This is a genomic window from Bacillus suaedaesalsae, assembly GCF_016890225.1.
Classification (GTDB): Bacteria; Bacillota; Bacilli; order Bacillales; family SA4; genus Bacillus_BS; species Bacillus_BS suaedaesalsae.
Genome location: NZ_JAFELM010000042.1, coordinates 1 through 57,671, shown reverse-complemented (window position 1 = coordinate 57,671; position 57,671 = coordinate 1). Strand labels below are relative to the sequence as shown.

Annotated in this window: 60 protein-coding genes and 1 pseudogene (1 of these 61 running past the window's edge); 12 read left to right on the top strand and 49 right to left on the bottom strand. The window is 35.8% G+C overall.

All coding sequences use genetic code 11. The annotated features are described in order from the left end of the window. The 22 genes from JR050_RS16535 to rpsU form a co-directional block, all read right to left on the bottom strand. Window positions 1-1,009, bottom strand: the 5' portion of a protein-coding gene (locus JR050_RS16535) for an acyl-CoA dehydrogenase family protein (protein ID WP_204204694.1). The gene continues 131 nt to the left of window position 1, outside the view; only the first 1,009 of its 1,140 coding nucleotides appear in the window; it begins with the start codon at window positions 1,007-1,009; the stop codon falls past the left edge of the window. 100 nt (window positions 1,010-1,109) lie between these two features. Beyond that, window positions 1,110-1,661, bottom strand: coding sequence for a hypothetical protein (locus JR050_RS16530; RefSeq protein ID WP_204204687.1), 552 nt, complete (start codon window positions 1,659-1,661; stop codon window positions 1,110-1,112). A 126-nt stretch (window positions 1,662-1,787) separates the two neighbouring features. After that, on the bottom strand, window positions 1,788-2,909 hold the full coding sequence (gene rpoD, locus JR050_RS16525) for an RNA polymerase sigma factor RpoD (protein ID WP_149218462.1): 1,122 nt from the start codon (window positions 2,907-2,909) through the stop codon (window positions 1,788-1,790). A gap of 33 nt (window positions 2,910-2,942) precedes the next feature. Continuing rightward, a complete protein-coding gene (dnaG, locus tag JR050_RS16520) occupies window positions 2,943-4,739 on the bottom strand; it encodes a DNA primase (RefSeq protein WP_204204686.1) in 1,797 nt (598 codons plus the stop codon). A gap of 27 nt (window positions 4,740-4,766) precedes the next feature. After that, entirely contained in the window at window positions 4,767-5,240 is a 474-nt protein-coding gene (locus tag JR050_RS16515) for a YaiI/YqxD family protein (RefSeq protein WP_204204685.1), read from the bottom strand. Window positions 5,241-5,709: 469 nt separating this feature from the next. Then, window positions 5,710-6,522, bottom strand: a complete 813-nt coding sequence (locus tag JR050_RS16510) for a pyruvate, water dikinase regulatory protein (protein WP_204204684.1) — start codon at window positions 6,520-6,522, stop codon at window positions 5,710-5,712. Window positions 6,523-6,538: 16 nt separating this feature from the next. After that, complete coding sequence (ccpN, locus tag JR050_RS16505; protein ID WP_204204719.1) at window positions 6,539-7,177, bottom strand: transcriptional regulator CcpN; 639 nt, start codon at window positions 7,175-7,177, stop codon at window positions 6,539-6,541. Between the two features lie 513 nt (window positions 7,178-7,690). Beyond that, window positions 7,691-8,440, bottom strand: a complete 750-nt coding sequence (gene recO, locus JR050_RS16500; RefSeq protein WP_204204682.1) for a DNA repair protein RecO — start codon at window positions 8,438-8,440, stop codon at window positions 7,691-7,693. A gap of 32 nt (window positions 8,441-8,472) precedes the next feature. After that, complete coding sequence (locus tag JR050_RS16495) at window positions 8,473-8,616, bottom strand: YqzL family protein (RefSeq protein WP_149218456.1); 144 nt, start codon at window positions 8,614-8,616, stop codon at window positions 8,473-8,475. Window positions 8,617-8,728: 112 nt separating this feature from the next. Then, on the bottom strand, window positions 8,729-9,637 hold the full coding sequence (gene era, locus JR050_RS16490; RefSeq protein ID WP_204204681.1) for a GTPase Era: 909 nt from the start codon (window positions 9,635-9,637) through the stop codon (window positions 8,729-8,731). Beyond that, complete coding sequence (locus tag JR050_RS16485) at window positions 9,634-10,032, bottom strand: cytidine deaminase (RefSeq protein ID WP_204204675.1); 399 nt, start codon at window positions 10,030-10,032, stop codon at window positions 9,634-9,636. Before JR050_RS16485 ends, era begins: the two co-directional genes overlap by 4 nt. A 98-nt stretch (window positions 10,033-10,130) precedes the next feature. Beyond that, window positions 10,131-10,511, bottom strand: coding sequence for a diacylglycerol kinase family protein (locus JR050_RS16480; protein WP_204204672.1), 381 nt, complete (start codon window positions 10,509-10,511; stop codon window positions 10,131-10,133). Next, the gene (ybeY, locus tag JR050_RS16475; RefSeq protein WP_204204671.1) at window positions 10,508-10,975 is read right to left on the bottom strand and encodes an rRNA maturation RNase YbeY; all 468 of its coding nucleotides are present in this window, start codon (window positions 10,973-10,975) and stop codon (window positions 10,508-10,510) included. The genes JR050_RS16480 and ybeY overlap by 4 nt, the downstream gene beginning before the upstream one ends. After that, window positions 10,972-13,158, bottom strand: a complete 2,187-nt coding sequence (locus tag JR050_RS16470) for an HD family phosphohydrolase (RefSeq protein WP_204204670.1) — start codon at window positions 13,156-13,158, stop codon at window positions 10,972-10,974. The genes ybeY and JR050_RS16470 overlap by 4 nt, the downstream gene beginning before the upstream one ends. A gap of 204 nt (window positions 13,159-13,362) precedes the next feature. After that, window positions 13,363-14,322: a PhoH family protein gene (locus JR050_RS16465; protein WP_204204669.1), complete on the bottom strand. Its 960-nt coding sequence runs from the start codon at window positions 14,320-14,322 to the stop codon at window positions 13,363-13,365. A 3-nt stretch (window positions 14,323-14,325) separates the two neighbouring features. Beyond that, entirely contained in the window at window positions 14,326-15,513 is a 1,188-nt protein-coding gene (yqfD, locus tag JR050_RS16460) for a sporulation protein YqfD (protein WP_204204668.1), read from the bottom strand. A 26-nt stretch (window positions 15,514-15,539) separates the two neighbouring features. Further along, entirely contained in the window at window positions 15,540-15,824 is a 285-nt protein-coding gene (yqfC, locus tag JR050_RS16455; RefSeq protein ID WP_149218449.1) for a sporulation protein YqfC, read from the bottom strand. A 137-nt stretch (window positions 15,825-15,961) separates the two neighbouring features. Beyond that, window positions 15,962-16,399: a hypothetical protein gene (locus tag JR050_RS16450; protein ID WP_204204666.1), complete on the bottom strand. Its 438-nt coding sequence runs from the start codon at window positions 16,397-16,399 to the stop codon at window positions 15,962-15,964. Window positions 16,400-16,427: 28 nt separating this feature from the next. After that, window positions 16,428-17,417: a flotillin-like protein FloA gene (gene floA / locus JR050_RS16445; protein WP_204204664.1), complete on the bottom strand. Its 990-nt coding sequence runs from the start codon at window positions 17,415-17,417 to the stop codon at window positions 16,428-16,430. Window positions 17,418-17,434: 17 nt separating this feature from the next. Continuing rightward, complete coding sequence (locus tag JR050_RS16440) at window positions 17,435-18,769, bottom strand: NfeD family protein (protein WP_239454447.1); 1,335 nt, start codon at window positions 18,767-18,769, stop codon at window positions 17,435-17,437. Between the two features lie 309 nt (window positions 18,770-19,078). After that, window positions 19,079-19,525 carry a GatB/YqeY domain-containing protein gene (locus JR050_RS16435; RefSeq protein WP_204204657.1) on the bottom strand — a complete coding sequence of 149 codons (447 nt, stop codon included), beginning with the start codon at window positions 19,523-19,525 and terminating at the stop codon, window positions 19,079-19,081. A 17-nt stretch (window positions 19,526-19,542) separates the two neighbouring features. After that, window positions 19,543-19,716 carry a 30S ribosomal protein S21 gene (rpsU, locus tag JR050_RS16430; protein WP_149218444.1) on the bottom strand — a complete coding sequence of 58 codons (174 nt, stop codon included), beginning with the start codon at window positions 19,714-19,716 and terminating at the stop codon, window positions 19,543-19,545. Between the two features lie 261 nt (window positions 19,717-19,977). On the opposite strand from rpsU, the gene JR050_RS16425 reads away from it, so the two are divergent. Next, window positions 19,978-20,901, top strand: a complete 924-nt coding sequence (locus tag JR050_RS16425; RefSeq protein ID WP_204204656.1) for a Na/Pi symporter — start codon at window positions 19,978-19,980, stop codon at window positions 20,899-20,901. 100 nt (window positions 20,902-21,001) lie between these two features. Here the strand turns inward: JR050_RS16425 and JR050_RS16420 are convergent, their stop codons facing one another. The 14 genes from JR050_RS16420 to gpr all read right to left on the bottom strand — a co-directional run bounded on the left by JR050_RS16420 (window position 21,002) and on the right by gpr (window position 37,667). Next, window positions 21,002-21,751, bottom strand: coding sequence for a MerR family transcriptional regulator (locus JR050_RS16420; protein WP_204204655.1), 750 nt, complete (start codon window positions 21,749-21,751; stop codon window positions 21,002-21,004). A 540-nt stretch (window positions 21,752-22,291) separates the two neighbouring features. After that, complete coding sequence (deoC, locus tag JR050_RS16415) at window positions 22,292-22,963, bottom strand: deoxyribose-phosphate aldolase (RefSeq protein WP_204204654.1); 672 nt, start codon at window positions 22,961-22,963, stop codon at window positions 22,292-22,294. A gap of 166 nt (window positions 22,964-23,129) precedes the next feature. Further along, window positions 23,130-24,494 carry a tRNA (N(6)-L-threonylcarbamoyladenosine(37)-C(2))-methylthiotransferase MtaB gene (mtaB, locus tag JR050_RS16410; protein WP_204204651.1) on the bottom strand — a complete coding sequence of 455 codons (1,365 nt, stop codon included), beginning with the start codon at window positions 24,492-24,494 and terminating at the stop codon, window positions 23,130-23,132. A gap of 1 nt (window position 24,495) precedes the next feature. After that, the gene (locus JR050_RS16405; RefSeq protein ID WP_204204648.1) at window positions 24,496-25,254 is read right to left on the bottom strand and encodes a 16S rRNA (uracil(1498)-N(3))-methyltransferase; all 759 of its coding nucleotides are present in this window, start codon (window positions 25,252-25,254) and stop codon (window positions 24,496-24,498) included. Between the two features lie 81 nt (window positions 25,255-25,335). Continuing rightward, complete coding sequence (prmA, locus tag JR050_RS16400; protein WP_204204717.1) at window positions 25,336-26,274, bottom strand: 50S ribosomal protein L11 methyltransferase; 939 nt, start codon at window positions 26,272-26,274, stop codon at window positions 25,336-25,338. A 19-nt stretch (window positions 26,275-26,293) separates the two neighbouring features. After that, window positions 26,294-27,418, bottom strand: coding sequence for a molecular chaperone DnaJ (gene dnaJ / locus JR050_RS16395; protein WP_204204647.1), 1,125 nt, complete (start codon window positions 27,416-27,418; stop codon window positions 26,294-26,296). Between the two features lie 241 nt (window positions 27,419-27,659). Beyond that, window positions 27,660-29,492, bottom strand: coding sequence for a molecular chaperone DnaK (gene dnaK, locus JR050_RS16390; RefSeq protein ID WP_204204642.1), 1,833 nt, complete (start codon window positions 29,490-29,492; stop codon window positions 27,660-27,662). Window positions 29,493-29,514: 22 nt separating this feature from the next. After that, complete coding sequence (gene grpE, locus JR050_RS16385) at window positions 29,515-30,132, bottom strand: nucleotide exchange factor GrpE (protein WP_204204638.1); 618 nt, start codon at window positions 30,130-30,132, stop codon at window positions 29,515-29,517. A gap of 62 nt (window positions 30,133-30,194) precedes the next feature. After that, entirely contained in the window at window positions 30,195-31,229 is a 1,035-nt protein-coding gene (hrcA, locus tag JR050_RS16380) for a heat-inducible transcriptional repressor HrcA (protein ID WP_204204636.1), read from the bottom strand. A gap of 106 nt (window positions 31,230-31,335) precedes the next feature. Beyond that, window positions 31,336-32,475: a radical SAM family heme chaperone HemW gene (hemW, locus tag JR050_RS16375; protein WP_204204635.1), complete on the bottom strand. Its 1,140-nt coding sequence runs from the start codon at window positions 32,473-32,475 to the stop codon at window positions 31,336-31,338. A gap of 285 nt (window positions 32,476-32,760) precedes the next feature. Further along, window positions 32,761-34,590 carry a translation elongation factor 4 gene (gene lepA, locus JR050_RS16370; RefSeq protein ID WP_204204634.1) on the bottom strand — a complete coding sequence of 610 codons (1,830 nt, stop codon included), beginning with the start codon at window positions 34,588-34,590 and terminating at the stop codon, window positions 32,761-32,763. 342 nt (window positions 34,591-34,932) lie between these two features. Beyond that, window positions 34,933-35,262, bottom strand: a complete 330-nt coding sequence (locus JR050_RS16365) for a YqxA family protein (protein WP_204204633.1) — start codon at window positions 35,260-35,262, stop codon at window positions 34,933-34,935. Window positions 35,263-35,279: 17 nt separating this feature from the next. Then, window positions 35,280-36,464 carry a stage II sporulation protein P gene (gene spoIIP / locus JR050_RS16360; protein WP_204204632.1) on the bottom strand — a complete coding sequence of 395 codons (1,185 nt, stop codon included), beginning with the start codon at window positions 36,462-36,464 and terminating at the stop codon, window positions 35,280-35,282. Between the two features lie 84 nt (window positions 36,465-36,548). Further along, complete coding sequence (gene gpr / locus JR050_RS16355; protein WP_204204711.1) at window positions 36,549-37,667, bottom strand: GPR endopeptidase; 1,119 nt, start codon at window positions 37,665-37,667, stop codon at window positions 36,549-36,551. Between the two features lie 371 nt (window positions 37,668-38,038). On the opposite strand from gpr, the gene rpsT reads away from it, so the two are divergent. Continuing rightward, complete coding sequence (rpsT, locus tag JR050_RS16350) at window positions 38,039-38,305, top strand: 30S ribosomal protein S20 (protein ID WP_204204631.1); 267 nt, start codon at window positions 38,039-38,041, stop codon at window positions 38,303-38,305. A 34-nt stretch (window positions 38,306-38,339) separates the two neighbouring features. Here rpsT and holA read toward each other — a convergent pair whose 3' ends face one another. Continuing rightward, complete coding sequence (gene holA, locus JR050_RS16345; protein WP_204204627.1) at window positions 38,340-39,350, bottom strand: DNA polymerase III subunit delta; 1,011 nt, start codon at window positions 39,348-39,350, stop codon at window positions 38,340-38,342. Between the two features lie 362 nt (window positions 39,351-39,712). Here holA and JR050_RS16340 point away from each other — a divergent pair, with 362 nt between their 5' ends. Then, window positions 39,713-39,847 carry a YqzM family protein gene (locus JR050_RS16340; RefSeq protein WP_204204625.1) on the top strand — a complete coding sequence of 45 codons (135 nt, stop codon included), beginning with the start codon at window positions 39,713-39,715 and terminating at the stop codon, window positions 39,845-39,847. A gap of 28 nt (window positions 39,848-39,875) precedes the next feature. Here the strand turns inward: JR050_RS16340 and JR050_RS16335 are convergent, their stop codons facing one another. The 3 genes from JR050_RS16335 to JR050_RS16325 are packed head-to-tail and all read right to left on the bottom strand — an operon-like array spanning window position 39,876 to window position 43,449. Then, window positions 39,876-42,212, bottom strand: coding sequence for a DNA internalization-related competence protein ComEC/Rec2 (locus JR050_RS16335; protein WP_204204623.1), 2,337 nt, complete (start codon window positions 42,210-42,212; stop codon window positions 39,876-39,878). Between the two features lie 16 nt (window positions 42,213-42,228). Next, window positions 42,229-42,798 carry a ComE operon protein 2 gene (locus tag JR050_RS16330; RefSeq protein ID WP_204204614.1) on the bottom strand — a complete coding sequence of 190 codons (570 nt, stop codon included), beginning with the start codon at window positions 42,796-42,798 and terminating at the stop codon, window positions 42,229-42,231. A 42-nt stretch (window positions 42,799-42,840) separates the two neighbouring features. Then, window positions 42,841-43,449 (bottom strand): helix-hairpin-helix domain-containing protein, encoded by a 609-nt coding sequence (locus JR050_RS16325; RefSeq protein WP_204204608.1) that lies wholly within the window; start codon window positions 43,447-43,449, stop codon window positions 42,841-42,843. A gap of 145 nt (window positions 43,450-43,594) precedes the next feature. Here JR050_RS16325 and comER point away from each other — a divergent pair, with 145 nt between their 5' ends. Then, window positions 43,595-44,440: a late competence protein ComER gene (gene comER, locus JR050_RS16320; RefSeq protein ID WP_204204603.1), complete on the top strand. Its 846-nt coding sequence runs from the start codon at window positions 43,595-43,597 to the stop codon at window positions 44,438-44,440. 54 nt (window positions 44,441-44,494) lie between these two features. Here comER and JR050_RS16315 read toward each other — a convergent pair whose 3' ends face one another. Genes JR050_RS16315 through JR050_RS16280 form a run of 8 tightly spaced genes read right to left on the bottom strand, consistent with a single transcriptional unit; the run spans window position 44,495 to window position 49,518 of the window. Next, window positions 44,495-45,238 carry a class I SAM-dependent DNA methyltransferase gene (locus JR050_RS16315; protein ID WP_204204601.1) on the bottom strand — a complete coding sequence of 248 codons (744 nt, stop codon included), beginning with the start codon at window positions 45,236-45,238 and terminating at the stop codon, window positions 44,495-44,497. After that, window positions 45,238-45,591 (bottom strand): ribosome silencing factor, encoded by a 354-nt coding sequence (gene rsfS, locus JR050_RS16310; protein WP_204204599.1) that lies wholly within the window; start codon window positions 45,589-45,591, stop codon window positions 45,238-45,240. The genes JR050_RS16315 and rsfS overlap by 1 nt, the downstream gene beginning before the upstream one ends. Next, window positions 45,592-46,176 carry a bis(5'-nucleosyl)-tetraphosphatase (symmetrical) YqeK gene (gene yqeK, locus JR050_RS16305; protein WP_204204595.1) on the bottom strand — a complete coding sequence of 195 codons (585 nt, stop codon included), beginning with the start codon at window positions 46,174-46,176 and terminating at the stop codon, window positions 45,592-45,594. It abuts the gene before it with no gap. Beyond that, entirely contained in the window at window positions 46,169-46,729 is a 561-nt protein-coding gene (locus JR050_RS16300; RefSeq protein WP_204204591.1) for a nicotinate-nucleotide adenylyltransferase, read from the bottom strand. The genes yqeK and JR050_RS16300 overlap by 8 nt, the downstream gene beginning before the upstream one ends. A 12-nt stretch (window positions 46,730-46,741) precedes the next feature. Next, window positions 46,742-47,035 carry a ribosome assembly RNA-binding protein YhbY gene (yhbY, locus tag JR050_RS16295; RefSeq protein WP_204204590.1) on the bottom strand — a complete coding sequence of 98 codons (294 nt, stop codon included), beginning with the start codon at window positions 47,033-47,035 and terminating at the stop codon, window positions 46,742-46,744. After that, window positions 47,035-47,868, bottom strand: coding sequence for a shikimate dehydrogenase (gene aroE / locus JR050_RS16290; protein WP_204204585.1), 834 nt, complete (start codon window positions 47,866-47,868; stop codon window positions 47,035-47,037). Before aroE ends, yhbY begins: the two co-directional genes overlap by 1 nt. Before the next feature lie 24 nt (window positions 47,869-47,892). Continuing rightward, a complete protein-coding gene (yqeH, locus tag JR050_RS16285; protein WP_204204583.1) occupies window positions 47,893-48,999 on the bottom strand; it encodes a ribosome biogenesis GTPase YqeH in 1,107 nt (368 codons plus the stop codon). Between the two features lie 3 nt (window positions 49,000-49,002). Next, a complete protein-coding gene (locus tag JR050_RS16280) occupies window positions 49,003-49,518 on the bottom strand; it encodes a YqeG family HAD IIIA-type phosphatase (protein WP_204204581.1) in 516 nt (171 codons plus the stop codon). Between the two features lie 448 nt (window positions 49,519-49,966). Between JR050_RS16280 and JR050_RS16275 the strand changes: the two genes are divergently transcribed. Then, entirely contained in the window at window positions 49,967-50,107 is a 141-nt protein-coding gene (locus JR050_RS16275; RefSeq protein ID WP_204204580.1) for a sporulation histidine kinase inhibitor Sda, read from the top strand. 58 nt (window positions 50,108-50,165) lie between these two features. Here JR050_RS16275 and JR050_RS16270 read toward each other — a convergent pair whose 3' ends face one another. After that, window positions 50,166-50,612: a hypothetical protein gene (locus JR050_RS16270; protein ID WP_204204579.1), complete on the bottom strand. Its 447-nt coding sequence runs from the start codon at window positions 50,610-50,612 to the stop codon at window positions 50,166-50,168. Between the two features lie 152 nt (window positions 50,613-50,764). Between JR050_RS16270 and JR050_RS16265 the strand changes: the two genes are divergently transcribed. The 7 genes and pseudogenes from JR050_RS16265 to JR050_RS16235 form a co-directional block, all read left to right on the top strand. Next, window positions 50,765-53,104, top strand: a complete 2,340-nt coding sequence (locus tag JR050_RS16265; RefSeq protein ID WP_204204578.1) for a Na+/H+ antiporter subunit A — start codon at window positions 50,765-50,767, stop codon at window positions 53,102-53,104. After that, a complete protein-coding gene (locus JR050_RS16260; RefSeq protein WP_204204577.1) occupies window positions 53,105-53,443 on the top strand; it encodes a Na(+)/H(+) antiporter subunit C in 339 nt (112 codons plus the stop codon). Next, window positions 53,436-54,923, top strand: coding sequence for a Na+/H+ antiporter subunit D (locus tag JR050_RS16255; RefSeq protein ID WP_204204576.1), 1,488 nt, complete (start codon window positions 53,436-53,438; stop codon window positions 54,921-54,923). The genes JR050_RS16260 and JR050_RS16255 overlap by 8 nt, the downstream gene beginning before the upstream one ends. A 6-nt stretch (window positions 54,924-54,929) precedes the next feature. Beyond that, window positions 54,930-55,406: a Na+/H+ antiporter subunit E gene (locus JR050_RS16250; RefSeq protein ID WP_204204575.1), complete on the top strand. Its 477-nt coding sequence runs from the start codon at window positions 54,930-54,932 to the stop codon at window positions 55,404-55,406. Beyond that, on the top strand, window positions 55,406-55,705 hold the full coding sequence (locus tag JR050_RS16245; protein ID WP_204204574.1) for a Na(+)/H(+) antiporter subunit F1: 300 nt from the start codon (window positions 55,406-55,408) through the stop codon (window positions 55,703-55,705). Before JR050_RS16250 ends, JR050_RS16245 begins: the two co-directional genes overlap by 1 nt. Continuing rightward, entirely contained in the window at window positions 55,692-56,078 is a 387-nt protein-coding gene (mnhG, locus tag JR050_RS16240) for a monovalent cation/H(+) antiporter subunit G (protein WP_204204573.1), read from the top strand. The genes JR050_RS16245 and mnhG overlap by 14 nt, the downstream gene beginning before the upstream one ends. A 119-nt stretch (window positions 56,079-56,197) precedes the next feature. Next, window positions 56,198-57,671: pseudogene (locus JR050_RS16235) on the top strand (IS3 family transposase); the annotation flags it as partial.

Sequence of the window (57,671 nt, the reverse complement as noted above, 5' to 3'; positions counted from 1 at the left end):
TCTGAACTGCTTGACTCGTTACTTCCATACAAATTTCGGAAGCATATAGCTTACACATAGACGCTTCTTTCGCGAATGGTCTGCCTTGGTCTTTTAACCACGCAGCTTTGTGAACCATATTTCGAGCTAATTCAATTTTCATAGCCATATCTGCTAACTTGAAAGAGATAACCTGAAACTTTGAAATTGGAGAACCAAACTGCTTTCGTTCTTGTGCATATGCTAATGCTTTTTCGTAGGCAGCTTGTGCAATACCAACTGCCATTGCACCGATACCAATTCGTCCACCATCAAGAGTAGCCAAAAATTGTTTAAATCCTTCTCCACGTTTACCTAATAGGTTTTCTTGTGGAACGGTAACACCTTCAAGTACTAATTCAGTTGTATTCGAAGAATGCAGTCCCATTTTTTCATAGTTATCAATTACTGTGAAACCTGGAGTATTTGTCGGTACGATGATAGCACTAATTTCCTTCTTATCTCCGTCTCGACCTGTAATTGCTGTTAATGCTAAGTATTTTGCATAACTAGCATTTGTTATATAGCATTTATTCCCGTTGATAATAAAATCTGAGCCACTTTCTATAGCAGTCGTTTGGGTACCACCTGCATCAGAACCAGCATTAGGCTCTGTTAGTCCAAAGGCACCTAATGACTCACCAGAGCAAATCTGTGGTAAATACTTTTGTTTTTGCTCCTCTGTACCAAACATTGCAATTGGAGCTCCACCTAAGGAAATATGAGCTGAATATGTAATACCTGTTGATCCACAGGCTCTACTTAATTCTTCAACAACAATCGCAAAACTAATCGTATCGGCACCTGCTCCTCCATACTCTTCTGGAAACGGCAGTCCCATCATACCTAATTTGCCTAACTCATCAAAAATTTCTTTCGGGAACTGCTTTTCTTTATCTCTTTTCTCAGCACCCGGAGCAACTTCTTCATTTGCAAATTCACGAATCATTTTCTGCAATATTCGTTGCTCTTCCGTTAAATCAAAGTTCATGTCTTCCCCTCCTGAAAGTAATGAATGCGTTTACATTATCTATTATAAGGTAAAGACATGAATTTTCACAACATTTGAAACCTTTTTTACTTATTGTAAATTATGAATTGAATAATTTATACAGTATGGAAGCAATTAAAAATACGATACCAATAATACCTGATATTTCTAGTAACCTTATATTTGACCTCTTACCAACGCCGTACCAAAGAGCACAGTGTATCAGAACTGTACCTTCTATCAGAAAAGGTACACCACGAAATAACGCCTCTATTATGTCTATTGTTACAATAAAAAAAAGTAAAAGGGTAAGGATTGTATAAAACGTAAAGTATAATTGGTTCTTCCTTTTTGAATGGTAAAGAGCTAGAAGTACAGCGAAAAAAACGATTGCGGACTGCAAAACGATTTGCAAACCGAAAGACAATTCATTAAAATAAATAAAAAGAAACAAAGCAGGTAATAAAAATAGCAATATTATAGGACTCATCACACGTAGCTTTTCAAATTGCTTAATATTACGTTCGCTTGTTTCATGCTCTCCTTCTGAATATAATGTAAGTAAATAATTGCAATATTGTTCAGGCAGAAGGCGGTTTCGCTTCCAATATTCAATTTCTTTAATAATAATCTGTTTTCTAATATCGTTCATAATTTCCCCTTAAATTTACATAAAGGCTCTGTTTATGGTTATCAACAAATCAGAAACATAGCCAACATAAAATAAAAACTAGCCTACTTCATTGTAAGAAGTAAACTAGTTCATGTAAATAGTATTCTATTCTAAGAAATCTTTTAATCGTTTGCTTCGGCTAGGATGTCTTAGTTTCCTTAGCGCCTTAGCTTCAATTTGACGAATACGTTCTCGAGTAACACCGAACACTTTCCCTACTTCTTCTAATGTTCTTGTGCGACCGTCGTCTAAACCAAATCGAAGACGTAAAACATTTTCTTCACGATCTGTTAATGTATCTAAAACATCTTCTAGTTGTTCTTTTAGTAGCTCATAAGCAGCATGTTCAGATGGTGAGGTAGCATCCTGGTCTTCAATGAAATCACCTAGATGTGAATCATCCTCTTCTCCAATTGGCGTTTCTAAAGATACTGGTTCTTGAGCAATCTTTAGGATTTCTCTAACCTTATCTGGCGTTAAATCCATATCTTCTCCAATTTCTTCTGGAGTAGGTTCTCTCCCAAGATCCTGCAATAATTGACGTTGAACTCTGATTAATTTATTAATCGTTTCAACCATATGAACTGGGATACGAATTGTTCTTGCCTGGTCAGCAATTGCTCTTGTAATCGCTTGACGAATCCACCACGTTGCATACGTACTAAATTTGAAGCCCTTTTCGAAATCAAATTTCTCTACTGCTTTAATTAGTCCCATGTTACCTTCTTGAATTAAGTCAAGAAATAACATACCTCGGCCTACGTATCTTTTTGCAATACTTACAACAAGACGAAGGTTAGCTTCTGCTAAACGGCGCTTTGCTTCCTCATCACCCTTTTGAATTCTCTTTGCTAATTCAATTTCCTCTTCTGCAGAAAGGAGATCTACTCGGCCAATTTCTTTTAAATACATTCTCACAGGGTCATTTATTTTGACACCTGGAGGAACACTTAAGTCGTTCAAGTCAAATTCTTCGTCTTTTGATAATTGATTTATATTAGGATCTTCTTCTCCATCACCAAGAATCTCAACACCTTGCTCTCCAAGATACTCATAGTACTCATCCATTTGATCAGATTCGATATCAAATCCAGACATCTTTTCTGCAATCTCTTCGTACGTAAGTACACCACGTTTTTTACCTAGAGCAGTTAGTTGCTCTTTGACTTGGTCAAGGGTTAATTCTTCTGTATCTACTTCTTTAGAGTGAGCTGGTTTTTCAGCCATAAGATCCCCTCCTTCCGATTAATTACAAGTAAGTTACTTTAGTTCTTTTTTCATTTGAAGTATTTCCATTTGGATTTGAGCAGCCTGAACAAATTCTTGTTTCCGTTCAGCGTCTCTTCGTTCTTGTTCCTTTTCCTTTATCTTTAACAATTTAGGATAATTCAACACCTGTTTTATGTAATCTGCTAATTCTTGTTGCGAGATATCTTCATTGATGTTTAGCATAGAAAGCTCAGATATGATTCGCTGTAGTTCTTTTTCTTCAACACGACTTATAAAAGCATTCACACTTGGAGCATGGCCATCCTCATAGAAAGCATAAAGATAAGCCGCAATAGCGCTATGTTCCTCTATGTTAAACAAACCTTGTAAGGATTGTTGAACCTTTTCTGTAACTTCTTGACTCCTCAACATATGAGCGAGAAGCAACCGTTCTGCATTTTGATATGCAGGCCGCATTTTTGACTGCATTGTTGGTCTAGTAGATATATTATTTCTTGATGAAGGTACATTATCCCTCTTTTTTTGTTGCTTATATTGCTGATAGGCTTGAGATTTTAACGCATCAAGAGAGATAGAAAACTCATCAGACAATTGCCTTAAATAATGATCCCGTTCTACAGGCTTACTTAAAGCCGAGATTTCTTTAAGAACCTCATCTATATACGAGATTCTGTCCGCTTCATCTTGAAGATCTCTTCCTCGCTTAAAGTACTGTAATTTAAAGGCCATCAATGTTAAACTTGCCCCTATTACATTTGTTCTAAACTTTTCAGGTCCAAACTTTTTAATATAGTCATCAGGGTCATGTCCTTCTGGCATTAATGCTACTCTAACTTCACAGCCCGCCGCCCTTAAAAGAGAAGAAGCTTTGTATGCAGCTACTATACCAGCATTATCTGAATCAAAACAAACCGTAACGTGATCTACGTTACGTCTTATAATTCTTATTTGATCATCCGTTAATGCCGTTCCCATCGTCGCGATTGAAAAAGGTAACTCGGCCCGGTGTAAAGAGATTACATCCATAAAGCCTTCAAGTAAAATTGCTTGTTGCTTTTTTCGAATATGGGATTTAGCTAAATGAAAACCATATAAATTTTTGCCTTTATGAAAGATTTCTGTTTCAGGACTGTTTAAGTATTTGGGCTCACCAGAATCAATAATCCTTCCACTAAATGCAGTTACCTGACCTTGTAGATCCCATAATGGAAACATGACACGATTTCTAAATCGATCGAAGTGCTTTCCCTCATGATTCCGAATCGTAATACCTGCATGTTCGAGAAGTTCTAATGAAAATCCTCTTTTTTGCAGGAATTTTGTCGCAAAATCCCAAGAAGATGGTGAATACCCAATTCCAAATGTATCGATGGTCTCTCGGGTGATTCCTCTATTAATAAGATATTCTAAAGGTTTTTCACCTTCCTTTGTGTTTACAAGCAAATGATGGTAAAATTTCTTTAAGAGTTCATGAGCCTCTATCATTTTGGACGCGCGAGACGATTGATTAGTCGTCTGATGAGTTTCTAAAGTATCTGGAAGCTCTACATTCGTCCGTTTTGCTGCGAGTTTAACACTCTCAAGAAATGATAATCCTTCAATTTCCATTAAGAAGGAGAAAACATTTCCGCCTGCTCCACATCCGAAGCAGTGGTATATTTGCTTCTCTGTTGACACAGAAAAAGATGGTGAATTCTCACCGTGAAACGGACATAGACCGAAATAATTTCTGCCTTGTTTCTTCAATTGAACATATTCACTTACAACATCTACAATGTCTATTGTATTGCGAATCTTTTCGATAACATCTTCAGAAATTCGATTCACTCTTTAACAACTCCATTGTTATTATTTCTATACGAAGTCCGTTTCTCCTTCAAGATTCGACAAAATTTTTTCGAAATTCGAAGAGAAATTCACCCTGTCAGCATCTGTAAAAGAACTTGGACCTTTGGAATGATGTCCTTTTCTCCTTTCCTTAGCAGAGATATACCTCATGTTTAAAGCAAGATCTATTGTATTCTCGAGATATTGTTTCCCTCTTGGAGAGATGACGATGATTTTTTTCGGAAGTAAAAGACTTGCAAGACCTATATCTTGTGTAATCACAATGTCCATTTTTTTACTATGATTGACAATGTACATATCTACTTCTTCTTTTCCAGTGTCCACGTATATCCATTTTCCACCCATTTTATTAGTCATTACATGAGAATATGAGGCGACAAATGTTACCTCAACTTGATATGTATTTGCAATGTGCAGAATTTCACTTTTTACAGGACACGCATCAGCGTCAACAAATACTTGATAGCTTTTTTTCGTCATATTTCACTATTCTACATCCCTCCGCAGAATCCTTCAAACGATTTGATGTTTTAACTTTCTGAATTTTATCGAACAATAATTTAAAACAAAAGGTGATTTTAAATGATGGTCATAGTCTTTCAAAAACTTTTTACTACTTCAGAAAGCATGATGAGAAACTGAAAAACTTGCCTAATTCCTGCGATATAACAACAGAAGTCCACCTTAGTGTTCTCATTAACCGAAAATGAATATCATTATATTATACTGATTGAAGAAGACACCGTATTATATTAAATATTACAATAGCCTCTTGACAAATGCTCTACAGTTAGTTTATTCGTATTTCCCTAAGTCTAAACCTCTTTTTACTCTTTTTTCTCATAAATATATATTATATTATACGTTTGTACTTAAATCTATTGTTTTTTTTATTTTTTCATTGATTCCTTTTCGTTAAAAAATAAAAACACGCGTTATATGAGCGTGTTTACATTTGATGATTGGATTGATACATGTTTATAATTACGTTTGCCGTTTCCTCTACAGCTTTATTCGAAACATCAATAACTTTACAACCAATCCTCGATGAAACTTTTTCAAAATATTGAAGCTCTTCTTTTATTCGTTCAATATTCGCATAGCTTGCATGATCGTTTAACCCTAGAGCTTTTAGTCTCTCTTTACGTATATCGTTTAGTTTATCAGGACTGATTTTTAGTCCAAAGCATCTTGAAGCTGGTACCTTAAATAACTCTTCAGGAGGATCTACCTCTGGAACAATTGGTACGTTTGCTACTTTTAAACGTTTATGTGCTAGGTATTGAGATAGAGGTGTTTTGGATGTTCTTGAAACACCAACTAAAATAATATCCGCTCTTAAGATTCCTCTTGGGTCTCTTCCATCATCATATTTAACAGCGAACTCAATGGCTTCAACCTTTCTAAAATACTCCTCATCTAATTTGCGAACATTTCCAGGTTCACATAACGGCTGAATTCCCGTTGACGATTGTATTTTATCAATTAATGGACCGATAATGTCGATTGCTTCTACCCCTTCATTACTCGCTTCTTCTATTAAATATTCTCTAAGCTCAGGAATAACAAGAGTAAAAACAATAATTGCTTTATTAACTTTTGCTAATGTAACAACTTCTTTTAAAGTTGATTTATCTTCGATGAAAGGAATTCTTCGAAAATCACTATTTAACGATTGAAATTGACTAACGGCTGCCTTTGTTACTAATTCTGCCGTCTCTCCTACAGAGTCAGACACAACATAAATAATTCTTTTACCCATAACTTCCCTCCATCCTTTAGATCATCTCATCATTTCCGAGGTCTACTAATACCTTTGTAATGTTTGTCTTTGTCAATCTACCTACAACTTCAAACCCTTTTTCTGTCTCTTTTACGATAGGAACAGCATCAATTTGCTTTTCAATTAGTTTAATTGCAACATCAACAATTAAGTCTTCTTTTAGGCAAACTGTGATATTCGGCATTCGAGTCATAATAATGTTCACTGGAATATTCGTAAGTTCTTGTTTACCTAGGCTTGCTCGTAGTAAATCTTTTCTTGATAATACTCCAACTAATATGCCATCTTTATTTACAACGAATAATGTTCCGACATCTTCTAAAAACATCGTACAAATCGCATCATAAACAGAGACATTTTCATCACAAACAACTGGAATCGATTGATATTCTTTAACCTTAATTTTTTTTATTTTTTCGGTTAGTAATTGTGATCCTGTTTTACCAGTATAAAAATATCCAACTCTTGGCCTTGCGTCTAAATACCCTGCCATTGTAAGAATTGCAAGGTCTGGTCTTAAAGTAGCACGAGTCAAATTCAAGCGATCAGCTATGCTTTCTCCTGTGATCGGTCCGTTATCTTTTACAATTTGTATTATGAGTTCTTGACGTTTATTCAGTTCGATTGTTTCCACCACCTTATAAAAAACAGCCCATTGTGACATACTTTTTATAATTATTATATATCATTTCGTTTAAACTTGGCTATTATTAAAAATAATTGGAACTGAATAATGGCAAAAATAGATAAAATACCTCAGGAACAAAAAGCTCATGGCGCAACGTCTTAGAGCCTCAGACACAGCGAATGTTCCGGAGAGAATAAAAAGTTGCACTTCCCTTTACTTCTCACCGGATTATCCCGGTCTAACTGCGGTAATTACTGCCCTAGTAAATTAATTTAGTACTTCATATCGCCGCCAGTAGACCTCGATTTATTCAAATAACCATCAGAAATTCGCTGATGGAGTTTCACTATATTTGACCTCAGGTGGGATGGGTGTTGGAGCTGAATTAAGAATACACAAATACAAAAGATACACTCAAACTTTTATACTTTCTAAAACTGTAAAAATTAAACCCTCTGGTTACAATCTAACCGAGGGTTGTCTTTACGTGTTATATTTTTGAAGAGTGGTACATAATTATTATGGAGTTTGAAATGAATCTAACTGATTTAAAAAGCGTTTAGACTTTAACATAAGTCCTGAGTACTCATCATAAAACCGAGATATGACAGTTTTAAGCTCTTTCTTCGTTTCATCTTTTACAGATATATTGCCTAATCGATTTAAATCGAAAGAGTGAAATAAACGTAAAAGTCTTACCGTTGCAGGAGAAATATCAATACGGTGTGTATCATTATTTTTACAATCATGACACAAAAGCCCGCCTTGGCCAATAGAGAAGGAAAATCGCCCTTCTGTTACACCGCAACTTACACAACTAGTTAAGTGTGGATAAAGTCCAATTACCTGTAACATTTTAATTTCATAGATCATGGTAATAATTTCTGTATCCAAGCCTTCATTTAGATAATTAAGTGATTGATATAGTAATTCGAATAAGTATGGATTAACTTTTCGATCTTCAACAGCCTTATCCGTCAATTCAACAAGATAGGAAGCGTAGGCAGTCGAAATAATATCTTCTTTGATATGCTTCATACTAGATAGGCTCTCACCTTGCTGTAAGGTGCCAAGCCCAGAGCCAGTTTGAATTAAGAAATAACCATACGTGAAAATTTGAGAAACAGAGGCTAATCGACTGCTTGGCTTTCTCGCTCCTCTTGCCATTACACCAACTTTGCCAAGCTCTCGAGTGAACAAAGTAATGATCTTATTTGTTTCACCATAATTTGTTGTTCTGATTATAATCCCTTCTACTTTCTGAAGCAATTCCTGCCGCCTTTCAAACTAAAAGAGAGAGGTCAGGAGATTGGAGAATCAATTTCTGCTAGGTCTTCACTAAATTCATCGGTTCTTTTTTCATGTTCCTTTTCAAGCTCTTTAAAAAGAAGGTACGTATCGATGTTACCTGTCTCGCTAAACACTTTCCAAGTAAAATGTAACATAAGAACCCCACCTTTCTTATTTTCGACTAGCAACTACTAAATCCAATTCCTTAGCATTTATGATGACCTTTCTACCCTGTTTTCATGTGAATTAAATTTTGTAAAATTTTACTTAGTATTCGTCTTCTCTAAATCCGAAGTCTCGTAAATTAGATAAGCGGTTACGCCAATCCTTTTGTACCTTAACCCATAGTTCTAGAAATACTTTAGTACCGAGTAAAGCCTCTATATCGGTTCTAGCTCTTTTTCCTACTTCTTTTAACATGGATCCTTGCTTGCCGATAATAATTCCCTTTTGAGAAGCACGTTCCACAATGATTGTTGCGCTTACATAAATTGTGTTTCCACCTTCTCTTTTTTCGAGAGAATCCATCACAACAGCAATTGAATGAGGTACTTCTTCTCTTGTTAGATGAAGAACCTTTTCGCGAATTAACTCTGTAATAATAAAGCGCTCAGGATGGTCTGTCACTTGATTTTCAGGATAATATTGTGGTCCTTCTGGCAAATACTTTTTTATTTGTCCAAGAAGTGTCTCAAGGTTATTTCCTTGCAAAGCAGAAATAGGTATGATTTCTGCAAATGGATAAAGATCCTTGTAATCGTTAATGACTGTTAGAAGATCCTCTGGATGCACCTTATCAATCTTATTCAAAATTAAAAATACCGGTGTTTTTGTTTCTTTTAGTTTCTCAATGATAAACTCGTCGCCTCTTCCGAAACCTTCCTCGACATTTACCATAAACAATATGATATCCACTTCTCTAAGTGTGTTCGTTGCAATTTTCATCATAAAATCGCCAAGCTTATGCTTTGGTTTATGAATACCAGGTGTATCAATAAAGACAATTTGAGCTTCATTTTCGGTGTATACACCTTGAATTTTATTTCTCGTTGTTTGTGGCTTATCGCTCATGATGGCAATTTTTTGACCAATTACCTTGTTTAAAAAGGTGGATTTCCCTACATTTGGTCGCCCAATGATAGAGACAAACCCAGATTTATAACCTTCAATTATCATTTCTTCATATCCTCCGCTGAAAATGCACCAGGTAGCAATTCCGCAACAGTCAGTTCCTCAACGATCCCATTCAGGTTAGTTAAGTATACCTTCATATCACTCGGACAAAGCTCAGAAATTACTTGTCTGCATGCACCACAAGGTGGAACAGGTCTTTCAGTGTCTGCAACTACTGCAATAGCTGTAAAGTCTTTATCAGCCTCTGAGATTGCTTTAAAAAGGGCAGTTCGTTCTGCACAGTTTGTCATGCTATATGCTGCATTTTCAATATTACATCCTTTATATACTTTTCCATCCTTTGTTAAAAGGGCTGCACCAACTTTGAACTTTGAGTAAGGAACATATGCTAGTTCTCTTGCTTCTTTCGCTGCTGTAATTAATTGATCCTTGTTCATGTAATACTTCCTTTCTTTCATACCTTTATTTTACCTTAAAATGCACAAAATTTCACGTTAAATAGTGAGAAAATTTAAAAAATTAAACTAGTGAGATCTTATAACGGATTAATATACTTCATTATGGCCTTACCAAAAATAATGAGTCCTATTATGATAGCGGTAACAGCATAGACGAGGACTGCTCCAGCTGCAAGATCCTTAGCTTGTTTTGCTAACAAATGATACTCTTTATTTGTCGCAAGGTCAACTGTGCGCTCGATTGCTGTGTTGACAAGCTCCAGTACAATTATTCCTGAAATTAGTAATAACAGAATGGTCCATTCAATAGCTGATACTTTTACGATAAATGCAAGTATAAAGACGATAATCCCTGCCAACAAGTGAATTCGAATGTTTTGTTCTGTTTTTAAAGCATGAATAATCCCCATACTTGCATACTTAAAGCTATGAATAAATCGATTCCAAGAACGGTTCATCTTACTAATCCGAATTCAGCTAATATTTCGTCTTGACGAGTAAACATCTTCTTTTCATCTTCTTCATTCATATGATCATACCCAAGCAAATGAAGAAAACCATGGACAGTTAAAAATCCTAATTCTCGATGAAATGAATGTCCATATTCTTCTGCTTGTTCTATAGTTCTTGGTATAGAAATAATAATATCACCTAAATGTTTAGGAATAGAGTCACCTATAATTTCAATTTCTCCCTCTCCTAATTCCTCCATTGCAAAGGAAATCACATCAGTAGGTTGGTCTTTATCACGATATTCTCTGTTTATTTCTTGAATGCGATCATTATCTACAAACGTAACGCTAACCTCGGCTTCATAAACCTTTTCTAGTCTTGCAGCTACTTCTAGCAGCCTTTCAAGCAATAGAATATCCTCTTCTTTCATATCATTTGTCTCATCCATAAAATCAATCATTAATGTCATGCTTCTTTCACCTTCTGTTTCGTAACTTCTGGGTATTCAATTCTTGAATGGAATATTCCTTGTAATGTCTCAAATAGTGACTTTGCAACGGTATCTAATTCCTTCATGGTAATATCACATTCATCAAATTGACCGTCTTGAAGTCTGTCTTTAATAATGTTATTAATAATACTTTCGATTTTTTGTGGTGACGGTGAATTCATTGAACGAACTGCCGCCTCTACACTATCAGCAATTCCAATAACTGCTGCCTCTTTTGACCTTGCCTTTGGACCTGCATATCGAAACTCTGACTCCATCACTTCTTTTTCACTATTTTGACATGCTTTGTGATAAAAATATTTTAATAGTGTCGTTCCATGGTGCTGCTCGGCGATATCAACAATTTCTTTCGGCATACGGTGTTGTCTTAGCATTTCTGCTCCGTCAGTTGCATGGGAAACAATAATGGTTTTACTTAATTGTGGCGAAATTTTATCATGTGGATTTTCCATGTTTAATTGGTTTTCAATAAAGAAACGCGGTCTCTTCGTCTTACCAATATCATGATAATAAGAACCAACACGAGCTAATAGTCCATTCGCTCCAATTGCTTCACAAGCAGCATCTGATAAATTAGCAACCATAACACTATGATGATACGTGCCAGGCGTTTCCGTTAATATTTTTCGCAGCAAAGGATGATTCGGATTTGAGAGTTCAATTAATCTCATCGATGATAAAATTCCAAATCCAGTTTCAAAAAATGGCATTAAGCCTATCGCTAGCACCGCTGAAATCATCCCTGAAAATAATGACATTGTGAAATAGGAGACTGCTTGCAAGCTAACAATTTCACTATTTTTCAACATGACTAGGGCAGATATTAAAATAAAGTTGATGATCCCAACTAGTAGACCTGTTTGTAAAATTTTAGAACGATGATTATGTTTTCCAAGGAAAATAATCCCCGCAATACAGCTAGTTAGAAAATAAATGCCAATTGAAAAATTAAATGTACCGGAAATACCTCCGTTAAAGATAATACTGCCACAAATAGAAAATATCATACTGGAAAGTAAAGCAATCCGTTCATTAATCAATAGTTTAATTAGAATAGCTCCCATTGCAATCGGTACGACATATCCAATATCAGAATAGTTGATTTTAGGAAATAAGCTAATAATCTTCATCAATATAATGGTAATGGAACAAATGAGGATAAAGATCGTCGTATATTTTAACTCATTTGTTTTTGTATCTTTAAAATAAAAGTATTTAGAGCTAATCAGAAGTAATATTAAGATGGCTAACCCGATGAAAGGTAGGTTCGTGTCTTTATCTTTTAATAAACCCGCTAAACCTAGTTGGCGATATATTTCCTGCGTAATTTTTTCGCCTTCTCTTACTAAAATTTGTCCTTGTAAAATATAAATTGGTTCAACCTCATCACTTGCATTTTGTCTAGCTGCTTCTGTTGCTTCTTTATCAAATACTACATTCGGTACTATTGCAAGTTTACAGAGCTCTGTTAATGCAGACTTAAGTGTTGAACTGATATTAACATATCTTAGTTCACTTTCGACCTTTTGCCTTGCAGCATCAATTTCTGGAATTTCAATGCGTTTTGACATGATATTATTAACAGCAGTTACAGCGCTATCCCGTGCCACAACTCGTTGCTCAGGAGTCGCAGCAAAGAAAGCTCCTAATGCTTCACTTGATACTTCTTTATGTATTTGCACTTCTTCTGGCAAAATCGTATTCAGTATTTCAATCTTTTCCTTAACTGGTATTTGAGCTAGTTGGTCTTCTTTAGACAGTGTTTGTTCTTCAGTGTCAGAAGACTGTGCTTCTAGTTGAGTTAATAGTTTCTCCTCGACTTCTGAAATACCTTTAAACACAGCGTCGATCATATCAATTTGATTTTGAGCATAATCCTTTTTTAACGAGTACACATCACTTACTAGTTCCATCGCCTCGTTTTTCTTAAGTGACGTACTGTGTTCATCTAATATTAATTCAGGCGATACAATTGTCTTTTCGGCTTCTGAAAATCGTACTAAGTTTAACTTTTCAGGACGTATATTACTGAACATTGCAAAGAACAAAACAAGTGCAAATAATATATATAATCCAGTTAATAATATGTACTGATTTTTAAAGGCTTCAAAATAAGTCAGTATTTTCTTCCAGTTTGTCATGGAGCTTTCCTCCTTTAACGCCCTTTATTGCTTTAGTACAAGAATAACATGTAAACCCATTAATTTCCTAGTGCTTTCGGTATGTTCATCATAAAACTTATAATAAAACAAATCCATAGTATACATCCGAGGAAATCTATCCGTATCGTTACGATCTATTGAACAAAAAAAGCCCCTACTAAGGGCTTTTTTGAGTTCAAATAATCAGTCTAATTCTTCATATGCTTGGATAATTTTTTGGACTAATGGGTGTCTAACTACATCAGATTGTTCTAAATAGATGAATGAGAGTCCTGATACACCCTTTAAAATTTTTTGAGTCACTGCAAGACCTGACTGGATCCCTTTTGGTAAGTCTACTTGAGATACATCACCTGTAATGACCATCTTCGAACCAAAGCCTAGTCTTGTTAAAAACATCTTCATTTGTGCAGCCGTTGTGTTTTGTGCTTCATCCAAAATAACAAAAGCATCATCTAATGTTCGTCCCCGCATATAAGCTAAGGGGGCAATTTCGATTGTTCCTCTTTCGATCATTCTGAGTGTATGCTCCTGACCAAGAATATCGTGCAAGGCATCATATAAAGGTCTTAAGTATGGATCAACCTTTTCTTTTAAATCACCAGGTAAGAAACCCAGGCTCTCCCCTGCTTCAACAGCTGGTCTTGTTAATATGATCTTTTTTACAAACCCATTTTTCAATGCTGTTACAGCCATCACAACCGCTAGATACGTTTTCCCAGTCCCTGCAGGACCAATACCAAACACTAAATCATTTTTTCTTATTGCATTTATATACTGCCTTTGACCTAATGTTTTAATTCTAATTGATTTGCCACGTGCATTTTTCGTAATTTCCTCATCATATAAATGAAGAAATTCATCAATTTTCCCCTCTTCTGCTAGTTGAATAGCGTAAATAACATCTCTTTCTGTAATGGAGATCCCTTTACGTATAACTTGAAGTAGTCCAGCTAAGATATCTTCTACAAGCTCGTATTTTTCTGAATCAGTTGACACAAGAACAGACTCTCCTCTTGTTACAATCGTTACGCCAAGAAGTTCTTCCATTCTTTTCAAGTGCGAATCTTGATTTCCGAATAACGCAATTGCTTCATTAGGATTATCTAATTGCTGGTTTATGGTTATGAATTGTTCTGGCATTCCTCAGTCTCCTTGAATGATTGGTTGAACTGCTGATATTTCTTCAATGACATTGTACAGTAGTAATAATTTTACTTTACCACTCTCTACAGATTGTTGTAAAATCTTTTCACCTTTAATAACTGCATCCTCACTCAATGATTTCTTTAGATCTTTTCGCCCATCTTCTATACCAACCTTTATTGCTTCTTCTTTCGTGTAAGTTCTTTCAACAGTTTCACTTTCTCTAATTATTTTTTTATTATACCCAATTGGCAGTTTCCAACTTATAAAATAAAATGGTTTTTCTTGATATGTTGTTTCCACTTGTTTAAACTCGTGTTTTCCAAAGCCCCAGAATGGAATATTTAAACTGAATAACTGAAAATAATGAGTTGTCTTTGTCTTACCGGTTAACACATTAAGTGTTGTTTTTAATGGTACCTCTACTTTGGCATCCCACCATGTTTCTCCCATCACTTTTCCTCTAGCACTAACAACTTCCGTTTGACCCTCTTTTCCAATAAATCCAGAAACAAGCAAGTCCCCTTTTCTGACAAAATCATTGACTGTAACAACAGCCTGCCCTTCCTCAATAAACATATTTGAAATGACGGCTTCTTTTCTAGCTACTAAGTGTCTTGGACTGAAAAACTCCTGTTCTTTTGGTTGTGTCTTTTCGACAACTTGAAAATGATAGGTCGTCCCATTTAACTCCACGCCTACCCAGGTTATCGCGTTAATGGTTTCTGATAAATGTTTTTGAATTTCATTAACATCCTTAAGTACAAATTGAAACTTTCCTTTTTCAACTCCAATTGCATCTAATTCTTTACGGATTTTATATTCTGTTTCAGGCTCAGCACCCTCTATCTCAATACCCCAAACCATATTAGATAATATAAATAAAATAAAAATGAAACTAATTGCCCCTGCGACGAATCCAATATTATAAAGTGCTTTTTGGAACAGGAAAGGAAGTCCTCTCCCTCCTTCAAACGTTAGTTTACAACTACTGTTTCTTACAACTCTTCTTAGCTTATGTATATCTTTAAGATGAAGGGAGCATGTGATGGAAAAATCTGTTAGTCTTGTCACTTCCCAAACTACAATATTCTCTCGAACACACTGATTAATAAAACGCTCGATTCCTTTTCCTACAATTTTTACTTTTACATGACCAGAAAAAAAGATTGTCCATTGATTCTTCATAGTAAAATAACGCTCCCCCCAGATATTTAAGCTTGATCTATATAGATAACTTGTTGTATTTTCCCTTCTAATAAAATCTCCTCAGGCAAAATCGTTTTGATCACAAATGAATTACCTTTTATTAAAAGATGTCCTTGCTTAAGCAATAGTCTTAATTCAGTATCCGAAAACGAAAGTAACCCCCGATGATTTTCTATATATATATGTAGTTGACCAATCATTGTAATTCTTGGTAAGTCCATCATCACATCAGCCGGAAGTTCCATCTTTGTTGTTAGCCATCTTGACATTTTTGTTTTGAATTTCTTCATAAATGGACCCCCTTTCATCTCATATTTATGTTAAAGCGCGCTCACGTATCACTGCTTTTTTTCTGGAGTATGTAAGTAATGTGCTTGACAATTGACCTAGCTATAGTTTTTTGAGAGTATATGAAAAAAAAGACTGCCTATTTAGGCAGTCTTCCTGTATGACTTGATCGTAAGGGTTTTAGTGCACGTGGAGGTCCTAGAACCTCTGCCATGATTACTCCCTCAATCAATTTCTTTTTATTCAAGTTTTTTAGCGTAGAAGTTGAAACAATCGGTTCATTTACTTTCTTATCCTCTTGTTGATTGACTCTCTTCGAAGCAACATGTGTATTTTCAAAACTATGAACAGATGTCTCATTTTGTAAAGATGGTTTACTTGTATGCTCAAAAGTGCTTTTCATTGGGACTTCCGTTTTTTGCGGCATTTTATTCTCAAAATGCTTCGGATGCATCGGGTCTAATTGCGGAGGCATCATTGGCTTCCCTGAATTACCTTGGCTTTGCCCTTTCATCCTTGAAAACGTTGTGATCAAACCTATCACTACAGCAACAAGTAAAGGTAAAAACTCTCCCATTTAAAGCACCTCCCTTAGGAAGAGACTATTATTTATTTTCATCTTCTTTCACATCGTTTAGCTTTCCGATCGAATCTCTCATATCTGTATCAGCCATAATGTTCTTTAAATTCATATAATCCATAACACCCATATTACCTGAGCGTAGTGCTTCAGCAAGTGCAAGAGGTACTTCGGCTTCAGAAGCAACAACTTTTGCTCTCATTTCTTGTACACGTGCAACCATTTCTTGTTCATTTGCAACTGCCATCGCACGTCTTTCTTCAGCTTTTGCTTGAGCAATTCGCTTATCCGCTTCAGCTTGGTCTGTTTGAAGAACTGCTCCGATGTTTTTACCGATATCAATGTCAGCAATATCAATAGATAGAATTTCAAATGCAGTACCAGCATCTAAACCTTTACTTAACACAGTACGAGAAATCATATCTGGGTTTTCTAATACTTTCTTATGGTCAACTTGGGAACCAATCGTACTTACAATACCTTCACCAACACGGGCAATAATCGTATCTTCACCCGCACCCCCAACTAGACGATCAATATTTGCACGAACTGTAATTCTTGCTTTTGCTTTTACTTCAATACCATCCATCGCAACACCAGAAATAAACGGTGTTTCAATTACCTTAGGATTTACACTCATTTGAACAGCTTCTAAAACGTCACGACCAGCTAAATCAATTGCAGCCGCACGTTCGAATGTTAGTTCAATATTTGCTCTGTGAGCCGCAATAAGTGCGTTTACAACACGATCAACATTACCCCCAGCTAAGTAGTGGCTTTCTAACTGATTGATTGTCACATCTAGACCAGCTTTGTATGATTTAATTAACGGGTTAATAATTCGATTTGGAATTACACGACGTAATCTCATACCGATCAATGTAAAGATACTAATTTTTACCCCCGCCGCCAATGCAGAAATCCATAGCATAACCGGCACAAATGTTAATAAAACAACTAAAAAGATGAATCCAATTGCAATCGCTAATAACAATAATAATGAACTTGGTTCCATTTTGTTTCCTCCTTAAATTAGTTACTCATTAGTATTTCTCTAACAACAACCCTTGCACCTTCTACTTTTATAACTTTAATTGGTTTGTTTTGACCAATATATCCACCTTCTGTCACAACATCAAGTTGCTCTTCATCGACAATAGCGATTCCAGATGGTCGCAGTGGTGTAAGTGACATACCTTCTAATCCTATTAATTCTAATCGGTTTACATTTGAAACATAACCTTTTTCAGTACGGGCACGATCCTTTAAAATAAGTCGTTCAAAAACTTTTATGTTCTTTCCAAAAACCTTAATCAGTAGAATAGAGGCAGCGATACATAGAATAAAGGCAAGTAAGATTGAAATGGCAGCAATCTCAAAACTTGCTGTAGATAGAAAAACACTCGTCAAAACTGCTACGATTCCTATAATACCTAGTATCCCTCCAGGGACAAACAACTCGAGGACTAGAAGAATAAAGCCTACGATAAATAGGATAATTGCTTCCATACCTGCAAGACCTGCTACTAGGTGTCCGTAAAAGAACAAGATTAAAGCAGTAATACCAACCGCTCCAGGAATCCCGAAGCCTGGTGAATAAAGTTCTAACACTAGTCCTAAGCTTCCTAATGAAAGCAAGATTGGTACAATTACTGGATGTGTTAAAAATCTTGCAATATTCTCCGATATACTTACTTCAGCTTCCACAACTTCATAATTCTCAAGATCGAGCTTCGTTAACAATTCGTTTAAATCATTTACGGTACCCTCAGAATATTTTACTTGAAGAGCATAAGATGGAGTAAGTGTTAATAGTTTTCCTTTTTCGGCATTTAAGTCCGGTAATTCAATATCTTTATCGGCCATTGCCATTGCATAGATTGGATCACGGCCATTTTGCTCGGCTGCACTCTCCATAGCCGCTAGCCAGTAAGATGCTGCTTTCTCGTCAGCCGCATTACCACTTCCATCGATAATAGCAGCTGCTCCCATTGTCGAACCTGGAGTCATATAAATTTCATCTGCATTTAATGCAATATATGCTCCTGCAGAAAGCGCTTGTTTATTTACAAAAGCAATTAAAGGGATCTCGGTTGCAGTGATACTTTTCGCAATTTCTGAAGCCGCATCAACAGCCCCACCAGGAGTGTTAATATCTAAAATAATGGCTTTTGCATTTAATTCCTCTGCTTCTTCAATGGATCGATTAATAAAGGCTAATAGTCCTTTTTCTACGGTGTTATGCACAGGTATGATATAGACAGGCTGTTCAACTGACTTTGCTTGAACAAATTGACTCGCAAGTAATGAAGACACTAGGGTAAAAAAGAAAATCCCCCATATAGCACCCTTAAGTATTCTCAACAATTTCCCCTCCTTTCTTTCATAATAGCAGGGAAAAAATATTCCTTGGTAGGTAATACGATTTATTATGTAAAAGGTTTCATTTTTTATTTTTTTTTGGTGCATCAAAAAAATATGTTAATTGCTGTTACAGTTATACGCTTTCATTTTCGGTTCGTAAGCCTCCTCAGCGTTACTGCCTTTCATTGGCCTCCTTTGTGTGAAGCCCTTATTAGTATATCTTTTAGTTAGCAGAGGTACCTTATACGCACATTCGACATTTTAACAAATCACTTTTTTATGTAATAAAAAACACCTTCTAAAAAGAAGGTGTTAGGATAAATGCTGTTGGACTAAACGATTCACGAGACCACCATCTGCCTTACCTTTTACCTTAGGCATGATAGCACTCATTACTTTACCCATGTCTGCTTTGGAAGAAGCATTTACTTCTAAAATTGTTTGTTTCACAATTTCAGATAGTTCTTCTTCAGTCAATTGCTTCGGAAGATATTCTTCTAGTATGACAATTTCAGCTTTTAATTTATCCACTAGGTCATCTCGACCAGCTTTTATAAACTCATGGAGGGAGTCTTTGCGTTGCTTAACTTCACGAGAAAGGACTGTTAATTCGTCATCTGCGGAAAGTTCACTTACTTGAAGCTTGATCGCTTCATTTTGAAGTGATGCCTTTACCATTCGAATGACGGCTAATTTTTCCTTCTCTTTGCTTTTCATCGCTTGTTTCATGTCGTTATTTAAACGTTCAAGAAGACTCATTTTTATTACACCCTCTATTAGAATTTACGCTTTCTAGCTGCCTCAGACTTTTTCTTACGCTTTACGCTAGGCTTTTCATAGAATTCACGCTTTCTTGCCTCAGAAAGTGTACCAGTTTTTGATACGGAACGTTTGAAGCGACGTAGAGCATCTTCAATAGACTCGTTTTTACGTACGACTGTTTTAGTCATTCTATTTCCCTCCCTCCGAACAATCACGTGCGATAAAGATTTAGACACATGTTTTATCTAAACATGTCTTTTGCCATTATAATATATTGTTAACTAAAGCGTCAACTCATATTAGAGTCAGACAATACTTTCTTTGAGATTATTCATCATTTTTTAATCATTTTGTCTACAAATCACGACATATCTATAATTTTTCTTGTTTCAGTAGTAATTTTGTTCTTACAATCACCTCTTGTCCATATGATATACAGAGGTGAGACCATGTCCAAGGATATTGTCTGGTTTTGTGTATTTATTGCTATTTTTATGTTTGGCTTATCCGTAATGAGAATTGGATTATTTCAATTATCAAGTGATAAACTCAAGGAACAACTGGTTAAGATTGCTGGTAACCCTATAAAGGGATTGTTAGTCGGAACAATTATAACTGCACTTCTTCAGAGCAGTTCTGCTGTAATGGTTATTACCGTTGGGTTTGTCACTGCTGGACTCCTTACTTTTAGACAAAGTATTGGAATCATGCTTGGTGCAAATATCGGAACAACTGTGACAGCAGAACTGATGACGATCGAAATAGGCGATGCAGCTGTCCCCATAGTATTATTAGGGTTTATCTTGCTATTAATACCTAGGAAAATATTCTTCTCTCTTGGTACAACTTTTTTAGGGTTAGGAAGTATTTTTGTAGCTATGAAAGGATTTGCTTCATTATCTGCATCTCTGTACTCTTATCCAATAGTAGAAACAATCTTACTTAATACCAATAACAGTACATTTGTCGGTATTGGAATGGGCTCCATTTTAACTGCCTTTATTCATTCAAGCTCTGCAGTAATCGGAATTGCAATGGGTTTTTTACATAATCATCTCCTAACTATTGAGGGAGGTATTGCAATCATGCTTGGTTCTAATATTGGAACTTGTGTAACAGCATTGTTTGCAAGCTTTGGTGCAAATATCGATGCTAAAAGAACTGCTTATGCACACATTTGGTTAAATGTATTTGGTGTATTATTGTTCATTCCATTTATCCCTCATTTATCCTTGGTTGTCGAGCATTTAACCACTTCCTTAGACTTACAACTTGCTCATGCAAGTGTTATTTTTAATATTATTTGTTCTCTCATTGCATTACCCTTTACAAATTCTTTATCTAACTTCGTTATTAGAGTCCATAAAGTATAAATCATTTAGGAAATTGCCAATGGCAGTTTCCTTTTTTATTTCAAATGCACTGTTAAACACCGATGTTGATTACCATGAAAGGCACTAGCTTTTCGCGGGCTTATTCTTTCATCCTACTATCAGCATAGAACGCCATCGCTTTGGACATAAAAATCGATAATCCCTCTCCGAATTGGTCAATGTTCTTCGTAAATCTTTCATCATCGACATACAACTGCCCTAACCCTTTAAAAGCTTCTAGTGAGTAACTTCCCATTTTATTTAATAGATGATACCATTCTTCAATTGCTGCTTGTGACTTTTTCGTGTCAGGTGATTCATGACGAAGATTTGCTAGCTTTCGATAAATATTATTCATTGACTCACCTAATTCCTTTTGCTCAGTTGGTGACATCCTTCCAATCTTCTTGTTAGACTCATCTATAGCTTGATCTCCATAACGTTTTCTTGCTTCCTCTTCAAATGGATTCGAATTAAAATTAAATCCTTCAAATTTCTCTTTATTACTCATAAAGATTTCCCCTTTCGTATGTTTAATGGTTTTATTAAGTGTTGCAATCATCGTGTCGAGTCTTTTTCGCTTATCTAAAAGCATTTCTCTATGAAGCTCTAGAGCTTCTCTTTTGTTAAAAGTAGGGTCTGTAATGATTTCTTTAATCTTTTTTAATGGAAATCCAAGTTCCTTAAAAAACAATATTTGCTGCAGCATTTCTAGATTTTCATTTGAATACAATCGATAACCCGCTTCTGATGTCTGATCTGGAGAAAGTAAGCCTATATCATCGTAATGATGTAGTGTGCGCACACTAATTCCAACTAAATTGGCTACTTCCTTTACGAACATTCCCATTACATTTCCTCCCCACATTCATATTTTAAAGTCTTACGTAACGTAAGAGTCAATAAAAATTTTCCGATTGATTGCATCGAGATCATGCTACTTTTCCTTTGTACACAATTTTCGAAAATGCGCGCCGAACATTTAATTATTTAACGAAACACACAATTTGCGGTCAAGAAAAAAGAAGGCTCTTTTCGTAAAGATTGTTGCTATTTGGATAGCTCTGTTAAAACATTGAGTTGATTGGAGCGGAAGGCACTCGACTCCTGCGGGAGATAGAGGGAGTCGTGAGACCCCGCAGGCGAAGCCGAGGAGGTAGGTTTTTTCACGATAGTGAAAATAACCATCAGCTCCCTCCCCGCGGAAAGCGTGTGCCTGAAGTGGAAATCAACGGACCTAAAATAAATTCTTTTTTTGTAAAAATAGCAACAAAGTATGCGAAAACAGCCAAAAAGAACGAATGCTTGTAACAAAATATATAAAACCGACAGAAATTCGTGTAAATAAAAAAGTGTTAAAATCATAACGATTTTAACACTTTTGACGGAATTAATAACTAGATGTTCCAGTTTCACCTTTTACAATTGCAATTCCTGAGCTAGCTCCGATTCTTGTTGCACCAGCGTTAATAAGAGCAAACGCTGTTTCAGCGTCTCTTACTCCACCCGATGCTTTTACTCCAAGGTCAGGTCCAACTGTTTCTCTCATTAACTTAATATCTGCTAACGTTGCTCCACCTGTTGAGAAACCAGTTGAGGTTTTCACAAAATCAGCTCCTGCTGAAACAGATAATTTACACGCTCTTACTTTTTCTTCATCTGTTAATAGAGCAGTTTCAATAATTACTTTAACAAGTGCTTTACCTTTAGCTGCTTCAACAACTGCACGTATGTCTGCTTCCACAACATCGTCGTGCTTGTCCTTAAGGGCACCGATGTTAATAACCATATCAACTTCAGTTGCACCATTTTCAATTGCATTTGTTGTTTCAAATGCTTTTGTTGCAGAAGTAGTTGCTCCTAATGGGAATCCGATAACTGTACAAGTATCTACACCTGAACCATTTAGTAATTCTGCTGCTTTTTTAACCCATGTTGGATTCACACATACAGACGCAAAGTTATATTCTCTTGCCTCTGCACATAGCTTCTCGATTTCAGCATATGTTGCATCTGCTTTTAGAAGTGTATGATCTATCATTTTTGCTACATCTTTTGACATTTATGTATACCCCCACTTTTAGTTGTACGTACCTCTTAATCATACCATGATAAACGATAAAATACATAACATTTTTACACGTTTAGTATGATACACCAATTATTTTTTTACTCCTTTACATTTTGTATTTACAAGTATAAAAAAAAAGCCCTAAATTAGGGCTGGCTTATGAACTAATCTTCACTTTCTCACTATCTAATAGCTCATGCTGATCCATAACGCGAACAAATTGTCCTTCATTGTATGGATAGCCTGCTTTTTCAATTTTCACTTTGACGATCTCTCCCACCATTTCTTCTGATGCTGGGAATACAACCTTTAAGTAATTATCTGTATACCCTACATATAAATGACTGTTTGACTCATCTTTAAACTTTTCTTCGGGAATCACTTCTAATACTTCGCCTTCAAAGCTAGATGCATATTCTTTTGCAAGTTGACCAGATAGGGAAATTAAACGATGTACTCGTTCATTCTTCACCTCTTCATCTACTTGGCCTTCCATTCTAGCAGCTGGTGTTCCTGTACGTTTTGAGTAAGGAAACACGTGAAGTTCAGAAAAACCATGTTCTTTAATGAAGTTATACGTTTCCATAAACTCTTCTTCTGTTTCACCCGGAAAACCGACAATAACATCAGATGTTACAGCTAGTCCAGGTAATGCAGCGTGAAGTTTTTCAAGACGCTCAGCAAAGAAATCCATTGTGTATTTACGGCGCATTCTTTTTAATACTGTATCAGAACCTGATTGAAGAGGAATGTGAAGATGACGAACTACTTTTGATGATTTATCTAAGACGTCAATTACTTCATCTGTAATCTGACTTGCTTCAATTGAAGAGATACGAATTCTTTTTAATCCTACTACTTTTTCATCAAGTTCTCTTAGTAGCATCGCTAAATTGTAATCCTTCATGTCTTCACCGTATCCGCCTGTGTGAATTCCTGTTAAAACAATCTCCTTGTAGCCTGCATCAACTAATTGTTGCGCTTGCTTGATGACTTCCTTTGGATCACGAGAACGCATTAATCCACGTGCCCAAGGAATAATACAAAACGTACAGAAGTTGTTACAACCTTCTTGAATTTTAAGTGATGCACGTGTACGATCTGTGAACGCTGGTACTTCTAATTCCTCATAAACACGTGTTTTCATGATATTACCAACACCATTAATTGGTTGACGCTCGTTTTTAAATTGCTCAATGTACTCTAGCATTTTTACACGGTCTTGAGTACCTACAACAATATCCACCCCTGGGATTGCCATAATTTCAGCAGGTGATGTTTGGGCATAACAGCCTGTAACACAAATAACCGCATCTGGATTTTTTCGAACAGCTCGTCTAATTACTTGACGGCTTTTTTTATCTCCAGTGTTCGTAACAGTACATGTATTAATAACATATACATCAGCTGTTTGCTCAAACTCTGTCCGTTCATAGCTAGACTCTTTAAATAATTGCCATATTGCTTCTGTTTCATAATGATTTACTTTACAACCTAATGTATGGAAAGCCACTGTTGGCATTTTACTTCACTCCTTGTAGTTCAAAGTGATACGAAATTGCTGATAAAACATATAATGGAGCTGTCTCTGTTCTAAGGATGCGTGGACCCAAACCACATGCTATGAAACCATATTCCTCTAGGAGAACTATTTCCTTCTCTGTGAGTCCGCCTTCTGGTCCAAAAGCAACAAGTATTGACTCACCTGGTTTCATATTTGTTAACACATTCGCAAAGCGAGACATTTCCCCAGTCTTTGCCACTTCTTCGTATGCTACTATTTTGTAATCATAATTTTTACTCTCTTTTAGAAGAAAATCAAAAGAAACGGGCTTGAGAATGGTAGGGACAACACTTCGATGTGATTGCTCTGCAGCTTCCTTTGCAATTTTCCCCCACCGTTCCACCTTTTTAATTCCCTTTTTTTCGTCCCACTTCACGATCGAACGGGCAGCATTAAAAGGGACAAACCGATGAGCACCAAGCTCTGTTGCCTTTTGAATAATGAGCTCGAGCTTATCCCCTTTAGGCAGCCCACTCGCTATACTCACTTGAATCGGGAGCTCTTTAGATTCCTCTATCCATTTTACAATATGAAGTGTAACGGCTTCATTGGTAAAATTCGTAATCTCTGCAACCGCGGTTTTTCCCTCTTCATTACAGCAATATACTTGAGATCCCTCTTCCATTCTCATAACACGAGCAATATGGTGTGCATCTTCCCCACCGATTGTGATTGTATCATCTTGAAACTGTGAATTTGATAGAAAATATCTTTGCATTTGATCACCTTCTTTTAAAAGAATGAAAAGAGGAATAGCATATTTGCCATCCTCTGCCTTTAACAATTCAACCTTTAGTCTTTAAGGTCTTTTTGCGATAAATGATACCCAATCTTCCATTGTTAGTGTTTCAAATATTTCGAACCCTGCTTCAAGTAACGCAGACTTAACTTCCTGTTTTTTTGGCTGAATGATTCCCGAGGTGATGAAATATCCACCTGGCTTCACTAAGTTAAACGCATCTTCCACAAATAGAAGGATAATCTCAGAAAGGATGTTTGCTACAATGACATCCACAGTACCCTTCACATCATTTAAAAGATTATTTTGAGAAACTTCAACCACATCATGTACTTTATTTAATTCAATGTTGAGCTTTGCTGAATTTACAGCTACTTCATCTAAGTCGAAAGCACGAACATCCTTTGCACCTAATAATGCTGCAGCAATACTAAGTACACCAGAGCCAGTTCCAACATCGATTACAGATTCTCCTGCTTTAACTGTTCTTTCAAGAGCTTGAATACACATTACTGTAGTAGGATGAGTACCTGTACCAAATGCCATACCCGGATCCAGTTCTATAATTAACTCATCACTACTAACCTTTTCATAGGTCTCCCAAGTTGGTACAATTGTAAACTTCTCAGAAATCTTAACAGGGTGGTAATATTTTTTCCACGCTGTTGCCCATTCTTCTTCATTTACTTCACTAATTGTCACCTTGTTATGACCAATATCAATATTAAATGTAACTAAGCTATTAATTGCTTCCTTGATTTCATCCACCGTTTCACCTAGAAAGCTAGTAACCGGTAAATAAGCTTTAACTATTACGCCTTCTTCCGGATAATCATCTGGATTGAGTTGGTAGATTTCTCCGAAGACTTGCTCTCGCTCTTTACTTAATTCTTCTGGGTCCTCAATTACAACTCCGCTGGCACCTGCCTCATGTAAAATATTTGAGATTGGCTCCACTGCTTCATTTGTTGTATGAATACTTATTTCAGACCATTTCATATCTACCAACTCCATTCATTTAATCACCTTTAAAGGCACGCTTTACCTTAGCAAAGAAACTATCATGTTGTTCATCAGGAGTTCCTGTACCACTTAACTCAGAGAAACTACGAAGTAAATCTCTTTGTTCATCCGACAGTTTCGTTGGTGTGATTACTCGAACCTCGATATGCTGGTCACCTTGACCGTACCCACGAACATTAGGTACACCTTTTCCACGTAATCGGAACCTTGTTCCTGATTGAGTACCAGCTGGAATCTTTAGCTTCACTTTTCCATGTAAGGTTGGAACTTCGATTTCATCACCTAGTGCAGCTTGTGCAAAAGTTAGTGGCATTTCACAATAGATGTCATCTCCATCACGTTCAAAGAATTCGTGTGATCTTACGCGGAATACAACGTATAGATCGCCAGAAGGTCCGCCGTTAACACCCGCTTCACCTTGTCCGGTTACACGTAACTGTTGACCATCGTCCACTCCTGCTGGAATTTTAACGTTAATCTTCTTGTGCTTTTTCACTCTACCCGATCCACTACATGTTGAACATTTATCTATGATCATCTTGCCAGTACCATTACAGTAGTGACAAACACGACGGTTTACAATTCTACCAAATGGTGTATTTTGTTCAACATTTAGTTGACCAGAACCGTTACAATGTGAACATGTTTCAGGCTTCGTCCCAGGTTTTGCTCCTGAACCGTGACACGTATCACACGATTCTTCTCTTGGTATTTCAATTGTTGTCTCTTTTCCGAAAACAGCTTCTTCAAAATTTAGTGTCATCGTATATTGAAGATCCGCACCTTGTCTAGGAGCATTCGGATCCCTTCTACGACCACCACCACCACCGAAGAACGTTTCAAAAATATCCTCGAAGCCTCCGAAACCGCCGCCGCCTCCAAATCCACCAAAACCTTGATTTGGATCAGTATGGCCAAACTGGTCATATTGTGCACGCTTTTGGTCGTCACTTAGTACTTCATTCGCTTCAGAAATTTCTTTAAATTTCTCATTTGCATCTGCTTCTTTGTTAATATCCGGGTGGTACTGCTTTGAAAGTTTTCGGTATGCCTTTTTTATCTCATCTTTCGTTGCATTCTTACTAACTCCAAGTACCTCATAATAATCTCGTTTACTCATGTCTTTTCCACTCCCATTATTCTTCTGGAAGATAGACTCCCACTTTCACATAAAGTTTATTGTATCACTAATTAAATTAAGTGAGCAATTTTTATTCCTCGAATAATTTTATAAAGTTTGTATTTAATGAATTATGTTAATCTCATTGATAGCGAACAAAGGATTATAAATCAAATTGTACTTTAAAGCCTAATAAAATAAAGCCAAAGCCAAGACATGCCTGACTTTGACTTTCTTTGTTTTACTTATCGTCGTTTACTTCTTCAAACTCTGCATCTACAACATTGTCGCCTTTTTTACCGTCTGTAGCCCCTTCTGCTCCTTGTGAAGCTTGCGCTTGCTTAGCTGCCTCTTCATACAGCTTAACAGAAAGTTGTTGCACGATTTCTTGTAATTCATCCTTTTTAGAACGAATATCTTCCAAATTGTTGCTTTCGATTGCAGCTTTTAAAGCATCTTTTGCTTCTTGGGCTTTCTTCTTCTCTTCCTCAGATACTTTGTCTTCTAAATCCTTTAGTGTTTTTTCCGTAGTGAACACTAATTGGTCTGCTTCATTACGAAGGTCTACTTCTTCCTTACGCTTTTTATCTGCTTCAGCATTTGCTTCTGCATCTTTAACCATACGTTCAACTTCTTCATCAGATAATCCTGTCGAAGATTTAATCGTAATAGACTGTTCTTTGTTTGTTCCCAAATCTTTTGCACGAACATTTACGATACCGTTTTTATCAATATCAAACGTAACTTCAATTTGTGGTACACCTCTTGGTGCTGGTGGAATGTCTGTAAGTTGGAAACGACCTAATGTCTTGTTATCTGCAGCCATTGAGCGTTCACCTTGCAATACGTGAATATCTACAGCTGGCTGGTTGTCAGCAGCAGTAGAAAACACCTGTGACTTACTTGTTGGAATCGTAGTATTACGATCAATTAACTTCGTAAATACTCCACCCATTGTCTCGATACCAAGTGATAGTGGTGTTACGTCAAGAAGAACAACGTCCTTAACATCTCCAGTGATAACTCCACCTTGGATAGAAGCACCTAATGCTACTACTTCGTCTGGGTTTACACCTTTGTGTGGCTCTTTACCAGTTGCCTTTTTAATCGCTTCTTGAACAGCAGGGATACGAGTTGATCCACCAACAAGAATAACCTTATCAAGTTCACTAGCAGATAAGCCTGCATCAGATAGCGCTTGACGTACTGGTCCCATTGTTCTCTCAACTAAATTTGCAGAAATTTCATCAAATTTAGCACGTGAAAGTGATACTTCTAAATGAAGTGGTCCTGCTTCACCAGCTGTAATAAACGGTAATGAGATTTGAGTAGTTGTTACACCTGAAAGATCCTTCTTAGCCTTCTCAGCAGCATCTTTCAAACGTTGCATAGCCATTTTATCTTTTGAAAGGTCAATTCCGTTTTCCTTTTTAAATTCAGCCACTAAGTAATCAATAATCACTTGGTCAAAGTCATCTCCACCAAGACGGTTATCCCCTGCAGTAGCCTTAACTTCGAATACTCCATCACCTAGTTCCAGGATCGAAACGTCAAATGTTCCTCCTCCAAGGTCATAAACTAGGATTGTTTGGTCTTCGTCCGTTTTATCTAATCCATATGCAAGTGCTGCAGCAGTCGGCTCGTTGATAATGCGTTCTACTTCAAGACCAGCAATTTTACCAGCATCCTTCGTAGCTTGACGTTCAGCATCATTGAAATAAGCTGGAACTGTAATAACAGCCTTTGTTACTGGCTCGCCTAAATAATCTTCTGCATAAGATTTTAAGTATTGAAGAATCATTGCTGATACTTCTTGTGGTGTATATTCCTTACCTTCAACTTCAACCTTATGGCTAGTACCCATATGACGTTTAACTGAGATAATTGTGTTTGGATTTGTTACAGCTTGTCGTTTCGCTACTTCCCCAACTTGGCGCTCGCCATTTTTGAATGCAACTACCGATGGAGTAGTACGGTTTCCTTCAGGATTTGGGATAACCTTTGGTTCTCCACCTTCTAAAACAGCTACACATGAGTTTGTTGTTCCTAAGTCAATACCGATAATTTTACTCATTTGTTATGCCTCCTCATTTTTCCTATTGATTTACCTTAACCATAGACGGTCTTATTACTCGATCTTTTAATTTATATCCTTTTTGGAACTCTTCAACAATTACATTAGATTCAACATTTGGTTCATCCACTTGCATAACAGCCTGATGTAAATGAGGATCAAATTGTTGTCCTACTGATTCGATGATCTCCACGCCTTCTTTTTTCACGGCTTCTATTAAACCTTTGTATACCATTTCCATTCCTTGCAGAAGAGACTTCATTTGTTCATCGTTTGTCTCAACCTTAAGTGCTCTCTCAAAATTATCAAGAGAAGGCAAGATATCAGAAACCAGGCTTTGTGCTCTATATTTTTCAGCTGCTTCCTGATCAAGTCTAACGCGGCGACGGTAGTTGTCAAAATCAGCCTGCAATCTTAATAATTTGTTTTCATTTTCATCAAGTGCATCTTCTAATTCTTTTACCTTGTTTAAGGCAAGTGTTAATTCATCCACCTCTACTGACTCACTATGTAATTGTTCCTCTGAGTTTGTATCGGCAGTTGCACCTTCCACTTGCTCATTTTCAACTTCAGTTACTACTTCTTCTACTATGTCTTTTTCGTTAGTCACTAGTTTCACCTCCCTTAAAGGTACTTGCATTTGCTATGTAAGGAGGAAAACCTCCTAATTACCCCAAAACTTTAGTATTGTGCACAATCAGTCTACTTTTGATACCATTTTTCAAGTACTTTTGTAAGGTCATTAGACAGTATTCCAAGAAGACTTACTACTCTCGAATACTCCATTCTTGTTGGGCCCAATAGAGCAATTGTTCCGAGTTGTTCATTCCCAAACGAATACGTGGCTGTGATTAAGCTACATTCTTCCATAGCTACATTTTGATTTTCTTTCCCGATCGTAATGTGAATCCCTGCTCCTTTTGGGCGAAGAAGTTTATAAATTTCGTTTTCTTGCTCAATGACATTTAAAAGAGACCGAACTTTTGTAACATCATGAAACTCTGGCTGAGAAAGCATATTCGTTTTACCACCATAAAAGACCTTCTCAGACTTTGGTAAAGCAAATGTTTCTTGCGTTTGAATTGCACCTAAGAGTTTTTCATAGCTCTTTATGTTTTCTTTCAGAACAGTTGCCACTTCCTTGTAAATTTTGTCCTGTAATTCAACAAGCGGCACTCCTGCTAACCTGCCGTTTAGTATATTAACAAGTCTTTCAATATCAGATAGCTCAATATTTTCAGGAATCGTTAATGGTCTATGCTCTACATGTCCTGTATCCGTTACAATAATAGTAACTGCAGTTGTAGAGCTTAACGGTACAATTTGAATTTGTTTCAAACGGTTATTATTTACTTCAGGTCCAAGTACAATTGATGTGTAATTCGTAATATCAGATAATATTTGCGCTGATTTCTGAACAATCTTCTCCATTTCGAAAATATGTTCTGCAAATACTGATTGAATACGAAATAAGTCATCTTTCTTTACCTTTTGTGGTGCCAATAGATGGTCAACATAAAACCGATAACCTTTTTCTGATGGAACTCTTCCAGAAGAAGTATGTGTTTTTTCAAGGAAACCTAGTTCCTCTAGATCAGCCATCTCATTACGTATTGTAGCAGAGCTAAACGTAATCTCACTCTTTTTTGACAATGTTCGAGAGCCGACTGGTTGGGCTGAACGGATAAAATCATCAATAATCACTTGTAATACTAATAGCTGACGATCAGTTAACATCCATTATCACCTCTGTTAGCACTCATCTAGTTCGAGTGCTAAATCTACTTAATAAATTAACAAATCTTTTTTTTCATGTCAATCATTTAGCTACATCCGTTTGAGATTAAACCGTAAGAAATGTTTGGAAAACTTCATTACCTAACAACTTACCTTGTCTAGTGAGAAAAACTCTATCTTCACTTGTAGTTAGCAATCCTCTCTCCGTATTTTCCATTACTTGTTTTCCGAATACGTCTAGTAGCTTTTTGCCGTATTTTTTTTCAAATGTAGAAAGTGATACACCATCTGCTTTTCTTAAGCCTAGAAAAAGCTCTTCCTCCATTTTTTCTATATCTGTAACTGGATGTGATTCAACAAGGGGAATTCCATTTTCATCAATGAGACTCATATACTTTTTCAATGGACCAGCATTGGCATTACGAGACCCATTTACGTAACTATGAGCTCCTGCTCCGAACCCAAAATAATCTTCGTTATCCCAATAAGTTAAGTTATGTCTACTCTCATAACCTTCTTTAGAGAAGTTACTTATTTCATATTGGTGATAGCCATTCACTTCCATTTCATCCATTAAAAGTTCATACATTTTAGCTTCTGTCTCATGAGATGGTAAAGGTAGATTTCCTTTTCTCATGAGATTATAAAACACAGTTTTCGGTTCAATGATCAGTGAATAAGCAGAAAAATGCTGTAATTCCAATGAAAATGCTTTTTCCAATGTGTCCTTAAAGTCTTGCAAAGTTTGATTTGGCAAGCTATAAATCAAGTCAATACTGACATTTTGAAAGCCTAATTGCTTTGTTAATTCAATTCCTCTAATTACATCATCTGCTTTATGAGTTCTACCAATTTTCTTCAACAGCTCATCATTAAACGATTGGACACCTACACTCAGTCGATTAATTCCTCCATTCTTTAATACTGAAAGCTTTTCAATCGTAAGATCGCCCGGATTAGCCTCTATCGTATACTCCACATCTTTTACGTCAAAAGGTAAGTGAAATCTTATCAATGATAATAGCCTTTCAAGTTGCTTCTCATTCAGTGATGTTGGTGTTCCACCACCAATAAAAATGGTTTTAAGCTTACTTGTTGGATAGTTAACTAACGTGTTTTTCATCTCACGCTCTAAATAGTTTAAGTAATCATCTACAGGCTGCCCTTTTAAAAAAACTTTATTAAAATCACAATAATGACAGATTTGATGACAGAAAGGGATGTGAATATATGCTGCTTGTATCATTTTTAACACTGCTTTCTATTCGAATTAAAATTTCTGTATATTCTCGTTGGAACAAAAGGCTCAGGGCGCCTCATTTAGCCTCAGGTACAGCAAATGCTCCGGAGAGAAGGAAAGGGTGTGTTTCCTTTTTTTCTCTTCCCGGTTATTTGACCTCAGGTAGGTTGGGTGCTGAGCTGGATTAAAAATACACAAATACAAAAGATACACTCTAAATTTTATATTTTCTTAAACTGTAAATAAAATACCGCAGGGGTCTGCGGTATTTTACGTTTATGTGTTCATAAATTATTTGTTTGTATCGTCCATTCGAAGTACGGCCATGAAGGCTTCTTGAGGTACTTCAACAGATCCAACTTGTTTCATACGCTTTTTACCTTCTTTTTGCTTCTCTAGGAGCTTACGTTTACGTGAGATATCCCCACCGTAACATTTTGCTAATACATTTTTTCTCATTGCTTTAATCGTTGAACGAGCTACAATTTTTTGACCAATAGCTGCTTGTATCGGAACTTCGAACTGCTGTCTAGGAATCAGTTCCTTAAGCTTCTCAACAATCACTTTTCCACGCTCATACGCTGAATCACGGTGAACGATAAAGGATAGTGCGTCAACTGTTTCAGCGTTTAGAAGGATATCCATTTTTACCAACTTAGACTCTTTGTAGCCAATTAATTCATAATCGAAGGAAGCATAACCTTTTGTATTTGATTTTAATTGATCGAAAAAGTCATATACAATTTCTGCTAATGGAATTTCATAAACAATACTTACACGGTTTGCATCTAAGTATTGCATATCAATAAAGTTACCACGCTTTCCTTGACATAATTCCATAACAGCACCGACATAGTCATTTGGAACCATCATTGTTGCTTTTACATAAGGCTCTTCTACCTTCGCAATTTTTTGTTGCTCAGGCATATCAGCAGGGTTATCAATATGAATTTCTTCTCCATCTGTTAAAGTAACATGATAAATAACACTTGGAGCTGTTGTAATTAGATCAATTTTAAACTCACGCTCAATACGTTCTTGGATAATTTCCATATGAAGTAATCCTAAGAAACCACAACGGAAACCAAATCCAAGCGCTTGAGATGTTTCAGGTTCAAACTGCAGGGCTGCATCATTTAATTGAAGCTTTTCTAATGCTTCACGTAAGTCATTAAAACGTGCAGAATCTATCGGATATAATCCACAGAATACCATTGGATTAAGTTTACGATATCCAGGTAAAGCTTCTGTTGCCCCATTCTTCGCATTCGTAATTGTATCACCGACGCGAGTATCTGCCACATTTTTAATGGCAGCTGTCAGGAAACCAACATCACCTACTGTTAACTCGTCTTTCATCGTTGCCTTCGGTGTGAATACGCCAACCTCATTAACTTCAAATTCTGCACCGGTTGCCATCATTTTAATTTTGTCGCCAACCTTAACAGTACCATCTACTAAACGTATATATAACACAACTCCACGATATGGATCATACAGAGAATCAAAAATAAGTGCCTTTAAAGGAGCAGCTGGATCTCCCTGTGGTGCAGGTACCTTTTCTACAACTTGCTCTAGAATGTCCTCTATACCAATACCTGCTTTTGCAGATGCAAGCACCGCCTCCGAAGCATCTAACCCAATTACATCTTCAATTTCTTGACGAACACGTTCTGGTTCAGCACTAGGTAAATCAATTTTATTTATGACAGGTACAATTTCTAAATCATTATCAATAGCTAAATAAACGTTCGCTAACGTTTGAGCTTCAATACCTTGAGCTGCATCTACTACTAGAACAGCACCTTCACATGCAGCTAAGCTTCGTGAAACTTCATAAGTAAAGTCAACATGTCCCGGAGTATCGATTAAATGGAATATGTATTCATTTCCATCCTTCGCTTTGTATTGTAATTGAACAGCATTTAGTTTAATTGTAATTCCGCGTTCACGCTCTAAGTCCATAGAATCTAATAGCTGATCTTTCATTTCACGAGCTGTTAATGCACTCGTCTTTTCTAAAATACGGTCAGCTAACGTTGACTTACCATGGTCAATGTGAGCAATGATAGAAAAATTTCGAATTCTTGATTGTCGTTTAAGTCTATCTTCACTACTCATAATTTATCACTCCTACATTACTACCAATACACTAGATTTGATTATAGCAATACAACTTGTAAGATTCAATGAAAACTACGTTTAAGATGCTATCATTTATATAATTTGAATCTAAATCAAGTTTTGTAAAGCGATAATATTATTTCCGATCTTGATTACTTGCTTTTCTTCGCGATGCTGGTGCCTCCTCTGCTTCGCCATGCATGAGTCTCCTTTACCCATTATTCAAAAGGAGTCTCACACATTACATTACAATTAACGGCTAAATAAACTATTTCATATATTCAAACACAAAGAAAACCTGTACTTTCTTAGTAACAGGTTTTCCAAATTTTTATAAACTTAACTAGACAGCACATCAATTAATTTCTGAAACAGACTGGCTGTTGCATCAGCAAATTTACTGCCTAGTGATGAGAAAAAATTAAACGCTTCTAACTGCTCAAGCTTTTCTTGCTTAATTCTTATATCATGACTTGTTACTTTTTCACCGAGAAGTGCGGCCTCTAATTCTCCTTCATGTCCCTCGGTAATATGAAATGCTCCTTTAAATTCCGGGTCATCATACCCCTTCATTTCTCTAATACCGTTATTAGCAATTTGCATACCTACTAATATACAAATTGCTGCAAAAGTAATTAGCAGGGAAAATTTCAATGTAAATTTAATCATGATATCCACACCTTTTTCTATTCAGCAGAACTATTAACCTTTTCTGCATTCCAATAATATTCACTAAACACATCAGCAACAGCAGTCGCAGTTGCATTCAATTCTTCTAACGTATTGTCAACTCCACCAAATTCAATTACAAGAGAATTTTCTGATAAATCTTGATTAAATTTACCGTTTGTTCCCGGTCCTTGTTTCGTCGTAATACCACGGCTCAAACCAGGATATTTCTTTTGTAACGATTCATGAAGGTCTTGAGCTAATTTAAAATTCTCCTTATACTTTGCATGTTCGCCACCAATTACGAAAAATATTCGTGCATATGGCTTTCCGTTAATAGTAGCCGTTGTGACTTCTTTTCGTTGATAGTCACGATGTAAATCAAACAGAAACTTTATATCCTTATTTTGTGCCATTGCACTTTCAACAATTGGTCTGGAGGCATCATAGGATCGTGAATATTTTAGTCCTTTTTGATTCAAGATGCCGGTGAAATCTGTCTTATCAAGGTGTGTACCGATACCACGTTCTTCTAATTCACTCGATAATTTCTCTCCGACTAATGTAATATTCGCAGTGGAATGATAGGCTTCATTCGGATTCGTCACACCTTTTAATAAAGGCAAGAATGATTCACGAGTATGTGTATGATAAATAAATACAACATCTTTTCCAGTACTCGAAACAGGTGGAACTGGCTTTTCTTTATCTTCTGACTTGTCCATGTTCTGTAAATTTTGAACCGCTGCTTCCCGCTCAGCTAATAAAACATCCATAGGTGGAGCGGATTCCATTGGCATCGTTGTATAGTTTGTCCCATCCCCTGCCACAAGTAATTCACCATCAAACACTTTAAATCCAGGCAATTCTCCACCAAGTAAACTTCGAGGATCATCTGGATTAATACTTGTTGCCTTTTGAAAAAGAACAGATGAATATTTCGGTATAGCTTGTCCTTCAGGAACCGCTTGTAAAAAATATCGATTTTCTTGACCGAGCAAAAAAATTAAAGAGCTTTCAGCAAAGCTATTCGTAATCGAATGCACAGAAGAAGAGGATATTCGGTATTCTGGTTTAAGTGTTGTTAGTAAACCAGTTATTGTAAATATGGTGATAAAACAAAATGCAAAAGCTAATATCACCTTTTTAACGCTTGTCCCATTTAAGGAGACCATTATCCCCTGTTGTCTATTTAAGTTCATGGTTCCACTCCTCAAAAGCTTGTCTACTTAATCATTATGAACAAGCTTTAAGAAGTAGAACCCTTTTTTACCATCTTTTCGTATTTAATGTGTATAGGCACCTATATTATCTTGGTCCACCTCATGATGTAGAGCTGCATTTAATCCACCTGCAATGACATTTGCCATATCCTCAATGAATGTGTCTACTTCTTTTGGTGTAACCATTAAATTATGTCCAATTGGTGCTAACACCTCTTGAATAAGTCTTCTTTTTTCATCCTCTTGCAGCGTACCAACTAAACCTAGAAACGTTGATCGATCTTTTTCCTCTGGTAGGTCTTCTTCCGTAAATTGACGTTTACCACCGAATGTCATGGAAGCTGGAGCCAATGCCCTAGATGGCCGATTTCCTTCTTTCATCTCTCTACCAAAATGTTTTAAAATAAAATCAATCGTATCACTTGTAATAGAGACCGCATCAACAACTGTTGGAATGCCAATTGCAATTACAGGAATACCTAGCGTTTCCTGACTAAGCTCTTTTCTCTTATTACCGACACCAGAACCTGGATGTATGCCAGAATCAGATATTTGAATGGTAGAGTTTACTCGTTGAATAGAACGAGCAGCTAACGCATCAATTGCAATGACAAAGTCAGGTTTTGTCTTCTCAATGACGCCATGAATAATATCACTTGTTTCGATACCGGTTATTCCCATTACCCCAGGTGCAATGGCACTTACTGAACGAAATCCTTCTGCGACATTTTCAGGTTGCAGGGCAAATAAATGTTTCGTGATTAATAAATTTTCTACAGCCATCGGACCTAATGCATCAGGTGTAACGTTCCAGTTACCTAGACCAACCACCAAACAACTTGCATCATCTGAAATTCCAAGTTGTTTTATAAAGGTTGCCATTTCCTTTGCGAAAACTTCTTCAACCACTTGTTGTAGCTCACTATCCTTTTGACGAATTCCTTGTACTTCTAATGTTACATATTTCCCCTTCTTTTTCCCTATTGTTTGAGCACCTTGTTCAGTAATTTCAACTGAAGAAATTTTAACACCTCTAACGTCACGTTCTTTTATTATCACGCCTTCAATTTGATCAGAAGCTTGCTGCTGCTTTTTTTGATTCTCTTCTACTACCATTTCTCTTGCTTCAACAGCAAGGTCTGTTCTAATTGAATATTGACTTAAATCTAGTTCACTCATTATTGTTCCCCCTAATTGATTAGTGGTTAGCTGAAGTGATCAGCCTACAAATATAAAAAAGTTTTCTTCCACTTTTCATGTTATTTACATAGTTTTTCCACGAGGAAATAGATTCATTCACTATTAAACATTCTTTATTACCTGAAAACACGAACTTCATCGAAACATGTATTGCAATTATAGTCATCGTTTGATAAAATATCACTTGTTCTAACTTCAGAGTTTTCTTAGAAAAAACTTAACAGTTACTAAGTCTTTTTACGAAAAAACTTCTGACTAAAAATGTATTTTGGTATTTCAACATTGAAAACCAATGAATGAATAAGGACATCGAGCTTTAAAAACTCGGTTTACATTTTAGGGAGGTGAAACGAATGCCTAATATTAAATCTGCTATTAAGCGTGTTAAGACAAGCAGCGAGCACCGTGCACAAAACTCTTCTGTTAAGTCTGCAATGCGTACTGCTGTTAAGAACGTAGAAGCACTTGTTGCGAACAACGATCTTGATACTGCAAAGACTGCACTTGTTGAGGCAAGCAAGAAGCTTGATAAAGCTGCTCGCAATGGTCTTATCCATAAAAACGCTGCGGCTCGTCAAAAGTCTCGTTTAACTAAGAAAGTTAACGGAGCTAACGCATAATAAAGAAAAAACGATGACATTTGTCATCGTTTTTTTATTGCTTTAATATGAATAACTCTATTGCTAACTTCTTATCAATTTGTCCTGTTTTTATTTTATAATCCATTTCGGCAAGCTCATGAATAGCTTTCAACAGCGAGTCTGCCGAAAATTGCGATACTTTTTGCATCGCTAATTTCACACGAAATGGATGTATCTTCAAATGAGATGCTATTTGCTGCTGTCCATATCCTTTTGAGGATAATTCTTTTACTTGAAATAATAGTCTGAACTGTCCCGCTAATAAAGATAAAATTTTAATCGGTTCTTCATTTAACTTGAGTAAATCTTGGAATATCACCATCGCCTCAGGTACTTTCCCTTGTGTAACACAATCTACAAGTTCAAATATGTTATCCTCAATTGTTTTCGATGAGAGCAGTCGTACTGTTTCAATGTCAATGGAACCTGCTTCACCTACATACGTGGCCATTTTATTTAATTCTTGTATGCATAAAGTGACTGAATTTCGAACATATTGTAATAATAGTAAAATTGCTTCATCTGTAATTGATACATTCTTTTCTTTCGCTTGGTTTTTCAACCATTGTACCATTGCTTTTTCATCAGGAATTGAAGCTTCAAATACTTCAGCTTCCTTTTTAAGTAGTTTAGAGATCTTCTTTCGATCATCTAATTTTTCAGCATTGACCACTACGATAAATATTGTAAAAGGTGATGGAGACTGAATATACGATTCAAACAGGCTAATTGTATGATCCACTTTTTCCTTGTCTTTCGTACCTGTTAAAAACCATGCATTTTTTACAATAACAATTCTTTTATCTCCGAAAAACGGTAATGTTTGAGCATCTTCTATTGCTAAATCAATCGACACTTCTTCCATGTCATAGGTAGAAAGGTTGAAGTCACGTTCTTCATCATTTAATGTAGTTGAAATAATAAGCTGCGTGAGTTCATCAATAAAGTATGATTCTTTTCCGTAGAGTAGGTATAAGGACGAAAGTTGTTTTGACTTAACTTTTTTATGTATATCTAAATTCATAATAAACGTTGACTCCTTTTATATACTTTCTTTATCGTAGAACGAATTCGCCCAGTTTGCAACATTTGTTTCAGAAGCAAGAAAGGGAATTGGCTCGAATAGCCAACCCCCTTTTTTATGTTAACGTTACGAAAGTTAGCCCCAGGTATCCAACTTTGTAACGATATTTCTTTGTACATATATTATGGACTGTAACTACATGTTGTATTTGTGTTAACTCTTGTCAGTAAAGGAAAGAGCCTTTTTATGAATAAGTAATTTTTTTAATACTTTATGAAATATTATTGACGAAAGAGTAAGGAGTGTAGATTTTTTTTATACTTTAGCTTATACTAAGTACTGTATGTGAGGAGGGGTTTGTAGTGAACGAATTTGAACACAATGTCCAAAGTAAGCGAAATGATGCAATTGATTCAGGTATTGGGTTTATCGTATCTTTCGGTTTCTTTGCAACTTTATTTATCATTGCAACCGTTATTAAGTTAGTTTCTGCATAAAAAATGGGACTGAGATCAGTCTCTTTTTTTATTGCCTTTTATGAGTTGTTCTCTTTATATCATATGGAATTTTTGATTGAAAGGTTCCTTTTTGATTATGAAAAAATGTATAACGAATCGCTCCAAGTTGATCTGTACGTAACACCTTCACACCATTCTCTCCTAAACGTTCTAGAACTTCTTTATTCGGGTGATTGTACCGGTTGCCTACTCCAACAGAGATGATGGCAACTTTTGGCTTCAATTGTTTAATAACATCTTCAGAGGTAGAAGTACGACTACCATGATGTGCCACTTTCAACACGTCTGTCTTCAAATTAGGGTAATTTTTGATAAGATTATTTTCCGCTTCCTTTTCAATATCCCCTGTAAAAAGCCACGACCTTCCCCCTAAAAACGTTTCCAATACAATGGACCCTTCGTTTTGATTTACATATGTTTTATCAGGTGATAGTACTCTAAAAGTTGAATCTGATACAGTCCATTCATCTCCTCTTTTCACCCTTTTCACTTCTACTTTTTCTTTTTTTGCCGTAGTCATGATTTGCCTTTCTAACTGACTCATTTCATGGAGTTCACCCAACATTACCTCAGAGACTTCCATGTTTTCTAGCAGTGTGATTGATTCCCCAGCATGATCTAAATCAGCGTGAGTTATGATCAATTTATCGATTTTCCGAATTCCCTTCCCTTTTAAATAAGGAATGATGACCTCTTTACTAATCGAATAGGGGTCTTTTTTCTTTTTCCAATCCTCTTGCTCATACAGAATCATTCCCCCTGTATCAATTAAGTAAACCTCCTTTCGAAATGGAAGCTCAATTAAAATGCTGTCTCCTTGTCCAACATCAATAAAAGTGATTTCCCCTTTAGGAGATATATAAGGAAAACACCAATGGAATGCTAACAGTAGGAGTAAAGGAATGAAGGTATTTCGTAAGCTCATTTGCTCTTTTTCCCACATTAAAAATGTAAATATTGTAAATACGGTATATAGAAAAATCACAATACCACCTGGTCTACCCAACACTAAAAGTTGCCAATCACTATTTGCAATAAAAATTGCTATTTGATTGATAAGTTTTAATAATTCATTTGCAATAGGCATGATGAGATTAGTTATTCGAGTTGAAATCATGGAAGTGAAAAATAACATCATACTCATTGGCAATATAATAAACGTTATAATCGGTATATAAATGATGTTTAACGGAATACTGAGGAGTGAAAATTGGTAAAAATGAAACAATACAAATGGCAAGGAGCTAACTTGAGCAACGACACTAGAGGATAACATTTGAGCAAATATACTCGAGTACTTTTGAAGGATTGTTTTACTTGAAAGTATTAAAGCTAAAGTAACAATGAATGAAAATTGAAAACCAGCTTGGAATATATAGTATGGATTTGCAATGACCATCATTATAAAAGCAAGACTTATTAGATCTAACGCTGCAAGTGGGAAATTTCGAAAACGAAGCTTAAGTAGAAGTAGAAATGTCATAATCGACGCGCGGATAACCGAAGGAGTTGCGCCAGCAACAATTACATAAATAGGAAGAATAAGCATTAAAGTAAAAATGGTTTTCTCTTTCGTTAATCCTATTCGTACAAACAAAAGGTATGCAAATGCACATAGTAAACTAACATGCATTCCGGAGATGGCTAATAAATGGACCAATCCTAAATCTTGATAGGACTGTAGTGTATCTTCCTCTAGTAATCCTCTTTCACCAAAGATTAACGCCTGGATAAAGCCATTAAGTGGAGAAGGAAAATAAGTTTCTATAAACGTAAGTGATGTATGTCTTTTTATATGGATATGATCTAATATCGACACATCTGCATTCTTACAGTGTGAAACAGAAAAGCTTGTAGGTTCAACCATCCAATGAATATGATTTCGGAATAAATATTGTTTAAAATCAAAAATGTAGTAATTACGGGCTTCCTTCGGTGAGATTACATGGCCATTAAACACACACGTTTGTCTTGGAGTGAGAAGAGAAAAATGTTCCTTTTCCTCTTCTGATTGAAGCTTATATGTGAAATAAAGCGTTTCTCCATGATTCAATTTAAAAATGAAACGAAGCTGATCTCCGTTAATAACCGGCCTAGACACAATCTTACCTTGAAAATGCTGCTTAGTAGTATTAATAGTCGTACTATTTCCTTTGTTATGAATATGATAATAGATTGAGAATCCAACAAATATGACACAACAGGTAATGGCAAGCTTTCGATTCTTGATAGCAAGATACACTATAATTAAAGTAACAATAAGCAAGAACAAAGGAGAACGAAGATGAATAAACACAATTCCAAACAAGCTAAAACAAGCAAGGTATATCCACTGATTTTGCATTTACAAGACCTCTTATTTAGTTATAAGAAGTGAACAGTTGATTTGCCTGTTCGTATAATCGCTTTATTTCGTGTTCTTCCACTCCAACTGTCGATAACTTTTCAATCATTGATGCAACAAATTGTAGCTTCTCTTTATTTTTCGTATCAATAATCATTTCATCGAGTTCGACTTGTTTCACTTCGACATCTGCATCTTCAAATAATTTATTAGCGTAAGGGTGATTTTTATAATCTTGAGAGTAATACACTCGTTTAATCCCGCTTTGAATAATTCCCTTGCAGCATTGTAAACAAGGGTAATGGGTTACATAAATCTCAGATCCCTCGGTTGGAACGCCGAACTTTGCACACTGAATGATAGCATTCATCTCTGCATGAATGGTCCTTACACAATGACTATCAATAACATAGCAACCTTCATCAATACAATGTGTTCCACCTGCGATAGAACCATTGTACCCCCCCGCAATAATCCGCTTATCTCTAACAATTGTAGCTCCAACCATTAATCTCTCACATGTACTACGCAATGCAATTAAATGACTCTGAGCCATAAAGTATTGATCCCAAGAAATTCTATTCATTTATATTGCCTCCTTTGTCTCTAGAAACTTGTCTAATTAATTTTATTGTACCGTAATATGTTCTCGCAATGAATCTAAAGATTTTTCCCCAATACCCGGAACGTTTACAAGGTCATCTACAGCCTTAAACTTACCGTTTTCCTCGCGAAAAGAAATAATAGCCTCAGCCTTAGATGGTCCTATTCCAGGTAATGAATCTAACTGTTCGACGGTTGCGCTATTTATGTTAATTAAATATTCGTCCCCGCCCTGAGTGGTAGTTGGTATCGTAGAATGAGTCTCACCAAACTTAGGTACATATATGACCATTTCATCTGTCACTTTTTGTGCAAGATTCACTCCATTTTGATCTGCCTCAGCAGTCATACCTCCTGCCAATTCAATTACTTCTAATACACGGCTAGTATTAGTTACTTCATATACTCCCGGCTTCATAACTGCCCCTTTTACATCAACAAAAATTTCAGCTGATAATTGTGGTTCCTTAGTCACATCGCTTTTATTTACTTCCTCCGCTTCATTTATTAAAGAACTCTCAAACTCATCTATTTGCATTTCTGTAGCAGAAGAGGAAGGCATTGAGAAAATCACATAAATGACGAAAGCTGCTATAGGAATTAAAACAAGCCAATATCTACGTATGTATTCCATCTTTTTTTTCCTCCATTTCATATTCAATTCAAACTTTTTAAGTCTCATTTCCTATTTGTTTGTTCCTGAATGTTACATCGATTCATAAATTTCCAATTTGAAACATATATGTGTATGAGAAACGTAAGTAAAGGAGGGGAAGGCAATGAATATAGGGATAATCGGAACAGGAAATATGGGGACAATTCTAGTGGAATCCTTCATTGAATCTCGTGCCGTTACACCTTCTAATTTGTATCTTACAAATCGAACACTAAAAAAAGCAGAAAATTTAAAGACCATAGATTCAGCACTACACGTTATGCCAAATGCAGAGGAAGTCGCAGCTTCTTCAGACATCATATTTGTCTGCATAAAGCCACTTGATATATTTCCATTATTAAATAGACTTTCACCACTTTTAAAACCTGAGCAATGCATCGTTTCGATTACAAGTCCAATTAGCGTCGAGCAAATACAGGAAGTTGTGAAATGTAATGTGGCACGTGTGATCCCTAGTATAACGAATCGAGCTTTATCTGGTGTTTCTCTTATGACATTCTCGCAGAGTTGCTCTCAGGAAATGAAAGAACAATTATTGGCATTATTTCATCACATATCCTCCCCTGTATTAATTGAGGATAATATAACAAGAGTGGCTTCCGACATCGTTAGCTGTGGTCCTGCTTTTTTCACTTATCTTGTTCGTCGATTTATTACAAGTGCTGTAGAAGAAACGGAAATTAGTGAAGAGATAGCAACTGAATTAGCAAGTGGAATGATAATTGGTTTAGGAAAATTATTAGATAAAGGTGTATTTACGTTACCTACCCTGCAAGAAAAGGTTTGTGTAAAAGGTGGTGTAACTGGAGAAGGAATTAAAGTATTAGAGGAAGAGCTTGGTTTGGTTTTTAATCATGTATTTAATAGCACACACGAGAAATATTACGAAGACATTAGAGAAGTAACTGAACAATTAGAATGTATAAGGGACATCAAGAGCACTAAATAATAATTCAACATAACTGAAAAAATTCCTCCAAAAAAAATAAACCATTTTTATGGTTTATTTTTTTTGGCAGCAAAAGAAGATCCGTTCGTTTTGTTCATCATTTAACGTTGCCTCAAAATCAGATGAAATTACAATAGAAGTAAAGCCAACTTCTCGTAACCACTTTTCATATTGCTGTATCGGAAACGTTCTTTGCATATGGACCTCATCAAATCGGTCGTATAAATTGGTTGCCTCATCTCTCACAAAAAATGTTAGTTCATGTTCGACACTAAATGGATATTCACCTTCGAAGCAATTCCATATATAAGATACATCATCATCATTGTTTACAAACGTTTGGTCTTTAAAGATGTTTTCCATCTTTTGAATCGAATGGACATCAAACATAAACATGCCATTAGCATCTAAGGAATCGTACACACCTTTAAAGGCCGACACAATTTCCTCTTCACTTTCTAAATAATTCAAGGAATCACAAAAGCAAACGATATAATCAAACATCCCAATTCCGGAAATCTCTGTCATATTCATTTCGAGAAACGTAATGGGGAGGTTTTCTTTTCGTGCCTTCTCATCTGCGACAGAGAGCATTTCTGTTGATAAATCCACACCAGTTACATTCAATCCCATTTTTGAAAACGGTACAGATAATGTGCCTGTTCCACAAGCAAGATCAAGAAGATGAGAGTTTGCTTTCAGTTCTATAGTATGATTTTTGAAATAAGTGACCCATCGTTCATATGGAACATCCTTCATGAGTAAATCATAAAAATGTGCAAAGTGTTGATAGGCCATTACACGATTTCACTTTGAATATCTTCGATAGGAGCATCTCCCCAAAGTCTTTCTAGGTTATAATAGCTTCTTTCATCCTTATGGAAAACATGTGCGATTACATCCCCCATATCAACTAAAATCCATCGTGCTTCTTCAAACCCTTCCATTCGTTTTACATGAATTTGATTTTCTTCTGCTTTAGCCTTCATCTCTCTGGCGATGGCTTGAACTTGCTTATCAGAGTTACCATGACAAATTAAAAAATAATCTGCAACAAGAGATATCCCCTTCATATTTAAGGCAATAATATTTTCTGCTTTTTTATCATCTGCTGCTTTTGCAGCAATCACTAACGTTTCTTTTTCAGTCATTCAATTTTTTCCTCCCTTTTCTTGTCTATACTGTTTTACCATATCGTTGTACGTTAAAAATGTATCAGGATAGATCGGTTGTTTCTTTATCATTAGAAAGCTAATCGTATTTCTTAGCGCCATAATTACGGCTAGATCTAAATCAGATTCTGCAACATCACGGACTTCATCAACGCCAGGGAAATGTCTCCCGGGTTCTATATAATCTGCGAGGTAAATGATTTTTTCTAACAAGGTCATAGTAACTCGTCCAGATGTATGATATTTTATAGCATTTAGTATGTCCAAGTCTTTAATTCCTACTTCATGTTCTACTAAGTACGCACCGACCGGAGCATGCCATAGTTCCGTATCAAATAAAAGAAGGTCACTCGCCATATTTTCTCTAATGATGATATTTTTCATTTCTTGTTTTTTTCTAAACTTCGCATAGTCATGAAAAATTGCAGCGGTCTCGGCTTTTCTTTCATCTTCCCCATAGCGTCTTGCAAGGATAATGGCTGTTTCCATAACCCCAATTGTATGTATATAACGATGCTCTGTTATCTGCTTTTTTACGATCAACAGTGCCTCTTCCCTATTCATATAACCGATTCTCCTCAATATATTGCTTCACTTGATATGGAACTAGCATATGTGTATTCCCTTTTTGTTTAGTCCTTTCACGAATTAACGTAGATGAGACTTCAAACATTGGTGTTGATACATGAAGGAGTGGATAACTCGTTTCATTTGAGTATCCTGCTCGGCCGACACCTACAAACGTAAGGAGTTTAATCAATTCATCGATGTTATACCAACTAGGTAAGTACTCGACCATATCTGCACCAATAATGAAATAAAAATCATGATCATACATCTCTTTTAGCAACCGAATAGTATCATATGTATAAGATTTGCCCTCTCTATGCAATTCAATCGGCTGAATACTAAAGTATTCATTGTTCTTTAAAGCCAACTCAAGCATCGCTATACGATTTTTTTCACCTGTAACTTCTCTTTCTTTATGTGGAGGTATTTTCGTAGGCATAAACCATACTTCATCGAGAGTTAACGCTTTATGTACTTCGTGCGCAATTAGAAGGTGACCATTATGAGGCGGATCAAATGTGCCACCTAATATTCCGATTTTCTTCATCGCTACCTCACATTAGGATGGAAGAACTAGTTGTTTATTTTCTTTCGATTCTTTATAAAGTACAATCGTATGACCGATAACTTGTACTAGTTCAGCATCTGCTCCAGCACTTAGTTGATCTGCAACATCATAGCGGTCATCTTCACAGTTTTGTAATACACTTACTTTGATTAGTTCTCTTTTTTCTAGAACATCTTCAATCTGTTTAATCATATTTTCATTTACTCCACCTTTACCAACTTGAAAAATTGGATCAAGATGATGTGCTTTTGAACGTAAAAAACGTTTTTGTTTACCAGTTAACATTATGAAACACCTCCGAGTTTTTTCTTTATGACTGATTTCATTGTTTCTATGTCTGGATAAATACCTGTCCACTTTTCAAAAGCTAGTGCGCCTTGAAAAACAAACATATTTATTCCATTTTGTGTAACAGCCCCATACTTTTTTGCTTCTTTTAACAATTGAGTTTCAAACGGGTTATAAATAATATCACTGACAATTGCCCCTGTTTTTAAACGTGATAGCTGCATTGGAACGTCATTTGTTTGTGGATACATACCAACGGAAGTTGTATTAACAATAATATCATAAGTATGCAGTTGTTGCTCTGCTTCAAGTAATGTTACTGCATTTGAAGTAGAGTGTTCTTTTATAAGGTCCTCTGCATGAAGTAGCGTTCGATTTGTAACATCCACGTTTTTACCCCCTTCAGCAATGAGGGAATAATAGATGGCCTTTGCTGCACCACCTGCTCCAATCACTAGTATTGATTGATTTTGCAGGTTTTTTTCTTGAAGAAGTTGTTTTAAACTATTTACAAAACCGATACCATCCGTATTATAACCAACTAGTTTCCCTTTTTCATTGACGATTGTGTTGACCGCACCAATTTGTTTCGCTAATGGATCAATTTCGTCCAAATATTTCATAACAGATACTTTATGAGGAATTGTTACATTCATCCCACCAATATTTAAGCCACGAAGACCTTCTATTGCACTAGAAAGTCGTTCGGGTGTAACATGGAAAGCTATATAACGAGCGTTGAGACCGTGATGTATGAATGCTGTATTATGCATTAAAGGTGACATTGAATGTGAAATTGGATCACCTATTACTCCATATAGCTTTTCCATCCATACTCCCCCATTTTCAATATATTAAATTAACGACCTTCTTACCGACACGCCAACTCCTTTTGGAGCATGTGCTACAATTCTTGTACCAGGTGCTTGCAGTGTCACCCAGCCAAGTCCTGAGAACACAACATCTACCTTTTCTTCACGAATAGTAAAGGCATGCGCTTGTAAAGCAGGAAAGTTTTCTATGTCTTCTTTTCTAGGAGGACTTAATAGCTCACCTAAGTGATTATTATATAACTCATCAGCCTTCTCCAGTTTTGTTCGATGGATATCTAGTTCATTTGAGACATAACATACAAAAGGCTGTCTCTCTCCACTCACAAAATCGATTCGAGCCAATCCCCCAAAGTATAAAGTTTGCTCTGGATTCAGTTGGAAGATTTTCGGTTTGATTTCTTTTTTAGGTGTAATATATTTTAAATCGGCTTTATTGATATAATGAGCCATTTGATGGTGATTAATGATACCCGGTGTATCAATTAATGAAGAATCATCATCTAAGGGAATATCAATGATATCTAATGTAGTACCAGGGAAATGAGAAGTTGTGATTAACTCTTTTTCGCCACCGTACTGCTTTAGAATTCGATTGATGAACGTTGATTTCCCAACATTTGTACTTCCAACGACGAATACATCTTTATTCTCTCTATATTCCTCAATTGCCTGTACTAACTCTTCAATTCCAAGTCCTTTTTCAGCACTAATTAAAAATACATCCTTAGGCTTTAAGCCAAGCTCACTAGATTCCTGCTTCATCCAATGAATGACCTTATTATGTTTAATGGATTTTGGTAATAAATCAACTTTGTTTCCTACAAGTAATATATCGTTAGATCCAACAAAGCGATGAAGACCAGGCAACCAGCTTCCAGTAAAGTCAAAGATATCAACTAACTTTACAATTAATGCATCCCTCGTTCCAATACCATTCAATATTTTAATAAAATCATCATCTGTTAAGGACACATCTTGTACTTCATTATAATGCTTCAATCGAAAACATCTCTGACAGATTACAACTTCTTTTGTTAATGCAGATGGAGGTGCATAACCTAATTGCCCCTCATTCTCTGTTTGGATTGATACGCCACATCCGATACATTTGTAAGCTTCTTCAGTCATGAATTAGTCCCCCCATTGAATCATACCTTTTTGTTTCAATTTCTTTAATATTGTTCTCTCAACACGTCGATTAAATTTAGTAAAGAAGCCGTCAGACTGTGTTACAGGAACAACTAGAATTGTATGTAGTCCTAAACGGTTACCACCTAAAACATCCGTTAAAAGTTGATCACCAATTACTACTACTTCTTCTGGTCTTAATTTCATGCTGTTTATGGCTTGTTTAAACGCCATAGTCATCGGTTTTCTTGCACGGAAAATGAACGGAATGTTAACTGGTGCTGCAAATGCTTCAACTCGATCTTTATTATTATTCGAAACAATCGTAACCTTTATATTTTCATCCACCATTGACTGGAACCATTCAATCAACTCTGGTGTTGCAAATGGACGGTCCCATTCGACTAATGTATTATCTAAGTCTGTAATAATTCCTTTAATTCCTCTTTCCTTTAAAGCTTTCGCTTTAACATCAAATATCGTCTTTACATGCTCACTAGGCAAAAATTTTGTTAACAAGTTGAACACCTCAATTTTTATTCCTTTATATATTCTAGCTTTCTACATCGACATACATCATAACCAATTTCCTTAAAACTTTCAAAATAAAATTAGTAAACAAGATAAATAATCGTAAAAATAGAAGAAAAAGCAAAAAAAAATAAAAACTTTTCGACAAATTTTTGTCCATTTCAACATATGTGGATAAAGTTATTAACATTTTACACATTGATAATATTGAAATTCTTCCATTTATAAACAATTAGTCCACAATTTATCCACTAATCCCTGTGGATAACAGAACGGTTGTTCTCCAAATTAAATCATGATAGATTAAAATTACATAAAAAAACAACTTACTATTATATGCAGACACATAATTAAATAGACCAACATTTCAACAACTATTAATACGTAAATGCTGAAAAAAAATTAAGGAGGTGGGCTTGCCAGTTCGGCAAACATTATGAAAAAATTATCTGATGAGCTACTTATTGAATCGTATTATAAAGCAATAGAGTTAAAGCTTAGCCCAGAATTTATCCACTTAATTGAAATCGAAATTAAACGCAGATCATTTGGACATAAGATTAAACTTTCGTCATAATCCAAAGACATAGTAAGAAGAGCCGATTATATAGATCGGCTCTTTTCTTATGAATATCTCATTTTAATTGTTCAATAAAACTCGACCACTCCTTATTCCATTCTTCATTTATGCCATACATTTCCTTATCATGTACTAACTCTTCCATCGTTCGGTATTTTCTTGGATCATCTATTATATTTCCTACTGATACAGACGTTATAGAAGATAATTCTTCAAGCACTTCATTTCTCACATTCCTGTGATAAGGTTTAATTTTCACACCTAAATATGTTTTTCCCTCGTGGGTAACGTAGATTGCATCACTTATTTTTTCGTGTTCAATAATAGTTGGAATGATTCCATACATTTCATCCTTTGGTTTGTATAAAGCAACCCCAATATCGGCATTATTCATAATGGTGCGGTAATATTCCCTTGGCAATAAAGTTTCTTGATTGTCTTTTCCTGCAGAACAACCAGAAGTGAAAACTATGAAAAGAATTAATAAGAAAAAATTACGCATATTTTGCACATCCTTTCTTATTTAATATGTATTTAAAATCCTGATTTCATACAGTTTTTTTCACATTTATTATAGGGTTATTAGTTGAAGTTATATTAAAAATGTGGGTACAATTAAAAGAAGAGAAAATTATTGTAAAGGAGGATTAAGAGATGCTTCACTTTCTTATCATTGCACCATTGCTTTTTTCAATATTCACACCGATCCTCTATCAAAATATAAAACGAATACATACAGGTTGGATGGTCTTACTAATTCCTATTAGCATTTTTGTTTATTTACTTTCCTATTTACCTAAAATAGTAGATCACCCCTTTCATCTTACTTTTAATTGGCTCCCATCACTGGGCATCAATTATGATTTATATGTAGATGGACTAAGTATATTATTTGGGTTGCTAATATCCGGGATTGGCAGCTTAGTCGTTTTATATTCTATTTTCTACTTACATAAGACTGAAAAACTGGGTCATTTTTATACGTATCTTTTAATATTCATGACTGCAATGCTTGGCATTGTATTCTCTGATAACGTATTTGTTTTCTATGTCTTTTGGGAACTCACTAGTCTTTCATCCTTTTTATTAATTGGTTTCTGGAATTATAGAGAAAAATCTAGATACGGTGCATTAAAATCTATGCTTATCACGGTTCTCGGTGGCTTGGCGATGTTTGCAGGATTTGTTTGGATGTCAATTTTAACCGATACATCTAGCATTAGAGAAATGATTGAAAATAGTGAACTCATTACAAATAGTCCTTATTTTATTGCTATTTTAATACTAATTCTCACAGGGGCATTTACTAAGTCTGCTCAGTTTCCATTTCATATTTGGCTACCTGACGCGATGGAAGCACCTACTCCGGTTAGTGCATACCTACACTCCGCTACGATGGTCAAAGCAGGGATTTATTTAGTTGCCCGTTTATCATTAATATTTGCTGGAACAGATGAATTCTTCATCATTGTATCTTCGATAGGTCTCCTTACATTATGTTGGGGATCTTACATGGCAGTGAAGCAAACGGATTTAAAAGGAATTCTAGCATACTCTACAATTAGTCAGCTTGGAATGATTATGGCTATGTTAGGCTTTGGAACAGGTGTAGCTGTCTTTGCAGCAATTTTCCATATTCTTAATCATGCTACCTTCAAAGGAAGTCTCTTCATGGTAGCTGGTATTGTCGATCACGAGACAGGTACTCGTGATATTAGAAGATTAGGTGGATTGTATACATTAATGCCAATAACTGCAACTCTAGCGATATTCGGTGTATTTTCAATGGCTGGAGTTCCGCTTCCTATCTTTAACGGCTTTTTAAGTAAAGAAATGTTCTTCGATGCAACTGTAGACTTAAGTGAGGAAGCAGGGACAATCTACCAGTCAATTGGACCGTTTATTCCCTTTATCGCCCTCTTAGGAAGTATTTTTACATTTGTGTATTCTATGATTTTGTTCTTTAAAACGTTTACAGGGAAGATCCAGCTAGATAAGCTTGAGAGGAAACCTCATGATCCTCCTTTCGGAATGCTTTTATCACCTATTGTGTTAGTGACTTTAATAGTTGTTATTGCTCTTTTCCCTGGCCCATTCAATCATTATTTGCTAACTCCTGCAACATCTGCAGTGATGGGAGAAGTATCACAAACTCATATTAAATTCTGGCATGGATTTTATAATTTACCGTTGTTTATGTCATTAACTGTGTTAGTTGTCGGAATCATACTGTTCCTTACAAGAGAGAAATGGGTACGGGTATATAATAGAATACCTGGTTCTTGGAGCATGAATAAGGGGTATGATTACATTCTTGATGGATTAATAAAAGGATCAAAACTTGTAACAACATCATATATGACTGGTTCTTTAAAAAATTATGTAAGAATGATCATTGGTTTTATGACAGTTGTTGGATTGTATACATTTATCAAAACTGATGGGTGGGCATTTACGTTTAATGGCGCAACATTATCTATTCCAGAGATTGCGATTGCTGTCACGATGATGATTGCAGCTATTTCTGTATTGTTTATCTCAAACCGAATCGCAGGTATTCTAGTTTTAGGGGTTGTCGGATACGGATTATCGTTATTATTCGTATTTTACTCAGCACCAGATTTGGCACTCACTCAATTAATTGTTGAAACGGTCACGGTATCATTATTCTTACTTGCCTTCTATCATTTACCAAAACTGAAAGAAGAAAAAGAGTCAAAAACAAACAACTTTATTAATTTAGTTATTTCCGTTTCTTTCGGAATTTTCATTACGCTAGTTGGTTTATCATCTCATAGCTCAAAATGGTTTGATTCTATATCCAGTTACTTTGTTGAAACGTCTTATACCCTTGGTGGAGGAAATAACATCGTCAATGTCATCTTAGTCGATATGAGAGGCCTTGATACAATGTTTGAAATTAGTGTACTTGGTGTCGCAGCTCTTGGAATATTAGCTCTAATTAATTATAAGAAAAAGGGAGATGTTGAATAAGTGGAAGTCATTATGTCGATTCTCTCTGGAATTTTATTTACATGCGGGGTTTATTTATTATTACAGAAACGGTTAATGAAAGTTATATTTGGTACGGTTTTGCTTTCACATGGGGCTCATTTATTTATTTTAACAATGGGAGGACTTCGAAGTGGTGCACCTCCCATTTTAAAGGATGGAGTCACCACCTACACTGACCCATTACCACAAGCTTTAATTTTAACATCCATTGTTATTAGCTTTGGTATCACTTCATTTTTATTAGTTTTGGCATACAAGGCATACAAAACAAACGGGACAGATAACCTAGAAGAACTAAGGGGAACGGACAATGAGTAACTTTAACAATTTAGCCATATTACCGGTATTATTGCCCGTTATAGCAGGAATTTTAGCTATCTTTATTCATAAGAAACCTGTTGCTACACGAGTCATGACCGCTATATTTACTATTGCTCAGCTTTTATTATCATTCTTCTTAACCATTTATGTCTTTAACCATGGACCGATTGTATTGGAAACGGGAGATTGGAAAGCACCGTTTGGAATTGTGGTCGTGGCTGATGAATTAGCGATGTTACTTGTCACAACAACAAACATCATTTCAGTCGCAATTGCGATGTATTCCTTTTATACAATTAAAGCTCTCGAACACCGTTATTTCTTTTACGTGTTTTATCACTTTTTAATTGCTGGTGTTTCCGGTGCATTCTTAACAGGAGATTTATTCAACCTTTTTGTATTTTTTGAAGTACTCCTCATGTCGTCCTATGCATTAATTATTTTCGGTAGTGGCAAAGAACAATTACGAGAATCAGTGAAGTATGTATTAATCAATGTTTTTTCATCTATAATCTTTGTTACGACAATAGCATTTTTATATTCGGTAACAGGTACGGTTAACATAGCACAACTAGGTATGCGAGTTGGAGAAATTGAACAAGCCGGAATTTTAACAACAATAGCAGTTATGTTATTTTTCGTTTTCGCAACAAAAGGTGCACTATTCCCGCTATATTTCTGGTTACCCAAATCATATGCAGTACCACATCCTGTTGTAGCAGCTCTATTTGGGTCGTTGCTAACGAAGGTCGGGATCTACTCAATTCTTCGTACATTCACCGTTATATTCGGATATGAAGCTCAATTTACACACCAAATCTTTATTATTATAGGTGTTCTAACTATATTATTTGGCGTAGTTGGCGCACTCTCAACACACAATATCAAGCTAATAATAGCTTATAATATCATTCCAGCTGTCGGATTTATGCTAATAGGCATTGGAGTCTTTAGTGTTACTTCTCTTGCAGGTGCTGTATATTACCTAATTCATGACATGATCATTAAATGCGCACTGTTCTTATTAGCAGGAACTGTTGTTTCAATAACAGGTACAACAGACATTCGTAAAATGGGTGGACTCATTCATCGTTATCCGCTATTAGGATGGCTATTCTTTGTTTCGGCGTTAGTTGTAGCTGGAATTCCTCCATTCAGTGGTTTTATCGGTAAATATCTATTGGTACGTGGTGGGTTAGAAGAAGGCCATTACTTTGCCATTATATTGGCGCTATTATTAAGTCTCCTTATTCTCCTATCTGTTATTAGAATTTTTATTACAGCATTTTGGGGAGAGGAAAAGGAATATAATGGAAAACATGTTTCGATGAAAGGAATTGTTCCTCCAGTTTCATTTTTACTAGCCTTCTCGATCTTTCTAGGCTTAGGAGCAGAAGTTGTTTATCCTTATGTTCAGTTTATAGGTGACGTTTTGGCGAGTCCTTCCTACTATATTGAAAATGTGATAAAGGAGTAGGTGCTCATGGCCTTTCAGTTAATTCTAAATATTTTAATCGCTTTCATTTGGATGTTTTTATGGGAGGATTTCTCATTTGATTTCTTCTTTTTAGGCTTTTTAGTTGGGTTAGTATTATTATTTATCTTTAACCGTTATATTCCTGGCAGATTTTATTTTGTTAAAATTTATGCCATTTGCAAGCTCATTTATCTGTTTATTTGGGAACTACTATTATCAAATCTTGCTATAGTAAAGGTTGTCTATCAAAAAGATTCAGATATACAGCCAGGTATTATTGCTTTACCTACGGAATTAAAAAAGAATTGGGAAATAACATTATTAGCCAATTTAATTACGTTAACACCTGGAACATTATCGGTATTGGTGTCACAGGATTATCGAACGATATATATACATGCCATGGACATTCGTGATAAAGATGAAGTGATTAAGTCTATAAAAGGGACATTTGAAGAAGCAATTATGGAGGTGACGAGATAATGAATATTTTTTCAACCATCTTAACCGGATCAATTATTTTATCGTTACTCGTCCTTTCCGTCTCGGTTTTGTTATTGTTGTATAGAACGATTAAAGGACCGACAAACCCTGACCGCGCCATTGCACTTGATAGTATCGGAATTAACTTAATTGCAATGGCTGCATTAATTGCAATACAATTAAAAACAACCTATTTCAACGATATTATTTTATTAATTGGTATATTGGCTTTTATAGGGACAATAGCAATTGCAAAATTTATCGAGAAAGGTGTGATTATTGAAAATGATCGAGATTAATATTAGCCCAGTAATGTCTATCTTAGTGTCCTTATTCCTTTTATTTGGGACCTTCTTCATATTTTCTAGTTCAATTGGGTTAATTCGTCTCCCAGATGTTTTCACACGTTCTCACGCCGCCTCAAAGGGTGCTACACTTGGGATCTCTAGTATTTTGTTAGGAACTTTTATTTACTTTTTATATTTTGAAAAAGAATTAAGCAGCTCGTTAATTTTAGGGATAATCTTTATTTTTTTAACCCTTCCAGTGTCTGGCCATATGCTTGCAAGAGCTGCATACAATAGCGGAATTCCCCTTTGGGAAAAAAGTGTAAAAAACGAACTTGAACAAGCAATCGAAAAGAAGAAAAAAGAAATGGACAATGCAAATTGATATGCTCCCCTTTAGGTAGACAGATTAAAAAATAAAAATCTGACTACTAAAGGGGAGTATTTTTTATGTCTAAAAGAGCCTTTACTCCGAAGTTTAAAATTAAAGTATTAGAAGCATGAGAAGATGGGTCATTTACCTTAGCGGAGATCGTTAAACAGTATAAGGTTAGTGAATTCACAATCAGGAAATGGAAATATTGTTTTGATACATTTGGTTCTGAAGGTCTTAAAGAATCCTCAACTTGGAAAAGGTACTCGAAGGAAATAAAGCTTTTAGCTGTTAGTGATTATCTGTCTGGTAAATACTCTTTACTTGAGGTTGTCAAAAAGTATGAAATATCAAGTCATTCCGTCCTCCACGAGTGGATTAAGAAGTATAATACTCATAGAGATTTAAAGGATACGTCAAAAGGAAGGACGAGCTCTATGACTAAGGGAAGAAAAACAACTTGGGAAGAACGAATACAAATTGTACTTGATTGCTTGGGGAGCGGAAAAGATTATCAAGAAGCAGCTAATACTTATAATGTTTCTTATCAACAAGTCTATCAATGGGTTAAGAAGTATGAAGTGGCGGAGATGAAGCACTAAAAGATAAACGTGGTATTAAGAAAGAAGAAGCTAAGCTTACTCCAGAAGAGAAAATCGAACTTCAAATGAAAAAGTTAGAAAGAGAAAATGAACGGTTACGTGCGGAGAATTTATTCTTAAAAAAGTTAGAGGAGATCGAAAGGAGGCGAAAATAAGCCTAATCCGATTTGAGGATAAGTATATCGCTATTCAGGAGCTTCACAAAAATGAGAATTTAAGCATTAGTTTACTTTGTGAGATCGCTGAAATTGCACGTTCTGCATACTATAAGTGGCTTAACCGTACCCCTTCTACCCGAGAAATACTGAATGAAGAAATCATTAAAGAGATGAAAATTCTCCATAAAAAGGTTGATAACACCTTCGGCTACCGACAAATGACGCTTCATATGAACAGAATGTTTGAGGAGAACCTTAATCATAAAAGAATTTACCGATTAATGAAAGTGGCTGGTTTACGCTCTGTCATTAGGATTAAGAGGAAACAATATAAACGTTCTACACCTCAACATGTGGCAGACAATATATTAAATCGAGAATTTACCGCGGAAAAACCAAATGAAAAATGGGTTACGGATGTGACAGAATTTAAGTATGGTCAATCAAAAAAGGCCTATTTAAGTGCGATTCGTGACCTATATGATGGTTCAATCATAAGTTATGTTCTAGGACATTCTAATAATAACCAACTTGTATTTAAGACACTTGACCAAGCTACAGTACTATTAGCTGCGGAAAAACCACTTATCCATAGTGACCGTGGATTTCAGTACACCTCTAAAGGATTTAAACGTAAAATAGATGCGGCGAATATGACACAAAGTATGTCACGAGTTGGTCGGTGTATTGATAATGGACCAATGGAATCCTTTTTTGGAACACTAAAATGTGAGAAATATTATTTGCATAAATATAAGACTTTTGAGGATCTTTCTCTTGCGATAAATGAGTACATTCATTTTTATAATCATGAGAGATACCAAAAACGATTAAACGGCCTTAGC

Excerpts from the sequence above, each read along its gene's own strand:
- JR050_RS16530 (WP_204204687.1), bottom strand. The coding sequence starts at position 1,661 with ATGAACGATATTAGAAAACAGATTATTATTAAAGAAATTGAATATTGG.
- rpoD (WP_149218462.1), bottom strand. The coding sequence starts at position 2,909 with ATGGCTGAAAAACCAGCTCACTCTAAAGAAGTAGATACAGAAGAATTA.
- JR050_RS16515 (WP_204204685.1), bottom strand. The coding sequence starts at position 5,240 with ATGACGAAAAAAAGCTATCAAGTATTTGTTGACGCTGATGCGTGTCCT.
- JR050_RS16510 (WP_204204684.1), bottom strand. The coding sequence starts at position 6,522 with ATGGGTAAAAGAATTATTTATGTTGTGTCTGACTCTGTAGGAGAGACG.
- JR050_RS16495 (WP_149218456.1), bottom strand. The coding sequence starts at position 8,616 with ATGTTACATTTTACTTGGAAAGTGTTTAGCGAGACAGGTAACATCGAT.
- era (WP_204204681.1), bottom strand. The coding sequence starts at position 9,637 with ATGATAATTGAAGGTTATAAATCTGGGTTTGTCTCTATCATTGGGCGA.
- JR050_RS16485 (WP_204204675.1), bottom strand. The coding sequence starts at position 10,032 with ATGAACAAGGATCAATTAATTACAGCAGCGAAAGAAGCAAGAGAACTA.
- JR050_RS16480 (WP_204204672.1), bottom strand. The coding sequence starts at position 10,511 with ATGAACCGTTCTTGGAATCGATTTATTCATAGCTTTAAGTATGCAAGT.
- ybeY (WP_204204671.1), bottom strand. The coding sequence starts at position 10,975 with ATGACATTAATGATTGATTTTATGGATGAGACAAATGATATGAAAGAA.
- JR050_RS16470 (WP_204204670.1), bottom strand. The coding sequence starts at position 13,158 with ATGACAAACTGGAAGAAAATACTGACTTATTTTGAAGCCTTTAAAAAT.
- JR050_RS16465 (WP_204204669.1), bottom strand. The coding sequence starts at position 14,322 with ATGCCAGAACAATTCATAACCATAAACCAGCAATTAGATAATCCTAAT.
- yqfD (WP_204204668.1), bottom strand. The coding sequence starts at position 15,513 with ATGAAGAATCAATGGACAATCTTTTTTTCTGGTCATGTAAAAGTAAAA.
- yqfC (WP_149218449.1), bottom strand. The coding sequence starts at position 15,824 with ATGAAGAAATTCAAAACAAAAATGTCAAGATGGCTAACAACAAAGATG.
- JR050_RS16450 (WP_204204666.1), bottom strand. The coding sequence starts at position 16,399 with ATGGGAGAGTTTTTACCTTTACTTGTTGCTGTAGTGATAGGTTTGATC.
- floA (WP_204204664.1), bottom strand. The coding sequence starts at position 17,417 with ATGGAACCAAGTTCATTATTATTGTTATTAGCGATTGCAATTGGATTC.
- JR050_RS16435 (WP_204204657.1), bottom strand. The coding sequence starts at position 19,525 with ATGAGTCTTCTTGAACGTTTAAATAACGACATGAAACAAGCGATGAAA.
- rpsU (WP_149218444.1), bottom strand. The coding sequence starts at position 19,716 with ATGACTAAAACAGTCGTACGTAAAAACGAGTCTATTGAAGATGCTCTA.
- JR050_RS16425 (WP_204204656.1), top strand. The coding sequence starts at position 19,978 with ATGTCCAAGGATATTGTCTGGTTTTGTGTATTTATTGCTATTTTTATG.
- JR050_RS16420 (WP_204204655.1), bottom strand. The coding sequence starts at position 21,751 with ATGGGAATGTTCGTAAAGGAAGTAGCCAATTTAGTTGGAATTAGTGTG.
- deoC (WP_204204654.1), bottom strand. The coding sequence starts at position 22,963 with ATGTCAAAAGATGTAGCAAAAATGATAGATCATACACTTCTAAAAGCA.
- mtaB (WP_204204651.1), bottom strand. The coding sequence starts at position 24,494 with ATGCCAACAGTGGCTTTCCATACATTAGGTTGTAAAGTAAATCATTAT.
- JR050_RS16405 (WP_204204648.1), bottom strand. The coding sequence starts at position 25,254 with ATGCAAAGATATTTTCTATCAAATTCACAGTTTCAAGATGATACAATC.
- prmA (WP_204204717.1), bottom strand. The coding sequence starts at position 26,274 with ATGAAATGGTCTGAAATAAGTATTCATACAACAAATGAAGCAGTGGAG.
- dnaJ (WP_204204647.1), bottom strand. The coding sequence starts at position 27,418 with ATGAGTAAACGAGATTATTATGAGGTACTTGGAGTTAGTAAGAATGCA.
- dnaK (WP_204204642.1), bottom strand. The coding sequence starts at position 29,492 with ATGAGTAAAATTATCGGTATTGACTTAGGAACAACAAACTCATGTGTA.
- grpE (WP_204204638.1), bottom strand. The coding sequence starts at position 30,132 with ATGCAAGTACCTTTAAGGGAGGTGAAACTAGTGACTAACGAAAAAGAC.
- hrcA (WP_204204636.1), bottom strand. The coding sequence starts at position 31,229 with ATGTTAACTGATCGTCAGCTATTAGTATTACAAGTGATTATTGATGAT.
- hemW (WP_204204635.1), bottom strand. The coding sequence starts at position 32,475 with ATGATACAAGCAGCATATATTCACATCCCTTTCTGTCATCAAATCTGT.
- lepA (WP_204204634.1), bottom strand. The coding sequence starts at position 34,590 with ATGAGTAGTGAAGATAGACTTAAACGACAATCAAGAATTCGAAATTTT.
- JR050_RS16365 (WP_204204633.1), bottom strand. The coding sequence starts at position 35,262 with ATGATTAAATTTACATTGAAATTTTCCCTGCTAATTACTTTTGCAGCA.
- spoIIP (WP_204204632.1), bottom strand. The coding sequence starts at position 36,464 with ATGAACTTAAATAGACAACAGGGGATAATGGTCTCCTTAAATGGGACA.
- rpsT (WP_204204631.1), top strand. The coding sequence starts at position 38,039 with ATGCCTAATATTAAATCTGCTATTAAGCGTGTTAAGACAAGCAGCGAG.
- holA (WP_204204627.1), bottom strand. The coding sequence starts at position 39,350 with ATGAATTTAGATATACATAAAAAAGTTAAGTCAAAACAACTTTCGTCC.
- JR050_RS16335 (WP_204204623.1), bottom strand. The coding sequence starts at position 42,212 with ATGCAAAATCAGTGGATATACCTTGCTTGTTTTAGCTTGTTTGGAATT.
- JR050_RS16330 (WP_204204614.1), bottom strand. The coding sequence starts at position 42,798 with ATGAATAGAATTTCTTGGGATCAATACTTTATGGCTCAGAGTCATTTA.
- JR050_RS16325 (WP_204204608.1), bottom strand. The coding sequence starts at position 43,449 with ATGGAATACATACGTAGATATTGGCTTGTTTTAATTCCTATAGCAGCT.
- comER (WP_204204603.1), top strand. The coding sequence starts at position 43,595 with ATGAATATAGGGATAATCGGAACAGGAAATATGGGGACAATTCTAGTG.
- JR050_RS16315 (WP_204204601.1), bottom strand. The coding sequence starts at position 45,238 with ATGGCCTATCAACACTTTGCACATTTTTATGATTTACTCATGAAGGAT.
- rsfS (WP_204204599.1), bottom strand. The coding sequence starts at position 45,591 with ATGACTGAAAAAGAAACGTTAGTGATTGCTGCAAAAGCAGCAGATGAT.
- yqeK (WP_204204595.1), bottom strand. The coding sequence starts at position 46,176 with ATGAATAGGGAAGAGGCACTGTTGATCGTAAAAAAGCAGATAACAGAG.
- JR050_RS16300 (WP_204204591.1), bottom strand. The coding sequence starts at position 46,729 with ATGAAGAAAATCGGAATATTAGGTGGCACATTTGATCCGCCTCATAAT.
- yhbY (WP_204204590.1), bottom strand. The coding sequence starts at position 47,035 with ATGTTAACTGGTAAACAAAAACGTTTTTTACGTTCAAAAGCACATCAT.
- aroE (WP_204204585.1), bottom strand. The coding sequence starts at position 47,868 with ATGGAAAAGCTATATGGAGTAATAGGTGATCCAATTTCACATTCAATG.
- yqeH (WP_204204583.1), bottom strand. The coding sequence starts at position 48,999 with ATGACTGAAGAAGCTTACAAATGTATCGGATGTGGCGTATCAATCCAA.
- JR050_RS16275 (WP_204204580.1), top strand. The coding sequence starts at position 49,967 with ATGAAAAAATTATCTGATGAGCTACTTATTGAATCGTATTATAAAGCA.
- JR050_RS16270 (WP_204204579.1), bottom strand. The coding sequence starts at position 50,612 with ATGCGTAATTTTTTCTTATTAATTCTTTTCATAGTTTTCACTTCTGGT.
- JR050_RS16265 (WP_204204578.1), top strand. The coding sequence starts at position 50,765 with ATGCTTCACTTTCTTATCATTGCACCATTGCTTTTTTCAATATTCACA.
- JR050_RS16255 (WP_204204576.1), top strand. The coding sequence starts at position 53,436 with ATGAGTAACTTTAACAATTTAGCCATATTACCGGTATTATTGCCCGTT.
- JR050_RS16250 (WP_204204575.1), top strand. The coding sequence starts at position 54,930 with ATGGCCTTTCAGTTAATTCTAAATATTTTAATCGCTTTCATTTGGATG.
- JR050_RS16245 (WP_204204574.1), top strand. The coding sequence starts at position 55,406 with ATGAATATTTTTTCAACCATCTTAACCGGATCAATTATTTTATCGTTA.
- mnhG (WP_204204573.1), top strand. The coding sequence starts at position 55,692 with ATGATCGAGATTAATATTAGCCCAGTAATGTCTATCTTAGTGTCCTTA.